Raw genomic sequence first — 57671 nt, 5'->3', positions numbered from 1 at the left:
CGTTTCTGAGGTTGGATCGAATAAACCCCATTGTTGCTGACCAACTGCAACTAGTAATGAATCCACGCGTTGGTAATAAGCTGCTGAGATAACTTCTTGGAGGTTGTTAGATGCTTTACCAGTATCACCACCAAACAATTCGTGAAATTGCTCCAAAACTGCTTGCTGTGACTTTTGGAAATCAGCCTCAACAATCGGCCAAGCTTGGTCATGTAACTCTTGGGCACTGAGAATTTCTGGATTACCAGTGATAGCTTCATCCATTAAATGCTGGTAAGTATTTGCCTGTCTATACACAGGCAAGAGATACTCTACCCCAGCCAGTACCAAAGGCGCTTTTTGCAATTTTAGTTTTTCGTATAATGCGCGATCAACAATTTGAAAGAATTGGAGGATGTCTTCTTGGCGTCTATCCCTGTCAGGGCTTCCCTGTCCGTGAAACGTACCTGGTTGCTGAAAAGAATTGGAGGTTCCCCCTTTTGATGTTGCAATCCGAAACTGACCTTCTTTAGCGGTATCATCTCTTTGCAGAGCTTCATCTAGACTTTTAGGCAGATTTTCTACTTCTACCTCTCTGACGTTGTAGCGTGTTCCTTCAAAGAACCTAACATCTTGTTGGCTCAAAGCCAGGATATAAAAGCGACCATTGCCATTTAAAATTGGTAGCAGTGGTTTGATGTGAAACCGGTCTGTAACCACAACCAACTCTTGAAAATCAATTGGCAGGGGATAATAGCGAAAAATATTGTCAGAAATAAAAATCGCCAGCCCTTGCTCTCCTATTTGCTCCCAAAACTCTTGGGTATCAATTTCCTGGGATTTTTCTAATAATGCGATCGCATCTTTCTCCTCCAAACCCGCATCAATTAAACGAGTCTCTGCTTCTTTGATCAAATTTTTAAAGCGAATTGGATCTTGTCGCACTTCTGGCCCGGCTGGGTGCGTTGGCATATAAATGGAAACACAATTTCCTTTTGGCTGTTCTATTAATGTCTTGATTTCCTCTTTAGAGATTAATTGCATATTATATCCTTCCTATCAACATGACTAGATACACCACATCAGAGCAGACCATCGATATTTAACGATCTGATAGGACATGATTCTCAGGTGATGGCGGTTGAAGTTCAACCGTTTGCTTCTGAGTTTATTTCACCTCAAGGAAGGTTTAGTTGCATCTTTCTTTTGATAGGCAATATTCATTAAGGGAATTACTAATTAAAACCCCAAATTTCAAAGCTAAAATCGGCACGTCGATCAAATGTTTGGCGTATTAGAGTTTGTGCGTCCTGAGTTCATCCCTATTCTGCTATTTGATTGGCTAAGACCTAAAGTTACTCGTTTCATAATCCAGTACAAACTTGCAAGTACCACAAAGGTGATAGCAATAATCACCAAGGGCTGTTTTCCCAGAATTTCTTCTACTCCCTTGGTAAGTAAGGCATCGGGTTGAGTAATAAAATCCCAACTGTTGAAACGCAAAAATCTCCCCCAATAAACACCAACAGCGCAGAGAAAATGTGTAATCGTCTCAACGCGCCAAATCCATTGGCTCTTGCCGATGCGATGTAAGTAGTGACCCCAATTAATTAACGATATTACATAAGCTTCAAATCCACTTAAAATTACTAGCAAATACAGAGGAATAAGTACTAAAGTAATCATCCACACCGATTGAATCGTGCGGATATCATCTATCAAGTGAATTACATCGGTCAACAAATATGGTGCATTTGGTAAGAAAGCATAGAAAACTAAAAATCCTAGCCACCAAAGCCAAGTGCCACCGCGCCTCATGCGAAATAGCCAGACACTCAAAGCCAAAGGTATAAAAGCCAGAAACAAATTCCAAGTCATCCAACTCATATTAATTTGCAAGACCTGCACGACTCTGGCTATCAATTCTTCTTTCATAGGTGCTTACTCGGAAGATGTTTGATTGATCTAGATTTACTCTGTAGTGTTAGTGTTAACTTTAGCGATTAAGTTTTTGTAGCCTACAAGAAAATTAATTTCCTCCAAACATCAGACAAGATTTTTATCTCAGTGAGAAGTAAAGACATACTGATATATGGTCGAAATTTAGAGTTTTTGTGTATTTTATGCTGGAGGATGAAATTTATCAATCAATCGGCTTAAGTCACTAGTATAGCCAGAAAATCATTAGGGTAAAGCATACTACCGAAAGGTGGTCTGACCAACAAAAACGCCGCGAATAACTTATGGTGGGCTTTTTTAATTGCAATGTATGCTCCTGTGCTAACTATTATATTGATTTCATTTTGCCCTGGTAGAGTTCCAGAAGCACCTAAAGTTTTTGTCAAGTTAGCCTTTGCTTAGGGGCGGGCGAGACGCCCACCCCACAATAAATAATTGGATATTTTTTATTTGAAAGTCCCTAACTAACGCAGTAGCACTCGACTACGGGGGCCGATCGCTTGTTTGGGTGAAGTGGGCATTATACAACTCTTGGCAGAATCCAGTGAACAAGCAGCTTGAGCAAGGGTTGCAGGGTTGACAACTATTTGATTGACCTCTAGGGAATTACCGCTACTGAATTCCATATTAGGTGTAGTAGAAAGTGATGGAGAATTAGATCCAGATGTATAGGTTGTAGGTGTCGAGGAAGCGATCGCACTACCACCACTAACTACAGATGCAGGAGCGATCGCACTACCACCACTAACTACAGGTGTAGGGGCGATCGCACCACCACTAACTACAGGTGTAGGGGCGATCGCACTACTATCAATTACTGATGGAGGAATGGGTGTACTACCACCGCTAATTACTGGTGGGGGAGTGGGTGTACTACCACTGCTAATTACTGGTGGGGGAGTGGGTGTACTAACACTACCGGTAGTTGGTGTAGGAGTTATGAGAGTTGCAGTTGCAGGTACTTTAATTTGTATTCTTGCCAGGGGTGCGTTAGTCATTTCCAAAGATGTTACCTTTGGCGAACCTGGGAGATCGGATTTGAAATCAAAGACTGTGGGGGTGGCGCTACCATTGCGATCGCTATATCGGACTCCATATCCACTCACTTCAAAAGTGCCCTGATACTGGTTTCCAGTGTTTGGATCGGTGACAATACCAGTGTATAAGGCTTTGGTGAGATTAAATTCATCCTGAACTACTCCTTGAAATGTAGTTCCTGCCAATTGTCCTTGGTATTTATAGGGTGTCAACTCACCGCCAGAAAGAATTGGAGAAGTCAGAACGCCATTAAAGGAGACAATCGGAATGCCTTTAAAGTCAACAAAATAATGCAGACTACCATCAGAGCGTGTTTGTACCTGCACATAGTCTGACTTGTATATAGGAACGTAATTAGGATTGTTTTTAGTTCCTAAGTTCCGCGAGTAAGTCCCCGTATCGTCTGTATCAATGCGAGTAGTGCTTTGATTAAAATTGGGATTATTTCTGGGGAGTTGGATAGTACCTGATAATGTGCCAGTACTTTGAATTGTGAATTGAGCAGAAGCACTTGTTCCACCTAAACCGATGAAGACTGCGGCTAAACTGCTGCTGCTAACAAGAACACAACCCAACTGAACTGATGAATTTAATTTCATGAAAAATTTGCTCCTTTAATCACATATAAAAAAAATACGCGTAGGTTTACGCATGACTTTTCCTTGCTCCTAATGGATCGTGAAAGCATCTAATACTGATAAATTCAGTATTAAAATAGCGTATTTTGTTACGTTTACATCAGTACAAAATTAAAACCGGAAACTTGCTCTTAATGTCCCAACGATTAATGCATCGTTAGCGGCATTGTGATCGGGATTGAAAATAACGAATAAGCCTGGAGTCAAGGCGATATTGTCGCTCAGTTGGGCGCGGTAAAAAACTTCTACGTGAATTGATGTGTCACTACGTCCACCTGCTGTCCCCCCATCAGAAAAGTTGGGAAAATTGAAGCCGTCGGCTAAAGTACTGGAAGTAATTTTGGGTGGTTGTCCAACGAGAACGCCTCCTAAATTCCCAGGACGCAACAAATTAGGAAAAGCCGCGAACACCATCCAGTTAGTAGTTTCTACACTTCCAGAAAGGTTAGATGGTTTGGAGGAAGTAAAGCCACCCCAACCGCCCAAATGCAAGTTAGGGTTAATTCGCCAAGCAACGGTAGCGCCAATGGCTTGGGTATCGAAAGCTGTAGGATCTGCAAAAGGTGAAATCAGTTGAGAATCGCCAGTACCACCTCCCAGTAAGCCATCTGGGGAGTGGGAATAAAGATAATGTACGCCGACATCGATATTATTTGTGGGTGCTAAACTTAACTGAGCGCCAGCAGTATATCTACCGCCAAATAGTCCGCCCTGCTTGGTGTCGCTAGGAAAATTGGGTATTTCTGCACTATAAACGCCTTGCAAACTGATGCGATCGCTAATCTGCCAGTCAAAGCCTATACCACCACTGCCGTTACCAATACTTAAAATCGGGTTGCGCTGACCAAATAGAGAAATTGCACCATCGCTAGAACCTTCTAAAGGGCTAATACCGCGAAAGGTGTTAATCGGGTTGACTCCCGCCGTACCTACAACAATTCCCAAGTTCTCCGAGGCCAGAAATCGATAAGATAAGTCACTAACAACTAGATTGTTGTCTGTATTTGACTCGAAACCCAAGCGCCCCATATTGGTAGATAACAACGATGCATTAGAACCCAAATTACCCGCAGCCAGACCTGTTAGTAGCAAATCTCGCCCTGTAAATGAAGTTGCTAAGGTTAGTTGGGCGCTACTTGTAAAAGTCAGATTAGTTTTTCCCTGGCGTTCAGGTACTCCATCTCTAGGAAACAAATCGACATCGGGGCTATTGGTTCCTTGAACGCTAAAAATGGCTTGACCAAATAATCTGGTTGTTGTGGAAAACCGATTTCCTTGTAATTCACTAGTCTGCTTTTCCACAACTTCGACGCGCTGCTGTAATTGCTGCAACTCTGATTTGAACTCGCCTTGCAATCTTTGCAGCAAGATTAAATCTTCATTATTAACAGTATTAATTTTATTGTTAGCGTAGGCGTAGCCCGCACTTCGGCTGCGCCCTTCTCTACGAGAGGCTGCGCCAACGGCTACGCTCAGGACAGGCTCAGTGACCACCGCAGGCATCGCATCGTTAATCTTCTCCAAACAAGCACTTAAACCAGCCGCAAATTCATAACGGCTGATGCTACGATTCCCTAGATAAGTTCCATCAGCGTATCCTGCAATGCAGCCATAGCGTTCTACTAAAGACTGCAAAGCACCAAAAGACCAGTCGGAGGGTTGCACATCCTGGAGTTGCGATACTGAGGTGACTTGAGACATTGGGTTGTCTGAGTCTGGAGGATGAGGAGATTGGGAAAATTCTTCTGTACTTTCCTGGTTCTGTACAGCTTCTGTTACAGATTGAGTATCTTTTAATTCAGGTAAGTTAGGTGAACTGATGAATTGAATTTTGTCTCTACTTTTTCTAAGTATATTCTCGTACTTACTTTTTATCGCTGACGAGGTGGTTATATCTGGTTGCACGAATTCAGGTGGTGTAATTTCAGCAGGTGAGACAACTTGAGATAAATTATCCTGTGTTGACTGCTGCACCGGATTTTCTGGCAGAATTACGGACTTTTCTGGTAAATTGACCGCAGATATTGGCACTGTTGTCAGCACACTCGCCATCAGTAGACTCATATCACTCCTGGTATTTCATTTGACTTGCACCAATACTTCTTTTGACAGATAAAGTTGGTGTATATCAGGAAAATTTTTGAAAAAAAAGTGATAAAAGTTACCCTGAATCAGAGTGTTAAGGGAAAGCAGGGGAGCAGAGGGGCAGGAAATGAGGGGACAAGGAGATAAGAAGATAAACAAAACTCCTAACTATTAACTCTTAACTCCTAACTCAGCACTCAGCACTCAGCACTCAGCACTCCTAACGCCCAATGCCCCAGATAGGATAGATTATTCTGGCTCGCTACAATACTTATTCATCTGATTCACTAATGTATCTGACTGTTTGCCAAAAGTTGTAGCTGTTGTCAGTGCTGAATCAATTTCGGCTCTAGCCTTTTGGATTTTTGCTCTTCCAGATTCTGAGGCTTGTGCTGTCTTGGTTGCACCAAGCGCCTTACCTGCTTTGGCGATCGCTTGACTAAGATTTTGAAAAATCTTCACAAAACCGCTTTGAAATTCTTTCAGCTTCGGATCTTTTAGCTTCAGTTCTCCAATGGATTTAGTCACAAAGTCTAAATCTTTAGATAGCTGTATGCTAGTTATCACTTGCGTTCCTTTACTTTTATCAATTAGAGAAGTTCCAGCATTCACAACTCGAATCAGTCGTTGGCACTGGGAAACTTTATTGTCACTGCAACTAGCAACTAACAAAGCAATACTTAGACTCACAGGAGCAAGAACAGTATATTTACGTAAAACAGACATTAACACCCCAACAGCAATTCAACCCACAATATAGTATCCAATATTACGGGGAAATGGGAGGATTGGGCAGAAGAGGCAGGGGGGCAGAGGGGCAGAGGGGAAAAGGGGCGGCACTTCTCTACGAGACGTTGCGCGTAGCTTGCTTCCCTGGAGGGGTACGGCTACGCTCAGTGAGCGAGGGGCAGAGGGGAAAAACTTACTGTAATTTCTCCCCTGCTCCCCTGCTCCCCTGCTCCCCTGCTCCCCTGCCCAATGCCCCATGCCTAAATCACCAATCTATCGGCAAACCCAACTGGTCTAAAGTAGTACCATCTTGTAACAGTGCTTGAATATCGCTGTCTATTTGAATACGGCCACCAGACAGTACCAAAGCGCGTTGAGTAACTCTGCCTAACCAATTTAGATCGTGGGAAGCAATTAAAATCGCTTGCACGGGTAACTTTAATAATACTTGCCCCAAATGACGACGCCATGCTGGATCGAGACCGTTAGTCGGCTCATCCAAAATTAGAATTGTTGGTTCTAGGGCTAAAATCGAGGCTAGGGCGGCTAGGCGTCTTTGTCCACCAGAAAGTTCGTGGGCGGAACGATTGGCGTAGGCTTCTAGACCAAAATCAGCTAATAACTGGCGGGCGCGATCGCTAGCCTCTGCTGCTGACATCCCATAGTTACGTGGCCCAAAGGTAATATCTTCTAAGATGGTGGGCATAAATAGTTGGTCGTTGGCGTCTTGGAAGCTAAAGCCAATTTGACGACGCACTTGGGGTAAAGTTTGCGGTTCTACAGGGATGCCATTAATGGTAATTTTTCCTGTTTGTGGTTGTTTTAAGCCGATTAAGTTCTCCAACAAGGTGCTTTTTCCAGAACCTGTTGCTCCCATCAATGCAACGCGATCGCCTTTGTTCAAGGTAAAAGATATTTCCTGTAATACTGGCTCCTGGCGAGAATATGAATACACCAGGTTCTCAACCTCGACTACAGCTGCATGGGGGTTATGGGTTGATAATTGGGGATTAGAAGTTAATGATTTCAAAATTTACAAACTCAATATGTAAGGGAGTAGAGAGGCGATTAATCGCGTCTTAGGTAGAGACACGATTAGTCGCGTCTCTAGTAGGGAGTGGGTTAAATTTTGTAAGAAGTTAGGGTTACACTAGCAGCGATCGCCCAAGCTAGTAACAGGGCAAAACGTTCTTTTGGTCTGAGGGTAGAATCTATGGGTAATTGTCCGTTGTAACCACGAGCTACCATTGCCGCATAGACTCGCTCTGCTCGATCTAGACTACGGAGATACAAAGCTCCAATCATGGCTGCACTGGCATAGCGCAACCATCCCGTAGTTCCATTCAGACCTCGTAGTTGGGCGCTGCGCCGCATTCGCGTTACTTCTGAGAGCAAAATTTCCATATATTGCCCAGCTAATAACAAGTTTTCCTTTAAAGGTGCTGGTACTGGTAATGTTTTAAGGGCAATGCCGAAACTATGGGGCGGTAAGGTTAACAAAAAACTATTCATCGTCACCAGACAAACTAGCGAACGAACTAGCAAAAAACTGGCTCGCTCCCATCCCAAGGGCAATGCTAGCAATGACAAAAAAATCAATTCTGTGCCGAGTAATCCTCCCAATTGGCGAATTGGTACGCGCAAGAAGCAAGCCCATAAAAGTGCGATCGCGCCATATACACTTAGTCCATACCAGGCATGATGCTTTAATAAAGCTGCTCCCACCACAATCACTAGAGACAGTTGCAAGCGTAGCGGTAAGGAAAGTTTAAGCATTCTTCGGCTTCACTACCTTGGCAATTCCAAAGGCAACAGCAAAGCAAACCGCAGCTCCCACCAGTCCAGCGATACTAGTGCCAATTGGTCCCAAACCCTCAATTCCATAGTCAGCTAAGGGAGTCGGCACAATTATCCGTACTTTCTCAGCTAAGTCAATGAAGCCAGTATTTTCGGCAACTTTCTCCAAACCATCGGGCCATGCTGAAGCAAAGAGTGACAACACTCCCGCAATCAAGAAAATACTGACGATGGGCACTGACCAACCGCGAAACTCGTGCTGTTCGCCTGGTAACAAATCTGGTCTGGCGGTGGCCAGATAAGTTAGCACACCCCCAGTAATCATTCCTTCGCCAATACCAATCAAAATATGCACACCAGTCATGGCTGGTAAAACTATGGCTACCGGTGCAGTTCCTGAGAGGGCTAATTCAATGGCACAAGCGATCGCAGCTACCACTACACTTACACCCGCTGCTATACCAGCAGCCAAAGGTAAGCGCCCTTTAGATCCGCCAAACAACCGTTGCAAGGTTTCGGTTAAAACCCAGCCTACCCAAACACCAATCACTCCCATATTCAAAATATTTGCTCCCAAGGCAGTAATACCACCATCAGCAAATAACACAGCTTGAATAATTAAAACTGTGGCGATACACAAGGTTCCTGCCCAAGGACTGCCCAAAACGATCGCAGCTAAGGTTCCCCCTAACAAGTGACCACTAGTACCTCCTGCTACTGGAAAATTGATCATCTGGGCAGCAAAAATGAAGGCAGTGGTTAGTCCCAATATCGGGGCACGACGAATACCAAAAGCTTCTTGCGATCGCCCGAAGGCAACAAACAGTGCTGCCGCACTCGCTAAACCAGTAGCTCCAGCCACCGGAATAGAAACAAATCCATCAGGAATATGCATGATCTACCCTGTATTTTTAGAGGTTCATTTACTCAAAACAAGCAATAAAACTACGCCATCATTTTAATAACAAACAAAATTTTTCTCTTTTTTGCAATGCCCTATTGGGGGATTTTATAATGTTACTTTTGACATATTTTCAATCCAGTGTCTACTAAATAGTATACTTATTTAGTAACATATTAATTTTTGTTAATCTTAATTTTTTATATTGCTAAATCTTGACAAATCTTCCAAAACGAGACTGTACATATCTAGTCTCATTTGGTTCATCAAATTACTCCTAAAAACAAGTAATAAAGAAACATTCACTGCCTCTTACCCTTATGGAGTAGTTCGTTTTTTCAAAAATAAAATAGAAATTTCTAGCTCTTTTACAGTTAAGAAGTAGCTAGAAGTATTTCTCAAAAGAATATTTTTATTTTTTTTTGTTTTGTAGTGTTTAACTAATTCAATCCTTGTTGCATCAAAAAATAAGTTTTTACGCGTGTAACAAGCTTATGTAATCAGCATTTGCACTTTATTCTTAACCTTGCTGTAAAAACAATAATCTATAAGCACATTAACAAAATTTTCGATACTCTATATTAGATTAATATTCCCTGTAGTATCATTAAAAAATTATAAAGATATGCTGAATAAACTGTATATTTGCTGACTTAGTTTACTTAAAAGTACAGGACATTTGGCTAAAAAATACGTAATTTTCCGTATAATATCATAAAAACAAGGGGTAAGATGTGAAATTTAGATGAAATTTAGGAAAATAGTGGGAATCGAAGTGCGGAAATTACTAAACTTTCAGGACAACTAACTGTAACGAAAGGATTCCTCAACTTTTAAGTAACTAGGTTCGGTCAATAAAGTTACCAGATGTTTGATTCTATTTTCCCCAGACTTTACACACCCTCGTTTTGCAATTTGGAATATGAAAACAAACTCATCGAACTCGCTGTTAACAGTATCAACTGGGCCACTAAAGATTTCAGAGTTGCCCCCCAACCCCGCGGGTACAGATGATAATTCTATTCATCTTTCTCTAGTAATTCCTACTTATAAAGAGCGCGACAACATCAAGAATGTAGTCATCATATTGAGTCAATTACTGGATGAATCTATTACAGGAAACTATGAACTAATAGTAGTAGATGATGATAGCCCAGACCGAACCTGGGAGATAGCGCAATCTTTGATGACAGAATACCCCCAGTTGCGGGTGATGCGACGCCAACACGAACGGGGACTGTCCTCAGCGGTGATTCGTGGGTGGCAAGCAGCTAGGGGGAGTGTGTTGGGGGTGATTGATGGAGATTTACAGCATCCACCAGAGATACTAATACAACTGTTGCGTAATATTGAGCAAGGAGCAGACTTGGCAGTTGCTAGCCGTCATGTAGAAGGAGGCGGTGTTAGTAGCTGGAGTTTTGTTAGGCGTTTCTTGTCTCGTGGCGCTCAGTTGTTAGGCTTGGTGATCTTACCGGGAGTATTGGGCAGAGTTTCTGACCCGATGAGTGGTTATTTTATGGTGCGCCGGAGTGCGATCGCAGGTGTAACACTCAATCCAGTTGGATATAAAATTCTCCTAGAAGTCATTGGTCGGGGAAAAGTAGACCAAGTTGCCGAGGTTGGGTATGTCTTTTGCGAACGCAAAGAGGGCGAGAGTAAAGTGACATGGAAGCAATATATAGATTACATCCACCACTTAGTGCGATTGCGTCTTTCCACTGGGCAAGTAGGACGATTGAGTAGAAAAGTCAATTTTCCCGTCGGTCGATTTGTCCGTTTTGGGTTTGTTGGCTTTAGTGGTGTGTTTGTGGATTTAACGGTGTTTCACTTGCTGCGTACTGTAATTCATTTAGGTTTAACTCGCAGTACGATTCTTTCGGCCGGAGTGGCAATTGTAAATAATTTTCTCTGGAATGATGTATGGACTTTTAGTGATATTTCTCAGGGTCAACGTGCTTTGCATCAACGTTTCAAGCGATTCTTAAAGTTCAGCGCGGTCTGTTTAGCAGGAGTTATATTACAAGCTTTAATAATTAACTTTCTCTATAATGTCTTGGAAATAAATCAGTATTTAGCTAAGTTGATAGCGATCGCAGTTGCTACCATCTGGAATTTCTGGATTAATTTGAAACTTAGCTGGCGCGTCACAGACGTGAAATAATCACAACGAGGGATTTGAGCTTTAGATTTTTGTTTTTAGATTTTAGAACGAACTTAAATCTCAAACGTCAAATCTACAAATCCATGAGTGTGAGGTCCAGCAATGAGAGTTATTTTCCAAGGTGCATTTTATTTTTACAAACAAATTATCTCGTTGCTACCTGCATCTGCTACCCATTTCCTGCATCTGGCAGATAAAAACTCTGGCTCACAACGCAAGCATTGGCATAATTGGCATCGCCTTCCTCCTTCCTGGGTTCATCTCTTGCTGATCTTAATCTGGTTCATCGTCGGCATCAGCTTGCGCCTCACCAACTTGACTGCAAAGCCTCCTTGGACTGATGAGTTTGCCACCTTGGTGTTTAGCTTGGGGAATACTTTTTTATCAGTTCCCCTCGATCAAGCGATCGCACCTGATATCCTATTACAACCACTGCAACCAAACCCAGCGGCTAGTATTGGTGATGTTATTCATAACTTAGCTACACAAGATAGTCATCCACCACTGTATTTTGTGCTGGCTTACCTGTGGATGAAATTATTTCCTAGCGATGGAGGATTAATATCGCTGTTTGGGGCGCGATTGCTACCAGCGATAATCGGCGCTGCCTCCATCCCGTGTGTTTACGTGTTAGGTAGAGTCGCGTTTCGTTCGTCATTAGTAGGACACTTGACTGCTGCCATGATGGCAGTATCACCTTATGGCGTATTTTTAGCACAAGAAGCGCGTCATTACACTTTAGCAATCTTATGGGTAATTGGTTCGCTCACCTGCTTAGTAACTGCCACACGTCATATTCAAAACCGCACACCTTTACCTATATGGATAGCGCTTTTCTGGATAGGAATTAATGCTTTAGGTATTGCTACTCATTATTTTTTCACCCTTACCCTTTGCACAGAAGCTGTAGTTTTGATTTGTCTGGCTTTGTTTCAATTGCAAACTAGTAGTTCGCCAAGTGAACTTGGCAGGGTAAAGGATAAGGGCGAAGGGGGAAAGGTTTTAAATCCTTTCCCCTTTCCCCTTTCCCCTTTCCCCAGCCCTCACCCTGCAAAGTTGACTTGCCAGACTACTAGCAGCAAATTTTCTCTCCTCTTTTCTCCTCCCTGGCGACGCATCTATGCCGTTGCTATAGGTACTTGTGTGGCGGGTTTAATTTGGATACCAACCTGGCTAGAGAATGAAAATCGTGGTGCTTTGACCGAGTGGATTCGAGGTTCGCGCGTTGGACTAGATTGGTTAAGTCCCATTTTTCAAGCTTTAGGAACATTGATTGCAATGATTTCCCTATTACCAGTCGAATCTTCTCAAGCTTTGGTTGTGATTCCTTCTGGAGTGGTGATGCTGACTTTCTTTATTTGGGCAGTACCAATTTTGCTGCGTGGGATTAAAATTCAACTACAGCACCCAAAAAGCCGAATGATGATTCAGGTGCTTGCGGGAGTAGTTATCAGTGCGATCACTTTATTCTTTATCTTTACGTACTTTTTGGGTATTGACCTAACTAGGGGTGCTAGATATAACTTTGTTTACTTTCCCGCGATCGTTGTTTTACTAGGCGCAAGTCTCGCAGTTTGTTGGCATCCTCCCCAAGAATGGATGGAAACAGAGCAAGGGAAAAATGGGATAACAAGCATAGGTAAATGGGGAATAAACGGGAAAAAAGCCGTAATGTTAATTTGGTTAATGGGATTTTTCAGTGCAGTTACAGTAATCTGCAATCTCGGCTATCAAAAATATTATCGCCCTGACGTGTTTGTGCAACTAATTCAACAAACATCCCCAACACCAGTACTGATTGCCACCACCCACAAAACTTATGTACACACTGGCGAAATGATGGGAGTTGCTAGGGAGATTAAACTTGCCAATTCACTCCAAAATCCCCGGTTTCTCCTTGCTCATCAAAACCAAGATCCGAATGCTTCCACCATTGCTCTAGAAAATACTTTAAAAAAATTACCACGACCTTTTGACTTGTGGCTGGTAAACTTTCACGCACCCGTAGCAGAAACCGTGAAAACATGCGCTATATCTGATACTAAATCAATGCCTAGCGTAGACGGCTACGAATATGAACTTTATCATTGCCAATAAGCTGGGAACTGGAGGAAAGAGGGCAGGGGAAGTAGGGGAGCAGAGGAGCAGAGGAGCAGGGGAGCAATTACAGCAAGTATTTCCTTTCTGCCCCCATCCCCTTTGCCCCTCTGCCTCTTTCCCATGCCCGATACCCAATCTAGTACAGCGCGGCAAAAATCAAGCTACCATTTTAAAACTTGCAAAAGCCTTGTACAAAACTTTTGACTTTTGACTTCCGCCTTGCGGTAATGCATCTTGTGGAAGTTCCTCAAATATCAATATCCATAGGAGACTAGAGAAAGAAGAACAAAATATATCTGACACGTTTTCAAGCAGCGAAAGCTGTAACTAATTAAGGAGGATTTATGCGTGCAGTACTGATGGCAGGGGGTTCGGGAACGCGTCTTCGCCCGTTAACTTGCGATCTGCCCAAACCGATGGTGCCGATTCTAAATCGACCAATTGCCGAACATATTATCAATCTCCTCAAACGACATCAAGTTACAGAAGTTATTGCAACATTGCATTATTTACCTGATGTTTTGCGAGACTACTTTCAAGATGGCAGCGATTTTGGTGTCCAGATGACTTATGCTGTCGAAGAAGATCAGCCTTTGGGTACAGCAGGCTGTGTAAAAAATATTGCCGAACTTCTTGATGAAACCTTTTTAGTCATTAGCGGTGATAGCATAACAGATTTTGACCTGACGGGGGCGATCGCATTTCACAAACAAAATAAGTCAAAAGCTACTTTGATTTTAACCAGAGTTCCCAACCCGATTGAGTTTGGGGTGGTGATTACCGATGAGGAAAGACGAATTCGGCGATTTTTAGAAAAACCCTCTAGTAGTGAAATTTTTTCCGATACCGTCAACACTGGCACTTACATTCTCGAACCAGAAGTTTTAGAATATCTGCCAGCAAACATTGAATGTGACTTTTCCAAAGACTTATTCCCCTTACTATTAGCAAAAGATGAGCCAATGTATGGTTACATAGCTCAGGGTTACTGGTGTGATGTCGGTCACTTAGATGCCTATCGTGAGGCTCAATATGATGCCTTAGATCGGAAAGTGCAATTAGATTTTGCCTACAAAGAAGTTTCCCATGAATTATGGGTAGGCCAAAATACTTATATTGACCAGACGGCTGTGATTGAAACCCCAGTAGTGATTGGTGACAATTGCCGCATTGGGGCAAGAGTACAGATTGAGGCAGGAACCGTAATTGGGGATAATGTCACTATTGGCGCTGATGCCAATCTCAAACGTCCCATAGTGTGGAATGGGGCATTCGTTGGCGATGAAGCACATCTTTCTGCTTGTGTAATTTCCCGTGGCACTCGTGTAGATCGCCGCGCCCATGTATTAGAAGCTGCTGTTGTGGGTTCGCTTTCCACGGTGGGAGAAGAAGCCCAAATTAGCCCTGGTGTGCGCGTTTGGCCCAGCAAAAAGATTGAGTCAGGGGCAGTTTTAAACATTAACTTGATTTGGGGGAACACCGCCCAACGAAATTTATTCGGTCAACGTGGTGTTCAAGGATTAGCTAATATCGACATCACCCCAGAATTCGCGGTGAAATTGGGAGCTGCTTACGGTTCTACTTTGAAACCTGGTTCTAAGGTAACGGTTTCCCGTGACCAGCGTAATGTCTCTCGAATGGTGACGCGATCGCTGATTGCTGGTTTGATGTCTGTAGGTATTGATATTCAAAATCTCGATGCCACAGCTATCCCCATCGCCCGCACAGTTATACCCACAATGTCGGTAGCTGGTGGTATCCACGTCCGGGTACATCCCGATCGCCCTGACTACATTCTGATTGAATTTATGGATGCCAAGGGTATTAATATCACCAAAGCCCTAGAAAAGAAAATTGAAGGGGCTTATTTTAAGGAAGATATGCGGCGGGCGCTAATTCATGAAATTGGCGATGTATCTTATCCTAGCCAAGTCATGGATCGCTACTGCACTGCTTTTGAGAAACTATTGCATGTTCATACGCTCCGCAACAGTCGCGCAAAAGTGGTGATTGATTATGTTTATGCGGTATCAGGGGCAGTTTTACCCCAAATGTTGGATAAATTTGGTGCTGATGCAGTCGTACTGAATGCCAGTGTCAATAAAACGGCGATGTCAATCACTGACAGAGAAGGACTGCTGACTCAGTTAGGTCATGTAGTGGAAGCATTAAAAGCTAACTTTGGAGTGCAAGTATCCGCTAATGGAGAACAACTAATTTTAGTTGATGAATCAGGCTACCCAATTCGTGGGGAAATGTTAACAGCACTGATGGTAGACATGATATTAACGGCTAACCCCAGAGGAACGGTAGTAGTGCCAGTTCATGCTTCCAGCGCTATTGAACAAGTCGCCCGTCGCCACGATGGTAGAGTGATTCGCACCAAAGCCAACCCCACAGCTTTAATGGAAGCTTGTCAAAAGAATCCGAATGTAGTATTAGGAGGTAGTGGAGATACTGGTTTTATTTTCCCGCAACTGCATCCGGGATTTGATTCCATGTTCTGCATTGCGAAGATAATTGAGATGTTGACTATCCAGGAGCGATCGCTTGCTGCTGCGCGGTCAGAATTGCCCCGTGTAATTCACAAAAGTTATACAATTCGCTGCCCGTGGACAGCTAAGGGTGCTTTAATGCGTTACTTAGTGGAAACTCACCCAGCCCAAAACCTAGAATTAATCGATGGGGTAAAAATTTGTCAACCCTACGATGACAGTTGGCTATTAGTTTTACCAGATGCCAGCGAACCACTGGTGCATTTGTATGCCAATAGCAACGATCGCGAATGGGTAGATGAGACTGTGAGAAACTACCGCACCCGTGTTCAGTCATTTGTGGAAAGACAACAAGAATATCAACCAGCCGAAGTTTAATTCGTAATGGGCTACGCTAACATAATTCGTAATTCGTAATTGAATTCTTTAATTACGAACTACGAATTAACAATTACGAATTATCTTGAGGGGGTTCCAAATTATCATTGAGAACATTCTGGTAAATTTTTCTCAGCATAATTGCAATCAAAATAAATTAAAGCTTCTCTAGTAGAAGCAAATCCTTGAGTTGTTGTATATGGATCACTTTCTGGATTTGCTTCATATCGCCAAATTTTCAAATAGTAATGATTATCATCTGTAGACCATAATTCGTAACGGTAATTACCTCCTGAACCCTGACTATTTAAATAGTCAGCTAGTGCTGTATTTGATGTAGACACAAAGCTAAATACAGTCAAAACCGGAATTACGGCTAGTTTTAGTATTTGGATTAATTTCATAAATGCACAAAAAACTTACTCCTTCTAGGTTCCTTTACCGAAGTGATTTTTGAAACCAGTAATTATAGGGATGTTTTGTGAGGATATCGTAAGACGCGATTTATCGCGTCTCTACAAGCATTATCGATATTTTGAGCAGCGATCGCATTATATTATCAATTTTCTTGATTAAATACCAATACGCTTGGGTTAACGCCACAAATCTTAAACTGTATAGGTTGCAACATTTCCTGAGCTTTGTTGGGTTACGCTTTGCTTAACTGAACTGTATTGTCACTACTTCTATTAGATTAAGTGCGAGGTTTCTGACCAATTAAGGTACGAGAGTTATTGCTGCCTCGTCTAGTTTCGGGTTTGTTTTCTGAAATACTTTACAAAAGTTAACTAAAATAAATGAAAAAGACTCTCAATAGGTCTGGTAGTATATCTTCAGAGTTATTGAGACTAATACTCATTAACTAGGTGGTGTATTTCAGCTATTTGCAAACTTTCTGAAAAGATAACGCTTTTGACTTGCGTGGCTGTTCCAACACTGGAGTCGATGCCTTGATAAGCAGGAAACCTTGGATTAACCAACCTCTCAGGGCGACTTTTCAGCAGAACACACAACTATTTATTTATCAGGTGTCAATATGTCAAAAAAAATTGGTTTGTTTTATGGTACTCAAACTGGCAACACTGAATCTGATGCTGAAAAAATTCGGGATGAATTTGGTGGCGATCTTGTAACATTACATCCCATTTACGAGGCGGATACTACCACTTTTGATGAGTATGACTTGCTGATTATTGGTTCTCCCACTTGGGATATTGGTCAACTTCAGAGCGATTGGGAAGGCTTTTACTCGGATCTGGATGAAATAGATTTTAGTGGTAAGTTGGTTGCCTATTTTGGTGATGGAGACCAATATGGCTATGCTGATAATTTCCAGGATGCAATGGGAATCCTAGAAGAAAAAATTTCCCAGCGAGGTGGTAAAACAGTTGGTTACTGGCCAACTGAGGGTTATGAATTTGAGAATTCTAGAGCTTTGAAAAATGGCAAGTTTGTCGGATTGGCACTCGATGAAGGTAGTCAATCTGATTTAACAGACGAGCGAATTAAAACTTGGGTTGCTCAGTTGAAAACAGAATTTGGTTTGTAGAGATTAGGGGCGCACGGCTAGCTGTGCGCCTTTATTGAAATTGATAATTTAGAAGTTATAGGTATTTATGTCTGATTCATTTGATGTTTTGTGGTTAAGTGCCAGTCCTGTTTTGCAGCGTTTTGATAAACCATTACTTGAATATTTATCTGGGCATATAAACGTCGCCCAGTGGGAATATCAGCAAACTAAAGATGAAGCCAGTTCCATAGATCAAGCTGTGGAATTGCTGTATGAGTTTTTAGAATGGTGCGATCGCCCCGTGCATTTAGCAGGGCATGGTATGGGTGGTGCGATCGCCTTAACCTTTGCGCGGCGATTTCCGCAAAAAGTGCGATCGCTCACTCTGCTAGCTGTAGCAGCTCAACCTGCAAACAATTGGCAAGCTCATTATTACTTTCAACGACAACTTTTTAGCATCAGCCGCGAGCTAGTTTTAGCAAGCACCGTTCGCAGTCTTTTTGGAAATCAACCACCTCATACTACTAAAAAGTTAGTAGCTGCCTTAGATAAAGATTTAGAACAATCTCCATCATCACACTCTTTATTTAAGTTGGTTTATTTACCCAAGGGTGGAGTTTCTATGCCAATGATGGTATGTGGTAGCAAGAGCGATCCGGTAGTCAACTCAACTGTATTGCATGATTGGTTAAATTGGTTGAAGCCAGAAGATAAGCTTTGGGAATGCCCAGAAGGATATCATTTTTTTCACTACTTCTATCCTCAAAAAGTTGGCGAACAAATTTTGAGTTTTTGGCAACACCATCATCCGCATCTGCTAGAAGTATCTGCACTATCTTTTAGCAGTTTTACAAATTAGTAACTTTGAGAGTGCGATGTCTGACGACAGCCTTACGGCTACGCACTGGTGAAATTTTGGGTGTAATGGGGTGCTAGATATTATGAAGAGAATTAGAGGATAACAAATTCTTCTTATGCCACGGCCACAGCGCGACTTAAAACTAGGATATAGCGATCGCGTCACTACTCGGACTATAGTGTACAGACAAGTCGTATCACCCCCCTTAATCCCCCCTTATAAAGGGAGGAAATGAGATTTCCGGTTCCCTCCCCTTCACAAGGGGAGGGTTAGGGTGGGGTAAAACCGACGCGAAAAACCAGGTGCGATCGCTTTCATAAATCTCCACAAAGAAAGCGATGTCTACGACAGGCTACGCCTACGCTGCATGGCGGGCTGAAGAGATTGAAGTTCCTCTCAAAAGAGCATGGAAATTTTGATTTACCAATTAGGCGCGGATAGTATTAGGGAAATATTGCTAACTCGGTTTCTGGATCAAAAAAGTGAATTTTCTCTGGGGTTAGCGATAACCAAAGTTGCTCACCAGGTTGTACAAATCGGTCTGGTGGTATTCGCACTTGTAGGTAATTCGCTGTAGTACCAGGTTTAGATCCTGGTTCGGCAATCTTAACAGCGAGAAAGGAATCATTGCCAAGATTCTCTACCAAATCTACTTGCACTGGTAGATTTTTGGTTGCAGGCATACTCAAGTTAAAGTGTTCTGGACGAATGCCTAAAATTAGAGTTTTCCCATCATATTTTTGTAAAGCTTTCCCCCAAACTTCTGGGAGGGTGAAACGAAACTGGGAACGAGTAATCAACTGCGGGGCATGAAATTCTACAGGAATAAAATTCATCGGTGGTGAACCAATGAATTCTGCTACAAAAAGATTGGCTGGGCGGTTGTAAAGTTCTAAGGGAGAAGCAACTTGTTGAATTTTACCCTCAGACATAATCGCAATACGATCGCCCATTGTCATCGCTTCTGTTTGGTCGTGGGTAACGTAAATTGTCGTTGTCCCCAATTGACGCTGCAATTTGACAATTTGGGCGCGGGTTTCCGCCCGCAGTTTGGCATCTAAGTTAGAAAGCGGTTCATCCATTAAGAATACTTGGGGGTCACGCGCGATCGCTCTTCCCAATGCAACCCGTTGTCTTTGCCCCCCAGAAAGCTGTTTGGGTAAGCGATTCAGCAATGTTTCGATTTGCAACAGTTGAGCCACACTACGCACCTGTTCATCGACCGCCCGTTCTTTGTCAGAAGTGTAGCGCAGTCCTTTAGGTAACTTTCTTGTCGTCCCTACAAAGAGATTTTCTGCCCACGCCTGAAGATATTGAGACGAGGAAGTATTTTCTCCTCTGCTCCCCTGCTCCTCGGTCACTGAGCGTAGCCGAAGTGCTGCTCCTCTGCTTCCCCTGCGGCGCAGCCCAAAGGCGATGTTGTCATACACCGTCATGTGGGGATAAAGGGCGTAATTTTGAAACACCATTGCGATGTCGCGTTCTTTGGGTGGTAGGTCATTGATCAAGCGATCGCCTATCCAGATATTACCGCCAGTCATCACTTCTAACCCGGCGATTAATCGCAGCAGAGTGCTTTTACCACAACCAGAAGGGCCTACCAGCACCATAAATTCGCCATCTGCGATCGTCAGGTTAATCCGCCGCAAGACGTTGATACTTCCCGCGCGCTCTTGCCCTTCATCAATTTTCTCCCCAGAGGTGAGGGGAGATTGGGTTTGTGAGCTAACACTTTCCCCTTTACGCGGGGAAAAACTTTTATAAACGTTTTCTAAAACAACTTGGGACACAACTAATTTGGGGATTGGGCAACTTGTACTGAGTTTCGACTGCGCTCAACTACCGCGAAGTCAAAGTATGGGGCATTGGACAAAGGACTAATGACCAATGACAGTTTAGCGCCCATCATAATACACCTTCAGGGTAAATACGAAAAGTTAAAAAAACAGCTTGCGCCATCAAAAACAAACTATCGTGAATTTTAGGGCTATCAGGAGGTGTTGTTATGACTACCGATGTACCTAAAAATCTTTCCCAAGACCCAAGCGTTAATCCTGTCCATGACATTGTAGACCGACAAACCACAGATTGTTGCATTGTGGGTGGAGGCCCGGCAGGAGCAGTATTGGCGCTGTTGTTAGCGCGTCAAGGCATTTCGGTGATGCTGCTGGAAGCACACAAAGACTTCGATCGCGATTTTCGCGGCGATACGATTCATCCATCGGTGATGGAAATTATGGAGGAATTGGGATTAAGCGATCGCTTGCTAAAACTCCCCCATACCAAAATGCGCCAAATTAGTATTCAAACTCCTCAAGATACTGTCACATTCGCAGATTTTAGTCATCTGAAAACTCATTATCCCTACATTACAATGCTTCCCCAGGTGAAATTTCTGGAGTTCATCACCCAAGAAGCACAAAAATATCCTAGTTTCCATCTGGTAATGGGTGCGAATGTGCAGGAATTAATTATGGAAAATGGCGTAATTCAAGGTGTCCGCTATCGGGGAGGCGGTGGTTGGCATGAAATCCGGGCAATAGTGACAGTTGGTGCAGACGGTCGCCACTCACGTTTACGCCACCTGGGTGAGTTTGAATCCATCGAAACTTCGCCGCCAATGGATGTCCTCTGGTTTCGCCTACCGCGTCAGCCAGAAGACCCTGAAGGGGGAATGGGGCGCTTTGGTCAAGGTAAGCTAATCGCCATGCTTGACCGTGGTGATGAGTGGCAAGTTGCCGATGTCATCCCCAAGGGAGGCTATCAACAACTACGGGCTGCGGGTTTGGAGGAATTAAAAAAATCTGTTGTTGAAGTAGTACCAGAATTCCAGCAACGCATCCAAAATTTACATGATTGGTCACAAATAGCTTTTCTCTCAGTCGAGTCTAGCCGCGTCAAACACTGGTATCGTCCAGGACTCTTACTCATAGGTGATGCCGCTCATATAATGTCCCCTGTTGGTGGAGTAGGCATTAACTACGCGATTCAAGATGCTGTAGTCGCAGCGAATGTACTCAGCAAACCGCTCAAAAACGGACAAGTACAACTTAGCGACCTAGCAAAAGTACAGCGTCAACGTGAGTTGCCCACACGCATCATTCAGGCGTTTCAAACTTTTATCCAAAAACGTGTATTGGCCCCGGTTCTCACCTCAAATCGCACCTTTGTACCACCTGGGTTTTTGCGCTTACCCATCTTGCGCGACCTTCCAGCCAGGTTGATTGCCTTGGGTGTTTTTCCAGTTCACATCAAGGCTTAATGTTTGCCAAGAATTTTTTCTATTTGATCAATGGGTGGTACAATTATACTACTCCATGCAGAATTCAATGCTCATTTAGTCAAGCGAAGGTGGCGGGCGGCATACACAATGCTGTTCAAAGCGAGCGCTTGGCTTTTATGCTAGAAATGACTAAAAAGAATTCAGCACCCAGGTAGTCGTCGAGCGTAGCCGAAATGAGTCAGAAGTCAGAATTGATAAGGATTTTAGTATGATTGATATATTCATTCATCAAGTGTTCTTCTGACTCTTGAATTCTATTCTCAAAATGGATGTAGAAAAGTTGTTCAAACATTATTAAAAAATGCAAAAAATTAAACCTATCTAGATATTAATTGGCACTACATAGAAAAACCCCTCTTTTTCAATCAATACTTTTTGCAGTCAGGAGTAATTTTAATGAACAGCTGCGTTTTGATGGCGGAAATTATTAACGAGCCACAACTCCGTTATACAGCGGATAATTTGGGAGTCACGGAAATGCTAGTGCAGTTTCCCAACTCCCAAAAACCCGAAGATCCGCCAGCCACATTGAAGGTTGTCGGCTGGGGGAATTTAGCTACAGAAATTCAGCAAAATTACCACCAAGGCGATCGCGTCATCTTGGTAGGACGTTTAACGATGAATACTGTTGATCGTCAAGAAGGTTTTAAAGAAAAACGCGCTGAATTGACAGTACAACAAATTCAATCTGTTGGAGGTAGTTTTGATACCGATCCATCTCCCTCAGCAACCGCAACTCCATCATTTACTGAAACCGCTCCACGACAACCATCAGCATCTCGTCCTGCACAGAAAGAGGTTCCCAGTTACGATTCACCACGTTCAGCGCCTACCCCAGGGACAAATCCTGTTGGTGTTACGACCCAAGCGACAAGTTACGAACCCGTACCCCAACCCACAAATTATGAGCGAACCACTTATCCAGCAGTGAAAGAGCAAGAACCAGATCCAGATGATATTCCGTTTTAAACTTGGTAGTTGAGCGTGTATTCAATTTGCTAACTAACATTACGATTAGACAATTTCTATAAATAGCCATCCTTTGGGATGTGCTATTTTTTTGTCTGCGTTGACGCTTTGCGTTTTTTCGTGAGGCATCGCTGATACTAATTCTGCATTTATCTGGTTCTAGTAAAGGTTAGGGTTACTTACAGCTATGTATAATTGAAAACTATCAAAACAAAACACTAGCGCTTTGTCAACCGCAAATTATATGAGTAACTTTGTTAGCAGTTCAGTTGAAGCTTTGGATAACCTGACTGTAACTTGGGAACGCTTGATTCCCAAGCGCATGGCTAAAGATTCAGCGAGTCGCAAGATCGTGGAGCTACATCTTGGACGCTACGAAACTGCAACTAAGTATGTCTTGGGAAAAAGAGTTTTAGATATAGCATGTGGCAGTGGATATGGTAGCCAAATGCTTCGTGTGGCAGGCGCAAGCAGTGTAGTTGGAGTCGATATATGCTCACAGATTGTGGAATATGCGAACAAACACTACCAAATACCCGGAATAGAGTTCATTTGTGCTGATGCAGAGCAATTTGAGTGTTCAGAGCCTTTTGACGTTGTTATCTCCTTTGAGACGATAGAACATTTAAAAAATCCGACCTATTTTTTAAAACAACTCAGTAATTATTTAACCAGCAATGGTATATTGATAATGTCTGTACCACTAGGTGAAACGCGTCATTTTGATCCATACCACCTTCATGCCTTCACTCACGAGCAAATATTTACGCTTCTGGAAACAACAGGTTTTTGTGTAGATTATTACCGTTGCGATCAGTGTTTTTTGACTCGTCGTGAGTTGCTTTACTGGAGACAACTATACTCAGAATCCAGCCCATCATTTTGGGAATTGTTGTTTACTCGAAAGGGATGGCAGATTATACACGACGTTGTACTTCAGGGTGGTTTTGATGCTCCTCAACTGTTGGTTATTGCTTATAAAGATAGATAAAGTCTCGCACTTCGGCAGATAATGGCTAACTGTAAGTTGCATCTGTAGGCGATCGCAAGCAGTGCTACATCGCAAATGCATGTATATTGTGGAAGTATGTGATGTCAATTGTGGTTAAAGTTTAAGCAGTGAAAACTGCCAGGGAGTATAAAAACCAAATTTATCCACATAATAGATTAAAACTATTGTTAAAATCCAAATAATTTTAAGTTAGAATTTCCTACCCAACTCCTATGAGAGAAACTGTCCTAGAGGTTCGCAATCTCCAAGTTGAATTTCCCGGTGATGGCAACACTGTCAGAGCTTTGGATGGTATTTCCTTTACGCTGCATCGAGGTGAAACTCTAGGAATAGTAGGAGAATCGGGGAGTGGTAAATCGGTGACAGCCTTAGCTGTGATGGGTTTGTTGCAAACTCCTGGCATAGTGACTGGCGGTGAAATCTGGTTTCGTCCGCAGGAGAATGCTAACGCCATCGATTTGGTAAAATTGCCTCCTGAGCAAATGCAGTTACACCGGGGTGGCGACATCGCCATGATTTTTCAAGAACCGATGAGTTCGCTTAATCCGGTTTATAACATTGGGTTTCAGCTAACAGAAGCGATTATGCGGCATCAAAGTGTGTCAGCAGCCCAAGCACGACAAATTGCGATCGCAGGTCTGCAAGAGGTTAAACTTCTACCTAGCGATGAGGATATCCAGCAGCAGTATATCGAAACTTGGCATCAAACCAACGCCAATTTATCTAAACCAGATGGGCCAAAGTTGGCACAGTTGGTTAAAGAACACAAAGAAGCCATGCTGGAACGCTACCCTCATGAACTTTCTGGGGGTCAGTTGCAACGGGTAATGATTGCAATGGCAATTTCTTGTAATCCATTGATCTTAATTGCCGATGAACCAACCACAGCTTTAGATGTGACAGTGCAAGCGACTATTTTGGAGTTAATGCGAGAATTGCAGCAAAGCCGTGACATGGCAATGATTTTTATCACCCACGACTTGGGGCTAATTTCAGAAATTGCTGACCAAGTAGCGGTGATGTATAGAGGTAAAGTTGTCGAATCTGGTACTTCTGGGCAAATTTTCAGCAGTCCCAAGCATCCATATACTAAAGGTTTGATAGCTTGTCGCCCCACACTTGACCGCCGTCCCCAAAAATTACTCACTGTTTCCGACTACATGAGTGCAGAAGAGACGCCAACCGGACAAGTTGTCATTCAGCCGAAAGAACCTGCACAACCCACAGAAGTCACCAAAGAAGAGATTGCGGCAAGATTGGCAAACTTCAATGAATTGGAACCCCTGCTGCAAATCCGCAACCTGAAAGTAGGTTTTCCAGTGCGCGGGGTGTTTGGTGGGACAAAACGCTACAATATGGCAGTTAATGGCGTTTCTTTTGATGTTAAACCAGGAGAAACACTAGGTTTGGTGGGAGAATCTGGTTGCGGTAAAACGACCCTTGGCAGAACCTTGCTGCGATTAATTGAACCGATGAGTGGTCAGATTATCTTTGAGAAACAAGATATTACTAGTCTCAAAGGAGAACGGTTGCAAAAACTGCGGCGGGAAATGCAAATAGTCTTCCAAAATCCTTTTAGTTCCCTCGACCCACGGATGAGGATTGGGGATGCGGTGATGGAACCATTATTAATTCATGCCGTTGGGAAGACTAAGCAACAACGACGCCAGCGAGTAGTCGAACTCTTAGAACGGGTGGGGTTGAGTGCAGATGCGATTAACCGCTATCCTCATCAGTTTTCTGGCGGTCAACGCCAACGGATTTGTATAGCTCGTTCTTTGGCGTTAAATCCTAAGTTTATCATCTGCGATGAATCAGTTTCAGCGCTGGATGTTTCAGTACAGGCGCAGGTATTAAATCTTCTCAAAGAGTTACAGTCAGACTTTCAGCTTACCTATATCTTTATTTCTCATGATTTAAGCGTGGTGAAATTTATGAGCGATCGCATTTTAGTCATGAATCGCGGTCAAATTGTTGAAGAAGGCACAGCTGAAAGCATTTACCAAGAACCCAAAGAAGAATACACGCAAAAATTAATTGCTGCGATTCCTACTGGTAGTGCTGAACGGGTGCGAAGTCGTCATCTGAAGGCTTTATAGTTCAAAGGGCGGTTGTAAACCAATCTGACTTTTCAGTTATGTGGAAAAGCGCACGAAAAACCTAACCCCCTAACTCTCAACACGTCGCGGGAAGGGGGAAAATTCAAAGTCTCTCTCCTTTTAGGAGAGAGATTTAGAAAGAGGTTTTCCAGATGACCTGAATTGTCAGATCAACCAATACAGTTCAGTTAAACATTTCTTTCTTCTCTTCCTTCTCTTTCTTTGCGTTCTTCTCTGACGAGACGCTGCGCGAATGCGTCCTACCCTGCGGGTTCGCCCTTGGCGTTCTCAAAGAGTAGCGGCTTTGCGTCTATGCGGTAGCCTGCGGCAAGCCGAAGCGTCTACGTTAAAAAAATTGACTTTGATAAAGAGTTATATCAGGTTCGCTTGATTACTTATTAAGCCCGAAGAACCCCACCCCGCCAAAGCTATGCTTTGTCTCCCCTCCGCGCAAGCGAGGAGGGGTTGCGGGTGGAGTTCTTTTATTATGGATAATTTGGCGGACATGATATTAATTAAGCATTAACTGCCGAGTTCAAAGGCTCATAAACATAAACCGCGTCTATACAGGCAAAACCCACGGAGGTGGGTTATAAAATTCTTTTTCAACAGATATTTGTGCAAACAAAGTTAATCACATCTGCAAGTCCTGATTGAGTTTTTAAATTAGTAAAAATAAAAGGTTTATCACCGCGCATTTTTTTTGCATCTTGTTCCATCACACTTAAATCTGCACCAACGTATGGCGCTAGGTCAGTTTTGTTAATCACCAACAAATCAGATTTAGTAATACCAGGGCCACCTTTGCGGGGAATTTTATCGCCTGCTGCAACATCTATGACGTAAATCGTTAAATCCACCAATTCTGGACTAAAGGTAGCAGCTAAATTATCGCCCCCACTTTCTAAAAATACTAAATCCAAATCGATAAAACGTTCCTCTAACTGTTCAATTGCCGCCAAATTCATCGAAGCATCTTCGCGGATGGCAGTGTGAGGACAACCACCAGTCTCTACACCCAAAATGCGATCGCTAGCCAACGCCTGAGAACGCACCAAAAACTGAGCATCCTCTTGAGTATAAATATCATTCGTCACCACCGCAATCTGATACTGCTCACGCAATCCCTTGCACAAAGCATCCACCAAAGCCGTCTTCCCCGAACCCACTGGCCCAGCAACCCCTACTCGAAATGCATTCATTGTTATTTGTCCTTTGTCATTTGTCCTTTGTGATAATTACGAATTACGAATTACGAATTATTTTGACTAACTCCTAAACAACCTTGTATACTGCGTTTCATGCTGCATACTTGCTAGTGACAAACCCCAACTACAACAGGCGAGTTCATCATCTTCCAACGCGAGAATTTCTAACGCCGCAACGCTAAATAATGGTTGCAAATCTAGCAATAATTGCTGTCCTGCTGTTTGCCCAAGGGGGATAAGTTTTACGCCAGCAGTAATCAAATTACTTGCCCAACTGTGCAGATATCCCAGTAATGCGGCGTTGATACTGATTTGCCAATGGGCAATGGCAATGGCAAAAGCGATCGCATAATTGCAAGGATTTCCTACAGCATTAGCAATAGGTACAATCTGCGGTTCTAGCTTACCAAGTAATTGAATGAGCGATCGCCCCATCTGCCAACTAGAGGCGCGTAATTCTTCTGTTTCCCTAGCAGCAGATAACCACAGATTCCAACGGCATAGGGACTCAACATCACCTATTTTTACAGCTTGCTGCGATCGTACCATTACTGCCGCTTCTAACCTAATTGCCCCATAGAGCAACTCTGCTTTTAACCAATCTTTGAGATGTGTGTGGTTAGCGAGCGTACCATTTTCTACCAGTATTTCCAAACCTTCAGAATAGCTATATGCTCCCACAGGTAAAGCGGGACTAGCGAGCTGCAAAATACTCAAAAGATGGCTATCAGTGAGCATGATGCTGTTGTCCATAAGCTCCCAATTCTGGCTGAAACGGTAACATTTCCTCTTTAACTTCTAATCCCAGTTGTTCCAACATCGTGCGTAAAACAGAATCTGAAGACAAACGTAAATAAGTCAGAGTAATTTCTACAGGTACATGGCGATTTCCTAGATGGTATGCGGCTCGTAATAATAAAAGTGGTGTTTGGGCAAAGGCAGTCATTACTAGTTCTGGTTTGGCAGTAATTCTGATTAAACTGCTATGAGTTTCTTCTTGTAGAATATCGCCATCGTGTAAGACAGTTCCTCTGGGTAAATGTAAAAACACAACTTTACCATCTTCAGTTTCAAAGCGATGACGACTGCGGGTGCGTTCTTCTGCTGTCAGCGCCAGAGTAAAACTAACTGCGGCATCGCCATTAGGTGGTTTGAGTTGGGTAAACATCAGCATACATTTCGTCTAATCTTCGGTTTTTTATGATGGTTCTAGTCTAAGCCGTAACGAAAAAGTCATTCCCAGAGCTAATGTAATCATATCCCTGGTGCTTGTAATTACAGGTTTTATGCCACTTTATTGTTTGCTATTTTGCCAATAGTTTAAATGTAACCGAATGTAAACTATTGATGAACTTGCGTAAAACCTTGCAAGCTGCCCGATTGATAGTTGAGGGTTCAATCAGTAAGTTTACACACACAAAGAACTTTCACAAGTCCATGAACTGAAATCTTTAAAGGAAATTAATCACTATGATTATAGTCATGAAACTGGGTACTCCATCCACTGAAATTGAGCGCGTGGCTACTGAAATAAGTCATCGTGAATTTGCAGCAGAAATATGCAAAGGTCAGCACAAAACAGTTATTGGTTTAGTAGGAGAAACCGCAGAACTCGATACTAGACAGGTTCAAAACATTAGTCCTTTTATCGAACAAGTTATCCGAGTGAAAAAGCCCTTTAAACGCGCTTCTTTAGAATTCCGCTACGGAGAACATAGCGAAGTAGTAGTACCTACACCCAATGGTCTTGTAACCTTTGGTCAAAACCATCCTTTAGTCGTAGTTGCTGGGCCTTGCTCTGTTGAAAATGAAGAAATGATTATTGAAACAGCGCACGTAGTAAAAGCATCAGGAGCGCAGTTTCTGCGAGGTGGTGCATATAAACCTCGTACTTCTCCTTACGCTTTTCAAGGCCACGGTGAGAGTGCTTTAGGTTTACTCGCAAGAGCTAAAGAAGCTACCGGTTTAGGAATTATTACAGAACTGATGGATGCAGCTGAGTTAGACAAGGTTGCAGAAGTTGCAGATGTGATCCAAATTGGTGCTCGTAATATGCAGAATTTCTCACTGCTGAAGAAAGTTGGTGCTACTGGTAAGCCAGTACTCTTGAAGCGGGGTCTAGCTGCCACTATTGAAGATTGGTTGATGTCAGCCGAGTATGTTTTGGCAGCAGGTAATCCCAATGTGATTTTATGCGAACGAGGAATTCGCACTTTTGACCGACAATATACCCGCAATACTTTAGATATATCTGCAATTCCAGTACTGCGAACCCTGACTCACTTACCGATCATGATTGATCCTAGCCATGCTACTGGTAAATCAGAGTTCGTTTCAACTATGTCTATAGCCTCTATTGCCGCCGGTGCAGATTCTTTGATGATTGAGGTACACCCCAACCCAGCCAAAGCACTTTCTGATGGACCGCAGTCTTTGACATTGGAAGCATTTGAAGAATTAATGCAAGAACTAGCTAGCATCAGCAAATTCTTTGGTCGTTGGTCTAAAAGCAATAGCACAGCTGCAATGCAAAACCTCTCTACCCGAGTTTCTAGCTTCGTCTAAGTTTAAATCAGTGGCGTTGCTGACTTTACACAACATCTTTGCATAAAACCTTACCTTACCTCTCATAAGTATACAAATGTTTCAGTTAGGCTAAGGCAAGTAAATCCAGTCTTTGACAACAACGCCAAATCAAACCGATCAAACAAGATATTTGTATGACTAACTGCAATTTTAGAGCCAAACAACTCCGATGAATACAGTATCGTTAAGCACAGGCAAGACTTCTAAATATTCACCGTCTTTCTTAAGAAAGATAGACAAAACAATTATCGTCGGTGAAAAAAACCTGACAATTGATGAAGTCGTTAGCGTCGCCCGTCATGATGCTTCGGTACGCGTGACCGATAATCAGAAGGTATTACAAGGAATCCAAGCTTCTCGTGGCTATATCTCTCATGCCGTTGAAACTGGTCAGGCTATTTATGGTGTGACTAGTGGCTTTGGCGGTATGGCAAATGTTGTCATCTCGCCTGAGTGTGCGCCTTTATTGCAGAATAACCTTGTTTGGTTTCTCAAATCAGGTGCAGGGCAGAGATTACCAGTGGCTGATGTCCGCGCTGCGATGTTGTTGCGAATCAACTCACATTTGTATGGTGCATCTGGTATCCGTCTAGAACTGATTCAGCGTTTAGAAAAGTTTTTGAATGCTGGTGTTACACCCCATGTCTATGAATTTGGTTCCATCGGTGCAAGTGGCGATTTGGTGCCACTATCTTACATTACTGGGGCAATGATTGGTCTAGATCCTAGCTACACCGTTGATTTTAACGGTACAGAAATGGATGCTCCCACAGCATTGAAAAAGCTCGGTTTAGAGCCATTGCAACTACTTCCGAAAGAAGGGTTGGCAATGATGAATGGTACTTCTGTGATGACTGCGATCGCGGCTAACTGCGTTTACGATACCAAAACCTTATTAACCCTAGCAATGGGGGTCCATGCCTTAGCTCTTCAAGGTTTGAATGGAACTAATCAATCCTTCCACCCATTCATTCATCAGTTAAAACCGCATCCAGGGCAAAAATGGGCTGCTTCCCAAATGCTCAACTTGCTTGCAGGTTCTTCCTTAGTTCGGGAAGAGTTAGATGGTTCTCACGATTATCGAGGTACGCATTTAATTCAAGACCGTTATTCACTGCGCTGTCTGCCCCAATATATGGGCCCAATTGTTGATGGTATTGAGCAGATTAGCAAACAAATTGAAGTAGAGATTAACTCAGCGACAGATAATCCACTGATTGATGTAGAAAACCAAGCTAGTTATCACGGAGGTAACTTCTTAGGACAGTATGTCAGCATCGGTATGGATCAGCTACGTTACTACATTGGGTTGTTAGCTAAACATTTGGATGTACAAATAGCCTGTCTGGTAGCACCAGAATTTAATAACGGATTGCCAGCATCTCTAGTAGGGAACAGTGAACGTAGCGTGAACATGGGGTTAAAGGGTCTGCAAATAACCGGAAACTCTATCATGCCCTTATTGACCTTTTACGGCAATTCCATAGCTGACAGATTCCCTACCCATGCGGAACAATTTAATCAAAATATCAACAGTCAAGGTTTTGCTTCTGCAAATGTAGCCCGACGCTCTGTAGAAATTTTCCAACAGTATATGGCGATCGCACTCATGTTTGGGGTACAAGCAGTTGATTTACGCACCTATACAGTCGCCAAACATTATGACGCCCGTGCTTGTCTATCACCTGCTACGAGAGATTTATATATAGCAATTCGGAATGTAGTAGAACAACCACCTTCTGCTGATCGCCCTTACATCTGGAATGACCACGAACAAGGGCTAGACTTACATATTGCCCGGATTGCATCTGATATTGCCTCTGGCGGTCAAATTGTCGCTGCCATTAACAATCTTGTTGTCAACTGAAATTGAGTAGTTTGAGTGATGATTTTATTGCCTAGAGCATCATATAGAGGCCAATCATCACTGCATTCAACAATATTCTTCCTACTTACTTACAATTATGAACATCGCACATTATGTAGAGCGAGGACATCGCTTATTGCCTAACAAAATTGCCCTGATTTTTGAAGACAAATCTTTTACTTACAAACAGCTTGATGAGTTAGCAGGGCGAGTAGCAAATGGTTTAAAAGGATTGGGGGTTAAAAAAGGCGATCGCGTGGCTTTGTTTTTGCCCAATATTCCAGAGTTTGTAATTTCTTATCTTGGCATTCTCAAAATTGGTGCTGTAGCTGTTTCAGTCAACGTTATGTTGAAAACTGCCGAAGTCAGTTATATTCTCAACGATTGTGCAGCCAAAGTCATCATTACTACAGAATCCCAAAGCGAGCAGATATCAGAGGCAGACTTACCCGAATTGGAACATATTTTTATTGCGGAAGGGAAAGCCAATAAGGGAACAACTTTAGCACAACTGATAGCTAACGCTTCTCCAGAGTCACCTGCACTAGAGATGGAACGCCATGCTCCTGCTTGTATCCTCTATACTTCAGGAACAACAGGTTTTCCTAAAGGTGCTACTCTTTCCCACGGCAATATAATTTCTAACGTTTATGCTGCCAACCGTTGTTATCGAATTACCAATAGCGATCACTTACTGCTTTATCTACCCTTATTTCATTGCTTTGGTCAAAATGCAATTCTCAATAGTGGATTAAGCGCTTGTGCAACTATTATTTTGTACCGCCGATTTGAGATTGAGAAAGTTTTGCAAGGCATTAGCAATTATCGAATTACAATGTTTTTTGGGGTACCAACAGTATTTATCAAACTGCTAAATATCGATACCTCTAACTACAACCTTGAAAGTGTACGTTATTACTTTTCAGCAGCAGCACCCATGCCAGTTGAAATTGCTCAAAAGTGGCACGAAAAGTATGGATTTTTTATCCATGAAGGTTATGGTTTGACAGAAACATCTCCATTTGCCACTTATAACAACGATTTGAAATATAAACTCGGTTCAATTGGTACACCAATTGACAATGTGGAAATTAAAATTGTTGATAGTGACGGTCATCCAGTACAACTAGGCGAGTTAGGAGAAATAGTGATTCAAGGGCCAAACGTTATGCTTGGTTATTGGAATCGCCCATTTGAAACCCTGGAAGTAATTAAAAATAGTTGGTTTCATACTGGCGATATTGGTCGCATTGATGAAGATGGATTCTTTTATATTGTTGACCGCTTGAAAGATATGATCAATTTATCAGGATTTAAAGTTTATCCTACTGAAGTTGAAAATATCATTTATCAACATCCAGCAGTTGCTGAAGTTGCTGTATATGGCATTGCTGACACAATCAAAGGCGAAATAGTTAAGGCTGAAGTAGTACTCAAGGCTACTCACACAATTACAGAAGAACAAATTGTTGAATTCTGCCATGAAAGAATGGCAGTCTACAAAGTTCCCCGTACAATTAAATTTGTAGATTCACTTCCCAAGAACTCAACTGGGAAAATCCTCAAGCGAGTTTTACGCGAGAAAGAATTAGCAGTTACGTCTTGCTAAAGCTAAATTTTTCACTATTGCTGGAGAAAGTTAGACTTTTGTAAAAGATAGCTTTCACTGTAAAACAATACTCATCACATTCATTGATTATGAACACACAATCTCTAACACAAAAGAACAAAAAGGTGATTGTATCGCCTTCTCATACAGTTCCTTTACTACCATCTTTAAATAAACAGCCTAGTCAGTCAGAATTATCGCAGCAGACAGTTTCAGAAGCTGTGGTCAATATGTTAGAAAATTTGGGAGTACGTCACGCGTTTGGTGTTTCTGGAGGCGGAATTGCACCGCTATGGACGACGCTCTCACGCAGCTCTATCCAAGTGCTTCACTTTCGTCATGAAGCGGGAGCAGCCTTTGCAGGTGTCGAGTCTTATTTTGCCAACAACTGTCCAATTGTTGTGTTCACCACAACTGGTCCAGGTCTGACTAATGCACTAACTGGGATGTTTGCAGCACGCTGGGAAGGTGCAAAGGTGATTTTCATCTCAGCTTCTACGCCAGCACCACAACGAGGACGCTGGGCTATCCAAGAAACCAGCGCCTATACAATGCCCATATCGGGTATTTTCACCTCAGGTTCACTGTTCCACTACGCTACCACCTTAGAAAACGACGCGGAACTACCAGAGATTGCTTGCAGGCTAGCTCAGGGTTTAGCAAAACCAGGAGGTTTTGTTGCCCATATTAGTATTCCAACAAGCATTCAGAGCAGTTTAAGTCAAGTACCGCTGTCACGAGTAGCGTTTTCTCAAAGTATTGCAACTGCCAGTGAAGAAGCGATCGCCGAATGTGTACAGTTACTGTCTGAAGGCCCGTTTGCAATTTGGGTTGGCTTTGGTGCTAGACATGCTGCTAAGGAAATCCGTGAGTTAGCTCAAATAACAGGAGCAGCAGTAATGTGTTCTCCTCGTGGTAAGGGCATTTTCCCAGAGGATCATTCCCAATTTTTGGGTGTTACAGGCTTTGCCGGACATCCATCTGTCTTGACATATATGCAGGAGCAACAACCCCTACGCGTCCTGGTGCTGGGAACACGTCTGAGTGAGTTCACTTCCTTCTGGCGTCCAGCGATGGTTCCTGCACGCGGATTTATTCATGTTGACATCGACCCAGAAGTACCTGGAGCCGCCTATCCATCTGCTGAGACTTTAGCTATCCAGTCTGATGTAGGCGCTTTTGTCAAGGCATTGCTAAAGCAGATGCCAGAACCACTTGATTTATCAACAAGTATCTTATTACCTCATCGAGAATGCATTACCATCGAACCTTCTACAGAAGGTGCAGTGCGACCTGAAGTATTGATGGAAGCAATTCAGAAGACGATCGTTGAACAGAGCGATGCCGTGGTGATGGCAGAATCGGGTAACTCCTTTGCTTGGGCAATTCACACCTTACGATTTATCCAACAAGGACGTTTCCGCATCAGTAATGGTTTCGGTGCGATGGGTCATCTAGTGACAGGCGTTGTTGGGTGTGCCTTTGGGCGAAATGGTAAAGCCGTGGCGATCGTTGGGGATGGTGCCATGCTGATGAATAGTGAAGTCAGCACCGCTGCAAAGTATCAAATTCGAGCCGTCTGGATTGTACTCAATGACGCTCGCTACAATATGTGCGATCAAGGAAATTCGGCACAGGGACTCAAAGGCGCGGATACAGAAATTCCCCGGACTGATTTCGTCAACCTTGCTAGAAGTATGGGAGCCGATGGCATTCGTGTTGAAAGAGAGTCCGACCTAGAAGCGGCATTAGAGAAGGCTCTAGCTTCACCTGCCCCATTTGTTGTTGACGTAATTATTGACCCAACCAGACCAGCACCAATCGGTGGTCGGATTCAGGGTTTAATTTCACAAAGAAGCAAAGAAGTAAAGAATTAACAAAATCAAAAGGATATTTGTCATGACCTTACCATCAGTAGGTATTCGTTCAATTGCAGTTAGCTTTCCCAGCATCATCCGTACCAACGATTATTATCGGGAGAATTACCCTGAATTGGTTGCTCGGGTTGAGCAAAAAACCTTATCTAGAGTGTTTTCACCAACTGAGTCCACTCCCCAAAACGATTTTGAACAAGAAATGATGCCCTATCTATCTGACCCCTTTCGCGGTAGTGTAGAGCGACGTGTGTTTGCGCCCGGTGAGAATGCGCTGACAATATCTTATAGTGCAGCTAAAGATGCCCTCAAAGCAGCAAAGCTTTCCTCGGAAGACATTGATTTGATGCTCGTTGCCACAATCTTTCCTGATCAAGTCGTACCTGGTAATGCTGCCTTCTTGGCTGCTGAACTTGGACTGCACGGTGCTGCATGGAACATTGATTCTACCTGTTCAAATGCCATAGCTGCACTCCAAACTGCCTCTGGGCTAGTGCGTGCAGGAGAATATCGAAATGTTTTAGTAGTTATCTGCACTAACTACTCTCCTTTTACTGACCAAAACGATACCCTAGCATTTTTATCAGGTGATGGGGCAGGAGCTTTTGTGGTGAGCGCACTAAAACCGAACCAGGGAGTTCTAGGCACAAAAATTATTAACACTGCTTCGACTTGTGGAACTTTCTTTAGTGAACTGACTACAGATGAACATGGAAACCCACGGATGTTTATCAGGGCAGCCAAAGGTACAGGACAGATACTTAGTGAGACTGCTGCCCAGTTTTTAAAGCAGTGCTGTTCAGGAGCTTTAGAAGCTGCTGGTGTCACCCTTGATGAGATTAGCTTTTTTGCTTTCAATACACCTACTGCTTGGTATGCAGACCTCTGCACCCGCGCATTGGGAATCGAAAAAGATCGGACAATCAACTTGCATGATCGTTATGCAAACATTGGGCCTATGCTCCCCCTCACTAATCTGTATCATGGTGTAGAAATGGGCAAGATTCGAGAAAACGATTTAGTTCTGGTTTACGCCATTGGTTCAGTATCTAACGCTGGGGCTAGTGTGATGCGTTGGGGTGATGTGGCAATAGGCCCTGCTCCTGCTCTCCCAGCCAGCCAGCTAGCGATGGCCAGAAAATAAAGTCTTAACTCTGCGTTAAGCCATTGGAAGTCCCTTACAGGGATTTCCAAATAAATAGACATCATTTTTTGATCTCAGGCAAAGAGAGAAATAACAATGCCTTCATGGTGTGGTCTAAACAAATCAAAGAAAGCACTGTAGTCAGAATGAATAACTAGCAAAGGAAATACAAATGACTAGCACAATTGAGAAAGTTAAACAGCCAAAGTCAACTCAACAAAAAACAGAAGAAAATCAAAAAGTAACGAATCTTGCTGCTAGTTGGTATGTTGCCATGCTCTCCAAAGAGTTAGGTAAAAAGCCAATCACGATTGAGATATTTGGTAAATCCCTGGTTGCTTGGCGAGATGAAAACGATCACCCAGTAATTATGGAACTTTATTGTTCACATTTGGGTGCAAGTTTGGCAATGGGTACGGTAGTAGACGGTTGTATTCAATGTCCTTTTCATCATTGGCGCTTTGATGGCTCAGGACAATGTGTTTCCGCACCCGCAGTAGACCGCATTCCGCCAACAGCTCGTCAGGGTACTTATCCAACAACAGAAAGATATGGTTATATCTGGGTGTGGTATGGCTCGGAAATTCCTTTGTTTCCTTTGCCCGAGTGTCCATCTGCCGAAAGCGGCAAGCATAACTATATGCCTTTGCGCTTTGTCTACAACACCAAAACCACGGTACGAATGTTGGTTGAAAACGCTTGTGACTACTATCATGTAATCACACTTCACGGTCAAAAAGTTTCTGGCTCTATTCAACTCTCCTTGTTTGATGATGAGCATACAGCACAACAGAAAGAAGCACCTATTAATCAAGAAGCCTGGGATGCCTTACAACAGGGGAAAGCGCCTGTTCCAGAAGAAGCCTGGTTTGGAGCCTTAATTCAATATCCACTCGCCAGCTATGTGGGACGACTAGGCCCAGTTGCTGAAGCTTTAGGATTAGGTGCTAAAGCTTTTACAGCCCGCGTAGATTCTTGGTCTGGTGGAACTAGAGTAACCAATTATACGGATGCTGAGGAGAGGCTGACGGTACTGTTTAGCGCTACTCCAATTGCTGATAACAATACAACCGCGCATTTTTTGGTAATGGTTAGGAAAACTGGTAATTTCTGGCTGGATATGCTTTATTTGCTACTTTTTAGCTGGCAAAGTAAAACTGCATTTGGTAAGGAGGACATCCCAATATTTAATAACTTGGACACAGATGCAGGCAAGGCTTACGTGAAGCACGATCGCGGAATATTAAAGTTTAGAGAATTTTATCAACGTTGGGTTAATAAGATTGAGTAATGCGCCATAAAATCCAAGACTTGCACTGATAATTAGTTAAAAGTCTCAACAGTAGAAAACACCGTGACACAAAGAAGCTTGGATACTCTGAATTCAAACGAGATAGCTCTATGTTGCCCTTTCAAATTCTGTATCTTTTATCTGATCTGTTTGCAAGTCTTCATACCGATTACCTATCAGATTGCATAGAACAAGGGGCTTAAGCTCCTTGTTTCACCAAACTTAATTTTGTGATTAACTTGAAATTAATTATTCATTTGCGGAATCTGTATATGATGAATTTACAAAACTTATCGTTAGCTCCTTTAGGGGCAGTATTTATTGCTTTGGGAACAGCAAATATAGCTTCAGCAGCAGTGTTTTATGGACAATCGCAATCATTGGGAAATGGAGCGATTCGTTCCTTTGTGACACTTGATGATACTAGTGGAAAACCTTTAGATATCGGTATAAGTTTCTTGAAGGCGGCTCTGGATTTACCTCCAGGATCTGGTAATCCGTACAATACCAATGAATATATTACAACTGAGCTTTCATTGCCATCTCAAGCTGCAAGTACACCCTTTAATAATTTTGAGGTTAACTATAGACCAAATGGTTTTCCTCCAGGTGGCCCAGTTACTCAGCCTCTCTTTGATCTTTACTTTTTCCAGATTAGCCCTGAAGAACGTGACTTAATATGTCCAAATCCAGACACAAGTAGCCCAATACCCAATTGTGTTGGTGAAGAAAGGGCAGTGGCGAGGAAAACACCAGTAGCAGGTACTCTTCCTGTGGGGGTGATACCACTTATAGAAGATACACCGGAAAGACCTGGAAGCCCGCTCAGAGCGGTTCCACGCTATGGAACGCGTTATTATGATGGCGACCTTGCGATTTCTGTATTCAACAATCCGCAGTCATTAACCTCTTTTTATGGCTATGGATTTTCTGATGGTAAACCAAATTTCACAAATATCATCCTCGCTGAGGCTTTTCTTGAGAAGGAACCAAATGATAGTACTACCCAATTTAAACTACCCACCAAATATTTAAAAAGTGGATACTATCCGACTGCATATAACGTGAAATACGATCCAACTCTTCAAGAATACAGGTTGTCACTGACTGGTTTGACATATCGTTCTATCCCTGAGAGTTCTTATACAGTTGGTCTGTTAGGTTTGGGTGCTTTGGGTGCAGCTTCTAGATTACGACGCAAACGCTCAGATCATAAAGGTATCAGGGGAAGTTTCAATGTATTACCAGCGATCGCAAAAACTTCCAAAAAAGCCAAGGCAAAAATTTAAATCGGTAAAAATATGAAGAAGCTTACATTTCCAAAATATACAGAGCAACAATTTGACATAGCAGCACCTTCACAATGGCGGATGCGGGGGCTGCGAGGGGCAACGACAGTAAGTCATAATTCAGTTGAAGCAATTACTGAGGCTGTAGATGAGTTATTAGACGCTTTAGAAGCAAACAATTCATTAGATTTTACCGAAATTGTCAGTGTCACCTTTTCTGCAACTTCTGACTTGGATGCGATATTTCCGGCAGCGGTGGCGCGTCGTCGTCCAGGGTGGAATGAAGTACCCTTGTTAGATGTGCAACAAATGCAAGTAGTCGGTAGTCTGGAACTTTGCATTCGCGTGTTAATTCACCTCAATACACCTTTACCCCAAAATAAATTACGCCATGTTTATTTGCGTCGTGCTGCTCAACTACGCCCGGATCTAGCGTTGTTAAGTTAGAAACTCGCTTTTAATAATACCAATTCAATTAATGATTGCAACACATCCTTGGGTAAAGACGCGATTCATCGCGTCTCTACAAAGAGTCTATTTGTCCCATTCTTTGATTGAGGGAACACAAATAATTACCCAACCATTACATAACTGGCAATGTAAACCAAAATGTTGCACCTGCATCCAATGCACTATTCACACCGATTTCGCCACCGTGAGCATGGATGATTTGCTTACACAGATACAATCCTAATCCCAAACTTACAGAATTGCCGATACTTGCACCCCGAAAGTAAAGGTCAAAAAGTCGATCGCTTTGTTGTTGACTAATTCCCACGCCGTTATCACTAACAGTACAATAAATCATGCCATCTTGACAGGTAGCATTGATTGTCAAAAGCAATTCTGGGGGATTATGTTTTAGAGCATTAACAATTAAGTTAGAAAAAACTCGCCATAGTTGCGTGGGATCGGCATTCACTAATGGCAAATCTGCGGATACCAGATTTGTCAAGGTTGCTTGATTTTGCTCTAGCAATGGCTCTAAATCAGCGATCGCAGCTTCGACAACTGCCAGTAATTGTACGGCTTGACGTTGTAAAACAATACCTTGCACCTCACTAATATGAGTTTCCATCAACGAATTAATTAAGTTCAGTTGGCGATCGCTACTTTGAATCATCCGCTCTAAAATTGTGCGGGAAATCATAATATTTTCCTCTGAACCTGCCAGCAAATTCTTCAGCACCATTAAAGTACCCAGTACTGGATTGCGTAAGTCGTGGGAAACTGCATGAAAAAATACTCGTAGTTCTTGTTCGGTTTGCTTGCGCTGAGTAATGTCTTCAATCAAACCTTCGTAGTAAAGCAGTTTTCCCTGTTCGTCACGGACTTCGTAGGCTTTTTCTGAAATCCAGACAATACTCCCATCCCGGCGATAAATTTGGGACTCGAACTCGGAAACGCTGCCATACTTTTCCATCAGGCGCACAAATTCTGCTCGGCGGTTCGGATCAACATACAATTGTTCGATATCAGTGAAATTTGCAGTCACTTCGTCTACTAAGGAGTAGCCATAAATCCTCGCTAAAGCAGGATTTGCCGTAATGTAATGTCCATCGGGGCTGCTTTGAAAAATTCCTTCAACGGCGTTTTCAAAAATGCTGCGATATTTAGCTTCGGCAACCTTGAGTTTTTGGTAGGCAGATTCTAGTTCTTGACGAGCGTAAAATTCAGAACGTTGCAGGCGATCATACAGATAAACACCGATGTCACATATAGTACAAAACCAGAAGATGTATAAAATGAACGTTACATTATATATTCCTGGGTGGTCGGGGATTGGTGTTTTTAGCCCAAGTACTGTATTCACACCAAAATAGTAAATCAGCACACTCACTTGAGTCAGCAAGTGAAGAATCCAGCAGACAGGCATCAACACAGCTTGGCTCAAGAACAACAGCGACCAGCCGATGGTATCGGGTAGTGCAAAACCTCTGATGCTTGCAAACAACTGCGACGCTAAACTAAGTGACCAAGAAGACCCTAAAAATAATAAATCTGGGCGATGACGACCTAATTTAGTTTTATGTAAAGCAAAGCAAATAATTATACTTGCAAGCATTGCAACATTAATTACCAGGCGTTGAGTTATAAGCACTTCTGGCAGCGGCTGCAACTCTGCAAAAGGAAAAAACAGTCCGTAAATGTCTCGCAAAGTAAAAGACAACAGACAGATCAGCGCCAGCCATAACCATAAACGTAATCTTTGCCACAAAAAGCGGTTACGCCAAACTCTGTAAAGAGTAATGATTTCATCTGTTGTTGGTGCAGAAAAGGTTTTTCTCCACCAGCTTTGCACTGTTGTCAATGGAGTGGCCATTAGCATCCGAGCAACTTTGCCCATACCTTGAGGGTGTTTCCTTTACTCAACATTGCCATAAATAACACCCTCTCATTTTTTGGTGATTTATGGGCGATTTGTTGCGGATGAAGTTGCCAAAGGTAGTGTAAACCAGAAAGTTAATCCACGCTTGCGATTACTTATAACCCCGATTTCGCCGCCATGCGCCTTAATAACTTTTCGACAAAGATACATTTTTAAGCCAATGCTTGTAGAGCAACAGTCTTGAGGATCGCGGACATGGAGATCGAAGAGGCGATCGCACTCTACTTTACTCATTCCCACACCATCATCTTGAATCTGAGTGCGAATCATTCCCCCTTCAACGGTGGCACTCAGGGTAAAATTTAATCCTGGTGGATTATTTTGCAAGCTATGTGCGATTAAATTTGCCACAACTTTCTGCAATCGAGTCCCATCTGCCATTACTAACGGTAAGTCTGCGGGAACCAAGTTTTTCAGAGTTGCTTGATTTTGTGTCAGTATGGGTTCCAACTGAGCGAATGTGCCTCCCAGTAGGGTGCTAAATTGCACAGGTTCGAGTTTGATCTCAAGACCCTGTTTTTCACAAGAATTAATTTCTAGCAATGAGTTAATCATCGTCAGCTGGCGATCGTTGCCCTGAATCATTCGCTCGATGATTGACCGAGATATTGGAATTGAAGATTGGGCACTTGTACTGAGCGTAGTCGTTGGCGCAGCCTCTCGTAGAGAAGTATTGGGAATGGGGCATGGGGCATGGGAAAGAGGCAGAGGGGCAGAGGGGATGGGGGGCAGAGGGGAAAGACTTGCTGTAATTGCTCCCCTGCTCCCCTGCTCCCCTGCCCCCCGGTCACTGAGCGCAGCCTCTCGTAAAGAAGTGCTGCTCTCCACTCCCTGATTTAACAAATTCTTTAACACCATCAAGTTACCCATCACGGAAGTTCGTAAATCGTGGGCAACTGTATGTAAAACAACATCTTTGACACGATGCAATTTTTCAACTTCTTGCATTTTCTGCTGCAACTGTGCTGTCCGTTCTTGGACTTGGTGTTCTAAATTAGTGTTGAGTTCTGCTAGCTTTTGGCATATCTGGCTTTGTTGAATCGCGATCGCTAGCTGTTCTGACATCTGCTGTAATAAATCAATTTCTATTGGCTGCCAATGACGCGGCCCTGAGCATTGATTGGCTATTAGCGCCCCAAATAATTCGTCACCTAGCATAATTGGTACAGCCAAGCTAGCTTTCGTTTGGAATTTTTGACAGTGTGCTTTTACTTTGGGAGATGCTGATATTTGCGTTACGTCTTCAACGACACGCACAAGATTATCTTTTAATAAGTTTCTTAATTCTTGTAGATAAGCTTCATCATTAGTAGACCAACCTGAGAGTGATGGATATTTGGGATCTACTGATTCGGCAAGAGTTCTAACTCCTAAATTGGCATTATTTAAACCAATGAAAACTCGATCTGCTTGTAGAAATTGCCTGACTTCCCTCACGGTGGTTTGCAGAATTTCCTCTAAGTTAAGCGAAGACCGAATTCGCACTAGGGTTTCTGCCAACAAGCGATCGCGTTGGGCACAAAAGCGTAATTGTGCTTCTACTTGTTTGCGTTCTGTAATGTCGTGATGGACTGCTAAAATGGCAGGAATACCATTCAAATCGATGACTTCGGCTGAAAGCAGCGTTGTAATTATCTCGCCAGATTTTTGCCGAAAATCAATTTCTAAGTTACGAGCAACTCCCGTGCTTTGCAACTCTTGCACTAAGTTTAAGCGATCGTGATCGTTTACCCAAAGATTTAACTCAAAAGAAGTTTTACCAATTGCCTCATCTCGCCCATAACCGGAAAGATTCACAAAACTGTCATTAACTTCGATAAAGCGTCCTTCTTGCAGCGTGCTAATGGTAATTGAATCGGGGCTGCAACTAAAAGCTTTAGCAAATTTTTGGGCAAGATTTTGTAAGGCGACTTCCCCTTGTTTGCGATCTGTGATATCTCGGACAATTGCTAGTACCTCATCTGTGCCACTAACTACCAACCTCGCCTCATAATTTCTGATTCCCAAATGCGTTGTTAGTTGATATTCACAAGTTTGCAAAATCCCAGAATCTAAAGTTTTAGCGATCGCTACTTGGCTAATGGCTGCAACATCACTCGGCAATAACTCTTGCAGATTTTTTCCAACTATTTCTGCTCTCGAAAGAGTGATATTTGCTCCTTCACTTTTCAAATCTAGATACTTGCCATCACGGCTGATGCGAAACATCAAATCGGGGATAGCATCCAAAATTGCTTTATACCGTGCCTCACTCTCTTGCAATTTTTCTTGGGCTTGTTTTCGGTCTGTAATATCTATAACTAAGCCATGCCAAAGAAAATCGCCATCTTCTTGTAATTCTGGTTGCGAAGTACCTTGAATCCATTTCAGGTTGCCACTAGGCGTAACGATCCGACCTTCCCAATGCCAAGGTGTAAAAGTAGTACGACAAACAGCAATAGATTCTGTAAAAGCTTTTATATCCTGTGGATGAATCAGTTTATATAACACCTGAAAGTCTGCTTGTACAGCTTCTGGTTCTAATTCATACAAATATTTACAACTAGAACTAATATAAGGGATAAATATAGAACCATCCTGCCGTTGCAGAATTTGGAAAACCATCCCCGGTAAATTGGCAGCAATTGTTTCCACCAGAGGGATCTTCTCTGGTAGAAAATCTGGTTTCTGCCGTGATTTTACAATTTCATCCACTCTTAGACCCTTTGATATATAAGCAATTGGCATAATATTCAAGGTAATCATAGCCATTGTGAAAGTTTTTTAGCTGTCAACGAGATCACTAACAGCAAAAAAGTGGCTCTACTTTCAGAGTAGTTCTGGATGCTGCGATCGCATTCACCCAATCGGGTGAACCATTTGTCAAAGAGCGAATCAGTTTAGGAGTGCTGAGTCACCTTGAGGCAAAGGTTTCAATCATTTTCTGAATACTAAGTACAGTTTTACATAAATTCGTAGCTTTTTTAAACGCAAAGGAATGCAAAGATAATTTAAAGATGTAGCACTGCTACCTCTCCTCTATGGATAATAATTAATTTTTGGGCGTTGCTGAATCAAGGGATGATTCTTGTAGGGTGGGTGACACGAGCGCCCTGAAATACAAAGGACGGGCAAGATGCCCATCCCACAAAACTAGCAAAATCATCCCGCAAATATGCAACGCCAATTTTTGGAAATGTCTAATAGATTCTGATTCATAGGTTTCTTCCCTCATTTCAATTATCTTGAATCAGGTAAATACCACCAGTCATAAAAACTCCGTTGTGTTGAGCTAATTTAAGGTTCCCGGTTTCATCAAGTAGTGAACACCCATTTAGCGGTACATTAAAAAACTGAGATAATCAACTTTGATCGCAACAATCAGATAGAAAATAGTTTATCGATACATTTAATCTAGTTTTACCTAAATCCAAAAATTAATAATGAACGCTCTAAGGTGGGGATACTTTGCAATAAATTCAAGGAGATATGAATGCAATTACAACAAACACAACTTTTAGAAGAAACACTCTGGGAAGCAGTTCTCAATCGAGACTCCGCTTTTGAAGGTAAGTTTTTCTATGGTGTTCGCTCTACGGGTATTTATTGCCGACCTATTTGCCCTAGTCGCAGGCCAAATCGCAATCAAGTTTGTTTCTTCCAGTCGGTACAAGAGGCTGAAATTGCAGGTGGTTTTCGACCTTGTAAGCGCTGTCAGCCACAATTTGAAACAGTTTCAAATCCGGCTAAGTCCAAAGTTTTAGCAGCATGTCGATACATTGAAGCACAAGGCGATCGCATCCCAACCCTCTCAGAATTATCCTCTCAAGTGGGAATGAGTCCCAGTTATCTGCAAAAGGTATTCAAACAAATAATTGGCGTATCCCCTTTTCAATATGCAGATGCGCTGCGTACCCAACGATTGAAGCAGCGTCTTCAGTCAGGCAAAGAAATTGCTCATGCAGTTTACGACACGGGATATGGTTCAAGTAGCCAAGTGTATGAGAAAGCACCTAAACAACTGGGAATGACACCAAAAACTTACCAACAAGCTGGAAAGACAATCAGTATTGTTTATGCGATCGCTCCATGTCCACTAGGATATTTGCTTGTGGCAACAACAGAGAAGGGTATTTGCAGCGTTAAGCTAGGTGATGAAGCAGACAAGCTTGAACATATCTTGAACCAGGAATTTCACCAAGCGCACATTATGCGTGATGACCACACACACAAGGAATGGATACAAGCAATCCTCAACTTCATTACAGGAAGTGAAATACACCTTGATTTACCACTTGATGTTCGTGGGACAGCATTTCAAAAACAGGTGTGGGAAGCATTACAAAAAATTCCTTATGGCGAAACCCGCACTTACACTGATCTTGCCCATAATATTGCCAAACCCCAGGCAGTCCGCGCTGTAGGTAATGCTTGTGGAGCTAATCCAATCGCGCTGATTGTACCGTGTCATCGGGTGCTGCGGAGTGATGGCAGTCTTGGTGGTTATCACTGGGGAATTGAGCGCAAACAAAAACTGCTTACACAAGAATCGAAATTTCTCAAAGATGACTCAAACACCTGAACTAGAATCGTTGACTGAAGAAAGTCTTACCCGTGGTTTAATGGTGCTTGCCAATCTTGATAGCGATTTGGCTTGGATTTTAGAAACACTGGGGCCACCACCGATGTGGCAAAGAGAACCAGGTTTTGCAACGTTGTTGTGCATAATTCTGGAACAGCAAGTTTCCGTAGCGGCTGCAAGGGCTGTATTTACGCGACTATGTGGGGTTGTTATAACTCTAACGCCAGAAAATTTTCTGATATTAGATGATGCTCAATTAAGAGCGATTGGATTCAGTCGGCAAAAGATTCTATACTGTCGTGGGTTAGCGAATGCTATTGCAACTGGTCAGCTTGAGCTAACCAAGCTGGAAAGAATGGACGAAACTACTATCAGAACTGAGTTAAAGCGTCTTAAAGGTATAGGAGACTGGACAGTTGATATTTATTTGTTAATGGCGCTGCAACGTCCTGATGTCTTTCCCAAAGGCGATTTAGCGATCGCAATTGCCCTACAAAAACTCAAAAACTTGGCAACGCGTCCAACACCAGTGCAACTAGAAGCAATGACACAGCACTGGCGACCGTGGCGAGCAGTTGCGGCAAGACTTCTATGGCATTATTACCTGAGTAATCCCAAATAATTGCTCCTTCTCCTTTGGCGTACTTGGCGCACTTGGTGAACCAGCGCTGTAGGCGACTGGTGTTAGCGCAGCGTTAGCGACGCAGGAGCGTCACCCGAAGGGCGATTCGTATTATAAATATAAACTAAATGGCAGACAATCAATTAACCCTAACACCAGAAAATGATAAAACTTCAAAAATCCTGCCGATAATCGCAGTAATAATTGCATTATTAGCTTTATCTTCAACTGCAATATTTATTAAAGTCGCTGTTAGAGAAATGAGCCCTGTTGCTACATTATTTAATCGTTTATGGATAGCGACTATTATCTTTGGCTTATGGAGTGGAATTAACCAAGCACGTATTAAAATTACAGATGATCAACCTGTGTTACCACAGCAGCCTTATCCAATCAAAGAGATAGCGCTTTTAATCGCAGTGGGTCTAGTTCATGTATTAGGCCGATTATCTTGGACTTGGGCGCTAACTCAGACTGGTGCTGCGAATGCTAATGCCTTAGGTAGTCTCAATCCGTTATTTACTACTTTAGGAGGATGGCTATTTTTTAATCAAATTTTTGGGCGCAAATTTATCATTGGTCTGTTCTTAGCTATAATCGGTGCGATCGCTGTTGGATTTGAAGATTTATTGCGTTCTAATAATAATTTTACAGGTGATGCTGTTGCTCTCATATCATCGATATTTTATGCAGCAAACTTTTTACTTATCGAGCAGATTAGCAATAAGTTTTCAACTATCACCATCCTCGTGTGGCGCTGTGCGATCGCAACTTCATTGATGATACCAGTAGTGCTAATCTTGGAAAAACAAGTTTTCCCAGTTACTTTGTCGGGGTGGTTAGTAGTATTTGCGCTAGCTGCTATTTGCGAAGCCTTGGGTCATGGGCTAATTGTATACAGCCTCAAAAATTTTTCATCAGGATTTATCTCTTTACTCTTACTACTCAATCCCGTGATTGTTGCGATTCTTGCTTGGATACTTTTCTCGGAAAACTTGAGTATTTTTAACTTGTTAGGGCTGGCTCTGATTTTAGGGGGTATATATCTAGCAATTTCTAATAAAGAATCTATACAATCTAAAGTTAATACCCATATCCAATCTCCAGCAGAAAGTGAATCTTAAAAAGTTTGTAGTAAGGACTTTAGTCCTGATTTAAGCACTAAAGTGCTTACTACAAACCTCGAAATACTTGAGTAATGCCAATGAGAAGCTGGTTACAGCTTACCAGTGAATACCTTTTGGGCCGGGCCTGTCATGTAAACTCGTTGGTCGATTTCTGACCATTCAATTTGCAAGGGGCCACCTGGTAATTCTACAGTTGCGGTGCGATCGCATTTTCCAGTTAACACTCCAGCTACCAAGGAAGCACAAGCACCAGTACCACAAGCTAATGTAATCCCAGCACCCCGTTCCCACACCCGCATTTTCAAATAGTCACGGCGTACCACTTGAATAAATTCAGTATTTATGCGTTGGGGGAAAGCTGGGTGATGCTCAAATTTCGGGCCGATGATTTCTAGCTCAATTGCTGCGACATCTTCCACAAAGGTAATGCAGTGGGGATTTCCCATATTTACACAGGTGACATCCCAAGTTTGCCCCGCCACCTCCAACGGCACAGAAATGACTTTTTCTTGGGCGGGTGCAAGATTAGTCGGAATTTCGCTAGCGAGTAACCTGGGTAAACCCATATCTACTTTAACTTGACCATTAGATAAGAGTTGGGGAGTCATTACACCACCCAAAGTATGAATGCGATATGAGTCTTGATTTCGGGATTCGCCTTCTAAATCTGCTAAAAAGCCAGCTAAACAGCGAATGCCATTGCCACACATTTCTGGTTCTGAACCATCGGAATTAAAAATCCGCATGGTGTAGTCCGTGCCATTTTCTCCAGGTAGGGCAAAAATTACACCATCAGCACCGATGCCAAAATGGCGATCGCACAACTTGATGGCTTGCTCTGGAGTCACTACAGGCACTGATGACGAGCGATTGTCAATCAGAATAAAGTCATTGCCTAGACCATGATACTTAGTAAATTCGATTGCCATTTCTTCAAGGATGAATTATCAAGGATTAGTTACTCTTTATTTTGCCTTGTAGGTTCATCTTTACTAAAAATGCTTACTGAATTTGACACCACTTTGCCTAGTATTATCCAAGTCCAGAACCTGATTAAACAAACAACGCCAGTAGAGTTAAAGTTGCTGACTGGTGATGTACTCACAGGAAGGGTTTTATGGCAAGATCCACAGTGTATCTCTATTGCGGATGAAAACAGTCAGCAAACCACCGTTTGGAAACAAGCGATCGCATACATTAAGCCGAAAGTGAGTTAGGAGTGAAGCAAAAACATCACAACCTATCGCTTTATCACTTGCTTCACTCGAATTAAAAATTCAAGCCCACGGCTTAAGCCGTGGGCTTGTAATAAAGCAATTCTTTATTTATTGTGGGATACAAGCCCACAATTAAAGTTGTGTATTTTTAATTTTTTATCACTCGACTTAGAGTTTTGCAGCACAAACCCACCGATTGCGTCCTTGTTCTTTAGCTTTATATAAAGCTTTGTCGGCGGCGTTAATTAAATCTTGAGATGAACTTTTTTCTGTTGGTCTTTGAATTGCAACACCTAAACTGACGGTTACATAATATTGAAAATTATTCTTCTTTTTATGGGGAATCTTTAATTCTTGAATAGATTTTTGAATCAACTTAGTTACTTTAATCGCACCTGATTCGTTTGTATCTGGCAAAATTACAACAAATTCTTCACCGCCGTAACGAGCTAGGAGATCGGTAGGACGCTTTAATACAGATTGTGCTGCACGAGCAACTTGTATTAAGCATTCATCGCCAGCTAGATGTCCATAGGAATCGTTATAATCCTTGAAATAGTCAATATCAAATATAATTAAAGATAAATAATTTTCATTTAGTATTAGTCGATCCCATTCCCGATCTAAAAACTGATCGAAACAATGACGGTTGGCGATTTGGGTTAGAGCATCTAGTTTACTAAGTTTTTCTAACTGATAATTTGCTATTTCTAAAGCATGGTTTGCTTGAGCAAGTTGATTAGCTTGAGAGCGGAATTGCTCTAGTAATTCAGAATGTTCTAAAGCTACATTAAACTGAGCAGCTAACTGATGGATAAATTGAATTTCTGACTTTTTCCACTCACGCGAACAATGGCACTGATGAACGCATAGTAATCCCCATAAAGTTTTTCCTTTCATTAAAGGTGCAACAATTTGTGCCTTGATTTGAAATTGCTCTAACAGTTGAATGTGGCAATCCTTTAGCCCAGCTTGATAAATATCTGATAATACCTGTATACGCCCTTGGTGATAAGCAACTGCATAGTTTTCACCAAAACAATTATCCTTTACCTTAATGGCGATCGTAGAATCGTAGTCAGGCAATACATTCTCGGAAACAAATTCACCAGAGGTATAGTTTGATTCCGGAGCAAATCGAAAGATACTGACGCGATCGCTACGGAGAGCCTTACGAATTTCTCGTACAGTAGTCTTAAACAAGGTGTCTATATTCAGAGATTCACGAATTTCAGCAACTAAATTAAACAGAATATCCTGCTGCTGATTTGCTTTATACAGTTCTGCTGCTTTTTGTTCTGCTTGAGCTAAAAATTCTGCTTGTTTAACTGCAAATCCTAACTGCGTTGCAATCTGAGACAGAAACTGAATTTCTAATTGTTTCCATTCATGTGGCTGTGAGTGCTGATAAGCAGCAAGCACTCCCCACAGTTTTTTTCCCACAAAAATTGATGCAGTTGCATAAGCTCGAATATGAAACTGTTCTAAAATTTCTAAATGGCATTGAGATAAGCCTGCTGTGTAGACATCTGAAACAACTAAAGTTTCATTATTACGATACCGTCCACCTTGATGTTGTTGTAGATAAGAGTCATTCCAAACTGTATTTTTTCCTAATGTCTCTACATCATCCCACCCAGTCTCTGCAAACTCAAAGTCGCTGACAAATTCTCCACCCCAGTTTTCATAGAAACGATAAACGGCAATCCTTTCGACGCGGAGTAACTTGCAAGTTTCCTTAGTAGTTGTACGAAAAATTGTTTCTAACTCAAGAGAAGCTCGAATTTTGCTAATAACTCGGTAAAGCGCCCTTTCTTGCTCTTCTAGCTGCTGAATTTGAACTTGTTTATCATAGAGTTGAGTTTCTAAATTACTAACACTAGGCTGTCCTAAAAGCTTACAGAGTAGATTAGCAGATAATTTCGTAATAATACGCAAATTCATGTATAACATTATGATTATAGCTTCAGTAATATTTCGAGATGAAAATAGACAGTTACAACGCCTATAAAAACATAATTTTTCGTATTTTATAGCCATTATCGCGCAAAGAAGTTTCTTGATCACTTCTTTCCATCTGACTTTTGTCGTTAAGTTTTAAAAAGACTTGTTCTGATCACAAAGGATTTTGGATAAAGCACAGTATATACAGTAATTATCATTATCGCCAAAGTATCTGATAACTGAAAATATGAAATTAAAAAGTATTGTAAAGACAGAAAAAATTTTTCAAAAGTAAAGTTCAGTTCTTAGGCAAATTCAATTATCAAACAAGTTAATCAAATTCAGTAGACCGAAAACTTCTGCGATTGATAAATATCAAGCAGATGACCTAAGTATTTTTCTTTAAAAGAGATTCAAGATTTAGAGTAGTCAAAGCCAAAAGCTCGCCAGTCCCAAGCTTGATTTGTCGCCTTATCCTGCAACCGCTTTTCAAACATCCTCTGATCGGCTAATTAGTTATAATTCCCGAATCTATGTAGAAAGACCAAAAACCCGTCCTCTCTGCGGTCTTAATGATTAGTCTTTAACCGGACAATCGCTTGATTCATACCTCTATTCAGCAACGCTAAAAATTCTATATAACCATGAAATTAACCCAAGAGGATATTGAGCAATTGGGTATTGCATTGAATGAAGCAACTCTGCTTGGTTTTGAAGTTTCTGCCCAATATAGAGTAGCCGCAGCTACATCAACTATGATGTCGTGATTGCTCGTGCTAGCCTCAGGGATGTTACTAAAATTGTCAAGTTGTCCCAAGCCAATGACCCAGAACATGGTGGTATGTTGTTAGGTCATTATCCAACTGTTAACAGAAATCACAATATTTTTTATTATAAGTTCACCTATTAATGAACTGGTATTTCTTCCTGATGAAAGAGAAATTAAGCATTAACGTTTTCTAAAGTGGGCTTAAAGAATTAATGTTGGTGCGATCGCGATCGCTTGCTCGCACCCTGTTTGAAATACGAATTTTAGCATTAGTTTTGACAGCAGGGGCGAGTCAATAAAGGTTTCGCCAAAACCAAAAGGAGATGATTTATGGAATATCGGCAGTTAGGTAAACACGGCATTCGGGTCTCGGAAATTTGTTTAGGGTCATGGCTGACCTATGGTAGCGCAACAGCAGAAGACACCGCCCGTCAATGTATTGAGCAAGCCTATGATTTGGGAATCAATTTTTTTGACACGGCAAATGTCTATGCTGGAGGAGAAGCTGAAAAAATTGTGGGTAACGTGCTGCGGCAATACCCGCGTGAATCCTGTGTTATAGCAACCAAAGTTTATTTCCCAATGGGCAATGGAGCTAACGATCGCGGACTATCACGCAAACATATTTTTGAGCAATGTGATGCCAGTCTGAAGCGATTGGGGCTGGACTACATTGATCTGTATCAGGCACATCGTTATGACCAGACTGTACCCCTGGCTGAAACTTTGATGGCATTTGATAGTTTGGTTAAACAGGGGAAAATCCTTTATTACGGGGTTTCTGAATGGAGTGCCGGACAACTTGCCCATGCGACCGACCTGACCCGGTTGGCAAATCTCGCACCAATCGCATCCGATCAGCCTCGCTACAACATGCTCGATCGCACGATCGAAAAAGAAGTGTTACCCCTATGCCGTCGAGAAGGGATTGGCATAATCAATTATTCACCTTTAGCGCAAGGACTGCTGACTGGTAAATATAAACCCGGCCAATCCTTACCCCAAGGTTCACGAGCAAGCGACCCGAAACAAAATATGTTTTTAAACAATGGGGAACTAGATCAGCAGCAGTTGCTCAAGGTGCAGCGACTGTTGCCCATCGCCGAGGAAGAAGGTTTGAGCCTGAGCCAATTGGCGCTTACTTGGTGCTTACGCAATCCCGAAATTAGTAGCGTCATCATCGGTGCAAGCAAACCAGCACAGGTACAAGAAAACGCTAATGCATCGGGTAAACAACTGTCTTGGGCAACAATTCAACGCATTGAAGAAGTTCTGGAAATGGAAATCAGCGATCGCCTCACTGTCGGTGCTTGAGTTGTTTTCAATTCAATATACAGCGCTTTTGAGTTAGGTGAGGTACAGCAACTTTTGGGATGCTTTTTAAACTTTGAATTTGATTCAGTTGCTGTACCTCATAAACATCGAATCTGCTGTATGATTTATAGTTACGAAAGATTCAAGGTTGCCCAATGTAGATAACATTTGCCAAAACTTGTACTTTTGTTAACTCGCGCACGAGACGTTGAGCTTGATGTTTATAAAGTGGTATTGGCAACACTCTAGGCAAATTATTCATCCATTGCCTAGCATCAGTGGAACTACATCCTGTAATTAAAACTATCTCTTCAGCACCATACATAATAGCATTTGTAGTCAGAGCTTTTTCAATCTGCACTTGCCAAAGACGAGGCAGCATTTCACCCCATTCAATTTGCTGCAAACTACTGCTTGTGGCTAAAACAATCAAGCGATCGCCAGCATCAAGCTTAACATCATACCAGGGCATTAAAGAGTACTTATCTTGCTGATATTTCTGGTAGAGAATCGGTACAACACTATAGCCAGAAGCTATTTCAGATAAAAGCAACCCATTCAGCGTATCGCCAGCTTCAATCTTGTATTCCGTCACCATAACTATTTGCTCATTCAAGTGAAACAAGCTGAGAACATTTTCTCCAAAAGCAGCACAAGCAAAGACTTCTGCCGCCAAAGCCGCGCCACATATAACTTGAGCATAAGGGAACAGAGGGGCGACATTATCACTAAATTGGCGGTCTTGAGAGCGGATAATCAAGGTAGTGGCGGGGTTCATTGCATGAGCCATCAAACCAATTTCCAGATTTTCCATATTATCGTCCCCAACTAAAATGATGCTTTTGGCTTGGGAGAGATTCACCTTCGTGAGTGCTTCGCTAGCATTACCAACGATAAGGGGCATATCGGGTAAAGTTTCTTGGTCGAGAGTGGTAGGATGAATTCCTACTAACGGCTGGTTGAGTTCTTGCAAAAGAGCAGCTACTTTCTGTCCCAAGCGATTTAAGCCAATAATTATTAGATGGTTGCGTTGTGCTATGGGAGGGCGGGAATTGAAAAAATGAAATCTTGAAGTAACGAGAGCATCAGTCAACAGTGCATATAATACTCCCACGAAAGCTTGACCTGTCAATGTTAGTCCCAGGCTAAACAACCGCAGCCACCAAGGGATAGCATTTGAGGGTTTTGATTGCGCTGCAAACTCAACACCGCCAAATAAATCTCCGTATCCTCCCAAGAGCAAAATTGCTGTCGCATAGAAAGCTTCTTGGATGCTGATGTCAGGATAATATAAGCGATAAAGAATTATTCCAACCAGCCACAGGATGAGTACAGTAATCGCATAGATTGTCGCAATTCGCCGGATTTGATTTTGGCTTTGGTAGTAAGATTGCCAAAATAGCACTATTTTATCCTTGAGATTTTTCGCTGTGATGCCTTGAATAAACTTTTGCCACCGCCACTTTTGGTTATGAGATTGCCGACGTTGTTCAGAGAAAGCTAAATCGTATGCCACATCAATATAAACTAGCGTGTCTCCTACCTGCACTTCTGCCTCTGGGTTCCAGCCAAACAATTCTTTGGTTGGGTTAAATGAAATAGGTTTATGACTCAAGATGCGGCGAGTTGTGAGATTGAGCCTATGTACTGGCTTGCCATTACACCAGCTATCCTTTGGTTGTACCTGGTGCTTTATCACTTGCAACAGTTGCCCTTCTAAGGTGAAATATCCAATAGCTTCAGAACCAAGGGCTGTCAGAGCAAAGGCATGAGCGGAAAGATGAGTAGGTTCAAAGGCAACAAAATTGCCGAGATTTTCCCATAAGAGTTTGTTGAAATTTTGTTTGTCAGAACGTACAATCAAGCGAACGTGCGGATTAAGACGCCGTGCTGCAAAGGCAGCTTCTATATTTATCCGCTCATCTCTGGTTACTAAAAGTATTGAACGACACTGACATATACCTGCGCGCTCTAAAACACTTGGCTGGCGACAGTCTCCTACGATTAACTTTTCTAGTAAGTTAGGTACTTCTGGAACTTCCCAATGTTCTGGCTGTACATCCTCTATGGCACTGACTTTAACATCGTATTCCTTGAGGATTGCAATGCAATGTTGCCCTAAACTTTTGAGTCCGCATACTAAGAAAAGGTCTTGGCGTTTTTTTTGATTGCTGCTAAGAGGGGGATGCACTTTCTGTTGACGGTAGCATTCGATACTGCTAACAGGATGTGTTTGCGAGGATTTTTACACTTCGGTAAGAGAACTTCAAGAAATAAATTATCCAATTTTGTGGGGTGGGCATATTGTCCGCTATATAAACTGGGCAGGCGAGACGCCCACCCCACAAGCGTTAATTGGATATTTTTTATTTGGAAGTGCCTAATTCCTAATAATTTTAACAGTTGATTTCAAGATAAGTATCAAATGATAACAAACCGTATCGAATTCTGATACTTGATACCAACTGAACGCGATTTTTGTTGAAAGTTTGGCTAGTTTTTGCGATTACCTTAATTGTAATGTAGTTTACCAACTTTTTCCAACACATTAAAGCTAAAGTTGGTAAATTAGGGATTAGTTGAGCTAATTCTTCTCTACGCAACTATGCCATTGGATTTATCGCCTCTTTGGATATCACTCAAAACTTCATTACTTGCCACATTTATCACCTTCTTTTTGGGTATCGCTGCTGCCTATTGGATGCTGGGATATCATGGCAAAGGTAAATCGTTGGTTGAGAGTATCTTTATTGCGCCGCTGATTTTACCGCCCACAGTTGTCGGATTCTTATTGCTGCTATTTTTTGGCAAAAATGGCCCTGTAGGGAAATTCATGGCGGCTTTTGACTTCAGCATTGTCTTTACTTGGTATGGTGCAGCGATCGCAGCCACGGTAGTTTCTTTCCCTTTAATGTATAAAACTGCACTGGGAGCCTTTGAACAAATAGATGGTAATCTGCTGCGAGTAGCTAGAACTCTTGGTGCAACTGAAACTACAATCTTTTGGCGCATCAGTTTACCCTTAGCACTACCCGGCATTGTCGCCGCCACAATGTTAGCTTTTGCCCGTGCTTTGGGAGAATTTGGCGCAACGTTGATGTTGGCTGGTAACATTCCCGGACAAACGCAGACAATCCCAATGGCGATTTATTTTGCAGTGGAAGCGGGAGCAATGAATGAGGCTTGGTTTTGGGCGATCGCAATTATGGTGATTTCTCTATCTGGAATTATTGCAGCCAACTTCTGGCAAGAATTGAGGGAAAAGGGGGGGGGAGCAGGGAGCGGGGAGCAGGTGGTCACTGAGCGTAGCCGAAGTGAAGCAGCAGGAGAAAATCTTTATACGTTCAACTCTAGTTTTGAATCTGGGCGATTGTTTGTCAATATTGAAAAAATACTTCCTAGCTTTGATTTAAAAGTTGCTTTCACTGCTGATGAGCAACCCTTGGGATTGTTAGGGGGTTCTGGAGCAGGTAAGAGCATGATTTTGCGATGCCTTGCGGGGATAGAAACGCCCACAACCGGGCGCATAGTTTTAAATGGCAGAGTTCTGTTTGACTCTGAACAAGGAATTAATCTACCCAGCCGCGATCGCCGCATCGGTTTTTTAGTGCAGAATTATGCCCTGTTTCCACACATGAATGTGGCGCAAAATATTGCTTTCGGTTTGCCCAAAAAACTATCTGCTGGGAGTATTCGGGTACAGGTTGAGGAGCAACTAATCGCGATGCAGTTGCAGGGATTAGGCGATCGCTATCCTCATCAACTCTCAGGGGGACAACAACAACGGGTAGCTTTAGCAAGAGCATTGGCAAGTCAACCGGAAGCATTACTTTTGGATGAACCGTTTTCGGCACTTGACACCCATCTACGGAGTCAATTAGAGCAGCAAATGACAGAAACTCTTGCTGATTACCAAGGTGTGACTCTATTTGTCACTCATAATATGGAAGAAGCTTATCGGATTTGTCCAAATCTGTTGGTATTGGAGCATGGCAGAGCTGTTCATTATGGTAGCAAACATGAAATTTTCCAGCATCCTGCTACCGTTAGTGTCGCCCAACTCACTGGATGCAAAAACTTCTCCCGCGTTGTTCTCCAGTCATCGCAACAGGTGAAAGCGACTGATTGGGGTTGTACTCTGCAAGTAATTGAACCAGTCAAAAGCGAATTATCCCACATCGGCATTCGTGCCCATCAGTTCATTTTTACCAATGACTTATCACAGGAAAATACCTTTCCCTGCTGGTTAGTACAAACCAGTGAAACACCTCATAGAATAACATTATTTCTCAAATTACATTCGGCTGGCAAGAACTCTCAAGATTACCATCTGCAAGCTGAAGTCTTCAAAGAAAAATGGGCGACGATGAAAGACAAACCTTTTCCTTGGTATGTGCGTTTAGATCGCTTGCGCTTAATTTTGATGGAGTAAACGCAGAGATACACATTGGAATCCCAATTCCATAAACACCAGCGATCGCACCAGCAATAAATTGAGCGCAGCGTTCTGGCTGAGACGAGACTTGTTCTTCTGTAAACCTTATGACAAGCCAGTTGGCATCGGCAAAACACTTGTTCCTGTAACCATCTTTCCGTTGGAGACTAGGAATAAGACAGCTAACGGTTTCAAAGGGCGATTGCACTTCGCCTCACTTGGAGCGATCGCTATATTCAGGTACTTCAAAATGATATTTGGGTACTCCAACATGATATTCAGGTACTTCAAAATGATATTTGGGTACTTCAACACGATATTTGGGTACTACAAAATGATATTTGGGTACTTCAAAATGATATTTGGGTACTTCAACACGATATTTGGGTACTTCAACACGATATTTGGGTACTTCAACACGATATTTGGGTAC

At 42.5% G+C, this 57671-nt stretch carries 44 protein-coding genes and 1 pseudogene (1 of these 45 running past the window's edge); 24 read left to right on the top strand and 21 right to left on the bottom strand.

Annotation, left to right across the window (positions count from 1 at the left end; all coding sequences use genetic code 11):
• The 9 genes from RMY16_RS02380 to RMY16_RS02340 form a co-directional block, all read right to left on the bottom strand.
• Positions 1–1023, bottom strand: the 5' portion of a protein-coding gene (locus RMY16_RS02380; protein ID WP_322735027.1) for a hypothetical protein. Its footprint begins 150 nt before the window's first position; only the first 1023 of its 1173 coding nucleotides appear in the window; it begins with the start codon at positions 1021–1023; the stop codon falls past the left edge of the window.
• A gap of 234 nt (positions 1024–1257) precedes the next feature.
• On the bottom strand, positions 1258–1914 hold the full coding sequence (locus RMY16_RS02375; protein ID WP_322735026.1) for a DUF1361 domain-containing protein: 657 nt from the start codon (positions 1912–1914) through the stop codon (positions 1258–1260).
• A gap of 221 nt (positions 1915–2135) precedes the next feature.
• A complete protein-coding gene (locus RMY16_RS02370) occupies positions 2136–2324 on the bottom strand; it encodes a hypothetical protein (RefSeq protein ID WP_322735025.1) in 189 nt (62 codons plus the stop codon).
• 78 nt (positions 2325–2402) lie between these two features.
• A complete protein-coding gene (locus tag RMY16_RS02365; protein ID WP_322735024.1) occupies positions 2403–3575 on the bottom strand; it encodes a hypothetical protein in 1173 nt (390 codons plus the stop codon).
• Positions 3576–3725: 150 nt separating this feature from the next.
• Complete coding sequence (locus RMY16_RS02360) at positions 3726–5678, bottom strand: iron uptake porin (RefSeq protein ID WP_322735023.1); 1953 nt, start codon at positions 5676–5678, stop codon at positions 3726–3728.
• Between the two features lie 270 nt (positions 5679–5948).
• Positions 5949–6425 (bottom strand): hypothetical protein, encoded by a 477-nt coding sequence (locus tag RMY16_RS02355; RefSeq protein WP_322735022.1) that lies wholly within the window; start codon positions 6423–6425, stop codon positions 5949–5951.
• Between the two features lie 268 nt (positions 6426–6693).
• The gene (locus RMY16_RS02350) at positions 6694–7458 is read right to left on the bottom strand and encodes an ABC transporter ATP-binding protein (protein WP_322663027.1); all 765 of its coding nucleotides are present in this window, start codon (positions 7456–7458) and stop codon (positions 6694–6696) included.
• Between the two features lie 92 nt (positions 7459–7550).
• Positions 7551–8204: an energy-coupling factor transporter transmembrane component T family protein gene (locus RMY16_RS02345; protein ID WP_292741072.1), complete on the bottom strand. Its 654-nt coding sequence runs from the start codon at positions 8202–8204 to the stop codon at positions 7551–7553.
• The gene (locus RMY16_RS02340) at positions 8197–9120 is read right to left on the bottom strand and encodes an energy-coupling factor ABC transporter permease (protein ID WP_322735021.1); all 924 of its coding nucleotides are present in this window, start codon (positions 9118–9120) and stop codon (positions 8197–8199) included. The genes RMY16_RS02345 and RMY16_RS02340 overlap by 8 nt, the downstream gene beginning before the upstream one ends.
• A 928-nt stretch (positions 9121–10048) precedes the next feature.
• Here RMY16_RS02340 and RMY16_RS02335 point away from each other — a divergent pair.
• The 3 genes from RMY16_RS02335 (at position 10049) to RMY16_RS02325 (ending at position 16260) form a co-directional block, all read left to right on the top strand.
• Entirely contained in the window at positions 10049–11287 is a 1239-nt protein-coding gene (locus RMY16_RS02335; RefSeq protein ID WP_322735020.1) for a glycosyltransferase family 2 protein, read from the top strand.
• Positions 11288–11389: 102 nt separating this feature from the next.
• The gene (locus RMY16_RS02330; RefSeq protein WP_322735019.1) at positions 11390–13384 is read left to right on the top strand and encodes a glycosyltransferase; all 1995 of its coding nucleotides are present in this window, start codon (positions 11390–11392) and stop codon (positions 13382–13384) included.
• A 347-nt stretch (positions 13385–13731) separates the two neighbouring features.
• Positions 13732–16260, top strand: coding sequence for a mannose-1-phosphate guanyltransferase (locus RMY16_RS02325; RefSeq protein ID WP_322735018.1), 2529 nt, complete (start codon positions 13732–13734; stop codon positions 16258–16260).
• A gap of 104 nt (positions 16261–16364) precedes the next feature.
• On the opposite strand, the gene RMY16_RS02320 is transcribed toward RMY16_RS02325, so the two are convergent.
• Entirely contained in the window at positions 16365–16664 is a 300-nt protein-coding gene (locus RMY16_RS02320; protein WP_322735017.1) for a hypothetical protein, read from the bottom strand.
• Between the two features lie 632 nt (positions 16665–17296).
• Here RMY16_RS02320 and fldA point away from each other — a divergent pair.
• A complete protein-coding gene (gene fldA / locus RMY16_RS02315) occupies positions 17297–17809 on the top strand; it encodes a flavodoxin FldA (protein ID WP_322735016.1) in 513 nt (170 codons plus the stop codon).
• A 67-nt stretch (positions 17810–17876) separates the two neighbouring features.
• The gene (locus RMY16_RS02310) at positions 17877–18629 is read left to right on the top strand and encodes an alpha/beta fold hydrolase (protein WP_322735015.1); all 753 of its coding nucleotides are present in this window, start codon (positions 17877–17879) and stop codon (positions 18627–18629) included.
• A gap of 443 nt (positions 18630–19072) precedes the next feature.
• On the opposite strand, the gene RMY16_RS02305 is transcribed toward RMY16_RS02310, so the two are convergent.
• Complete coding sequence (locus RMY16_RS02305; protein ID WP_322735014.1) at positions 19073–20419, bottom strand: ABC transporter ATP-binding protein; 1347 nt, start codon at positions 20417–20419, stop codon at positions 19073–19075.
• A 215-nt stretch (positions 20420–20634) separates the two neighbouring features.
• Here RMY16_RS02305 and RMY16_RS02300 point away from each other — a divergent pair, with 215 nt between their 5' ends.
• The 4 genes from RMY16_RS02300 (at position 20635) to RMY16_RS02285 (ending at position 25992) form a co-directional block, all read left to right on the top strand.
• Positions 20635–21891: an FAD-dependent oxidoreductase gene (locus RMY16_RS02300; protein ID WP_322735013.1), complete on the top strand. Its 1257-nt coding sequence runs from the start codon at positions 20635–20637 to the stop codon at positions 21889–21891.
• A 417-nt stretch (positions 21892–22308) separates the two neighbouring features.
• Positions 22309–22881, top strand: coding sequence for a single-stranded DNA-binding protein (locus tag RMY16_RS02295; protein ID WP_322735012.1), 573 nt, complete (start codon positions 22309–22311; stop codon positions 22879–22881).
• 244 nt (positions 22882–23125) lie between these two features.
• Positions 23126–23872 carry a class I SAM-dependent methyltransferase gene (locus RMY16_RS02290; protein WP_322735011.1) on the top strand — a complete coding sequence of 249 codons (747 nt, stop codon included), beginning with the start codon at positions 23126–23128 and terminating at the stop codon, positions 23870–23872.
• A 233-nt stretch (positions 23873–24105) separates the two neighbouring features.
• A complete protein-coding gene (locus RMY16_RS02285; protein ID WP_322735010.1) occupies positions 24106–25992 on the top strand; it encodes an ABC transporter ATP-binding protein in 1887 nt (628 codons plus the stop codon).
• A 605-nt stretch (positions 25993–26597) separates the two neighbouring features.
• Here the strand turns inward: RMY16_RS02285 and ureG are convergent.
• From ureG to ureE, 3 genes are all read right to left on the bottom strand, one after another.
• Entirely contained in the window at positions 26598–27194 is a 597-nt protein-coding gene (gene ureG / locus RMY16_RS02280) for an urease accessory protein UreG (RefSeq protein ID WP_322735009.1), read from the bottom strand.
• Positions 27195–27260: 66 nt separating this feature from the next.
• The gene (locus RMY16_RS02275; protein WP_416211641.1) at positions 27261–27938 is read right to left on the bottom strand and encodes an urease accessory protein UreF; all 678 of its coding nucleotides are present in this window, start codon (positions 27936–27938) and stop codon (positions 27261–27263) included.
• On the bottom strand, positions 27928–28374 hold the full coding sequence (gene ureE, locus RMY16_RS02270) for an urease accessory protein UreE (protein ID WP_322735007.1): 447 nt from the start codon (positions 28372–28374) through the stop codon (positions 27928–27930). The genes RMY16_RS02275 and ureE overlap by 11 nt, the downstream gene beginning before the upstream one ends.
• 296 nt (positions 28375–28670) lie before the next feature.
• On the opposite strand from ureE, the gene aroF reads away from it, so the two are divergent.
• The 8 genes from aroF (at position 28671) to aroH (ending at position 39307) form a co-directional block, all read left to right on the top strand.
• The gene (aroF, locus tag RMY16_RS02265; RefSeq protein WP_322735006.1) at positions 28671–29765 is read left to right on the top strand and encodes a 3-deoxy-7-phosphoheptulonate synthase; all 1095 of its coding nucleotides are present in this window, start codon (positions 28671–28673) and stop codon (positions 29763–29765) included.
• A gap of 190 nt (positions 29766–29955) precedes the next feature.
• Positions 29956–31653, top strand: a complete 1698-nt coding sequence (locus RMY16_RS02260) for an aromatic amino acid ammonia-lyase (protein WP_322735005.1) — start codon at positions 29956–29958, stop codon at positions 31651–31653.
• A 97-nt stretch (positions 31654–31750) separates the two neighbouring features.
• Positions 31751–33262, top strand: a complete 1512-nt coding sequence (locus RMY16_RS02255; protein ID WP_322735004.1) for a long-chain fatty acid--CoA ligase — start codon at positions 31751–31753, stop codon at positions 33260–33262.
• Positions 33263–33351: 89 nt separating this feature from the next.
• A complete protein-coding gene (locus RMY16_RS02250; protein ID WP_322735003.1) occupies positions 33352–35139 on the top strand; it encodes a ScyA-related TPP-binding enzyme in 1788 nt (595 codons plus the stop codon).
• Positions 35140–35161: 22 nt separating this feature from the next.
• A complete protein-coding gene (locus tag RMY16_RS02245; RefSeq protein ID WP_322735002.1) occupies positions 35162–36280 on the top strand; it encodes a 3-oxoacyl-ACP synthase III family protein in 1119 nt (372 codons plus the stop codon).
• Positions 36281–36452: 172 nt separating this feature from the next.
• A complete protein-coding gene (locus RMY16_RS02240) occupies positions 36453–37571 on the top strand; it encodes a Rieske 2Fe-2S domain-containing protein (RefSeq protein ID WP_322735001.1) in 1119 nt (372 codons plus the stop codon).
• Between the two features lie 272 nt (positions 37572–37843).
• Positions 37844–38860 carry a hypothetical protein gene (locus RMY16_RS02235; protein WP_322735000.1) on the top strand — a complete coding sequence of 339 codons (1017 nt, stop codon included), beginning with the start codon at positions 37844–37846 and terminating at the stop codon, positions 38858–38860.
• Positions 38861–38872: 12 nt separating this feature from the next.
• Entirely contained in the window at positions 38873–39307 is a 435-nt protein-coding gene (gene aroH / locus RMY16_RS02230; RefSeq protein WP_322734999.1) for a chorismate mutase, read from the top strand.
• 136 nt (positions 39308–39443) lie between these two features.
• Here aroH and RMY16_RS02225 read toward each other — a convergent pair whose 3' ends face one another.
• Together RMY16_RS02225 and RMY16_RS02220 are read right to left on the bottom strand one after the other, a co-directional pair.
• Positions 39444–41183 (bottom strand): ATP-binding protein, encoded by a 1740-nt coding sequence (locus tag RMY16_RS02225; RefSeq protein ID WP_416211644.1) that lies wholly within the window; start codon positions 41181–41183, stop codon positions 39444–39446.
• An 87-nt stretch (positions 41184–41270) separates the two neighbouring features.
• On the bottom strand, positions 41271–44000 hold the full coding sequence (locus tag RMY16_RS02220; RefSeq protein WP_322734997.1) for a PAS domain S-box protein: 2730 nt from the start codon (positions 43998–44000) through the stop codon (positions 41271–41273).
• A gap of 721 nt (positions 44001–44721) precedes the next feature.
• Between RMY16_RS02220 and ada the strand changes: the two genes are divergently transcribed.
• From ada to RMY16_RS02205, 3 genes are all read left to right on the top strand, one after another.
• On the top strand, positions 44722–45810 hold the full coding sequence (gene ada, locus RMY16_RS02215; protein ID WP_322734996.1) for a bifunctional DNA-binding transcriptional regulator/O6-methylguanine-DNA methyltransferase Ada: 1089 nt from the start codon (positions 44722–44724) through the stop codon (positions 45808–45810).
• The gene (locus tag RMY16_RS02210; protein ID WP_322662972.1) at positions 45794–46432 is read left to right on the top strand and encodes a DNA-3-methyladenine glycosylase 2 family protein; all 639 of its coding nucleotides are present in this window, start codon (positions 45794–45796) and stop codon (positions 46430–46432) included. Before ada ends, RMY16_RS02210 begins: the two co-directional genes overlap by 17 nt.
• Before the next feature lie 128 nt (positions 46433–46560).
• A complete protein-coding gene (locus RMY16_RS02205; protein WP_322734995.1) occupies positions 46561–47556 on the top strand; it encodes a DMT family transporter in 996 nt (331 codons plus the stop codon).
• Between the two features lie 92 nt (positions 47557–47648).
• Here the strand turns inward: RMY16_RS02205 and dapF are convergent, their stop codons facing one another.
• Complete coding sequence (gene dapF / locus RMY16_RS02200; protein ID WP_322734994.1) at positions 47649–48488, bottom strand: diaminopimelate epimerase; 840 nt, start codon at positions 48486–48488, stop codon at positions 47649–47651.
• Positions 48489–48557: 69 nt separating this feature from the next.
• Here dapF and RMY16_RS02195 point away from each other — a divergent pair, with 69 nt between their 5' ends.
• Positions 48558–48776: an Hfq-related RNA-binding protein gene (locus RMY16_RS02195; protein WP_322662966.1), complete on the top strand. Its 219-nt coding sequence runs from the start codon at positions 48558–48560 to the stop codon at positions 48774–48776.
• 168 nt (positions 48777–48944) lie between these two features.
• Here the strand turns inward: RMY16_RS02195 and RMY16_RS02190 are convergent, their stop codons facing one another.
• Positions 48945–50720, bottom strand: coding sequence for a diguanylate cyclase domain-containing protein (locus tag RMY16_RS02190; RefSeq protein WP_322734993.1), 1776 nt, complete (start codon positions 50718–50720; stop codon positions 48945–48947).
• Between the two features lie 644 nt (positions 50721–51364).
• Here RMY16_RS02190 and RMY16_RS02185 point away from each other — a divergent pair.
• Both RMY16_RS02185 and RMY16_RS02180 read left to right on the top strand, forming a co-directional pair.
• Entirely contained in the window at positions 51365–51487 is a 123-nt protein-coding gene (locus tag RMY16_RS02185; RefSeq protein WP_322734992.1) for a hypothetical protein, read from the top strand.
• Between the two features lie 332 nt (positions 51488–51819).
• Positions 51820–52803, top strand: coding sequence for an aldo/keto reductase family protein (locus RMY16_RS02180; protein ID WP_322734991.1), 984 nt, complete (start codon positions 51820–51822; stop codon positions 52801–52803).
• A 142-nt stretch (positions 52804–52945) separates the two neighbouring features.
• On the opposite strand, the gene RMY16_RS02175 is transcribed toward RMY16_RS02180, so the two are convergent.
• Positions 52946–54994: a potassium channel family protein gene (locus RMY16_RS02175; RefSeq protein WP_322734990.1), complete on the bottom strand. Its 2049-nt coding sequence runs from the start codon at positions 54992–54994 to the stop codon at positions 52946–52948.
• A 414-nt stretch (positions 54995–55408) separates the two neighbouring features.
• Here RMY16_RS02175 and modB point away from each other — a divergent pair, with 414 nt between their 5' ends.
• Positions 55409–57235 carry a molybdate ABC transporter permease subunit gene (modB, locus tag RMY16_RS02170; protein WP_322734989.1) on the top strand — a complete coding sequence of 609 codons (1827 nt, stop codon included), beginning with the start codon at positions 55409–55411 and terminating at the stop codon, positions 57233–57235.
• On the opposite strand, the pseudogene RMY16_RS02165 reads toward modB, so the two are convergent.
• Positions 57150–57395: pseudogene (locus RMY16_RS02165) on the bottom strand (hypothetical protein); the annotation flags it as partial. The gene modB and the pseudogene RMY16_RS02165 overlap by 86 nt on opposite strands.
• A gap of 57 nt (positions 57396–57452) precedes the next feature.
• A partial coding sequence (locus tag RMY16_RS02160) for a hypothetical protein (protein WP_322734988.1) occupies positions 57453–57671 on the bottom strand: 219 nt, incomplete at its 5' end.

This window comes from Nostoc sp. DedQUE12b (assembly GCF_034530835.1).
In the GTDB taxonomy this organism is placed as follows: domain Bacteria; phylum Cyanobacteriota; class Cyanobacteriia; order Cyanobacteriales; family Nostocaceae; genus Nostoc.
The sequence above is the reverse complement of the archived record's forward strand: the minus strand, read 5'-3'. Positions and strand labels throughout refer to the sequence as shown.

Coding starts and splice junctions, on each gene's coding strand:
- RMY16_RS02235 (WP_322735000.1), top strand. CDS start 37,844: ATGATGAATTTACAAAACTTATCGTTAGCTCCTTTAGGGGCAGTATTT.
- RMY16_RS02335 (WP_322735020.1), top strand. CDS start 10,049: ATGAAAACAAACTCATCGAACTCGCTGTTAACAGTATCAACTGGGCCA.
- RMY16_RS02225 (WP_416211644.1), bottom strand. CDS start 41,183: ATGGCCACTCCATTGACAACAGTGCAAAGCTGGTGGAGAAAAACCTTT.
- aroH (WP_322734999.1), top strand. CDS start 38,873: ATGAAGAAGCTTACATTTCCAAAATATACAGAGCAACAATTTGACATA.
- RMY16_RS02190 (WP_322734993.1), bottom strand. CDS start 50,720: ATGAATTTGCGTATTATTACGAAATTATCTGCTAATCTACTCTGTAAG.
- RMY16_RS02300 (WP_322735013.1), top strand. CDS start 20,635: ATGACTACCGATGTACCTAAAAATCTTTCCCAAGACCCAAGCGTTAAT.
- ureG (WP_322735009.1), bottom strand. CDS start 27,194: ATGAATGCATTTCGAGTAGGGGTTGCTGGGCCAGTGGGTTCGGGGAAG.
- RMY16_RS02325 (WP_322735018.1), top strand. CDS start 13,732: ATGCGTGCAGTACTGATGGCAGGGGGTTCGGGAACGCGTCTTCGCCCG.
- RMY16_RS02290 (WP_322735011.1), top strand. CDS start 23,126: ATGAGTAACTTTGTTAGCAGTTCAGTTGAAGCTTTGGATAACCTGACT.
- RMY16_RS02240 (WP_322735001.1), top strand. CDS start 36,453: ATGACTAGCACAATTGAGAAAGTTAAACAGCCAAAGTCAACTCAACAA.
- ada (WP_322734996.1), top strand. CDS start 44,722: ATGCAATTACAACAAACACAACTTTTAGAAGAAACACTCTGGGAAGCA.
- RMY16_RS02330 (WP_322735019.1), top strand. CDS start 11,390: ATGAGAGTTATTTTCCAAGGTGCATTTTATTTTTACAAACAAATTATC.
- RMY16_RS02255 (WP_322735004.1), top strand. CDS start 31,751: ATGAACATCGCACATTATGTAGAGCGAGGACATCGCTTATTGCCTAAC.
- RMY16_RS02310 (WP_322735015.1), top strand. CDS start 17,877: ATGTCTGATTCATTTGATGTTTTGTGGTTAAGTGCCAGTCCTGTTTTG.
- RMY16_RS02275 (WP_416211641.1), bottom strand. CDS start 27,938: ATGCTCACTGATAGCCATCTTTTGAGTATTTTGCAGCTCGCTAGTCCC.
- RMY16_RS02250 (WP_322735003.1), top strand. CDS start 33,352: ATGAACACACAATCTCTAACACAAAAGAACAAAAAGGTGATTGTATCG.
- ureE (WP_322735007.1), bottom strand. CDS start 28,374: ATGCTGATGTTTACCCAACTCAAACCACCTAATGGCGATGCCGCAGTT.
- RMY16_RS02295 (WP_322735012.1), top strand. CDS start 22,309: ATGAACAGCTGCGTTTTGATGGCGGAAATTATTAACGAGCCACAACTC.
- RMY16_RS02210 (WP_322662972.1), top strand. CDS start 45,794: ATGACTCAAACACCTGAACTAGAATCGTTGACTGAAGAAAGTCTTACC.
- aroF (WP_322735006.1), top strand. CDS start 28,671: ATGATTATAGTCATGAAACTGGGTACTCCATCCACTGAAATTGAGCGC.
- RMY16_RS02360 (WP_322735023.1), bottom strand. CDS start 5,678: ATGAGTCTACTGATGGCGAGTGTGCTGACAACAGTGCCAATATCTGCG.
- RMY16_RS02260 (WP_322735005.1), top strand. CDS start 29,956: ATGAATACAGTATCGTTAAGCACAGGCAAGACTTCTAAATATTCACCG.
- RMY16_RS02345 (WP_292741072.1), bottom strand. CDS start 8,204: ATGCTTAAACTTTCCTTACCGCTACGCTTGCAACTGTCTCTAGTGATT.
- modB (WP_322734989.1), top strand. CDS start 55,409: ATGCCATTGGATTTATCGCCTCTTTGGATATCACTCAAAACTTCATTA.
- RMY16_RS02245 (WP_322735002.1), top strand. CDS start 35,162: ATGACCTTACCATCAGTAGGTATTCGTTCAATTGCAGTTAGCTTTCCC.
- RMY16_RS02185 (WP_322734992.1), top strand. CDS start 51,365: ATGAAATTAACCCAAGAGGATATTGAGCAATTGGGTATTGCATTGAAT.
- fldA (WP_322735016.1), top strand. CDS start 17,297: ATGTCAAAAAAAATTGGTTTGTTTTATGGTACTCAAACTGGCAACACT.
- RMY16_RS02365 (WP_322735024.1), bottom strand. CDS start 3,575: ATGAAATTAAATTCATCAGTTCAGTTGGGTTGTGTTCTTGTTAGCAGC.
- RMY16_RS02205 (WP_322734995.1), top strand. CDS start 46,561: ATGGCAGACAATCAATTAACCCTAACACCAGAAAATGATAAAACTTCA.
- dapF (WP_322734994.1), bottom strand. CDS start 48,488: ATGGCAATCGAATTTACTAAGTATCATGGTCTAGGCAATGACTTTATT.
- RMY16_RS02375 (WP_322735026.1), bottom strand. CDS start 1,914: ATGAAAGAAGAATTGATAGCCAGAGTCGTGCAGGTCTTGCAAATTAAT.
- RMY16_RS02180 (WP_322734991.1), top strand. CDS start 51,820: ATGGAATATCGGCAGTTAGGTAAACACGGCATTCGGGTCTCGGAAATT.
- RMY16_RS02195 (WP_322662966.1), top strand. CDS start 48,558: ATGCTTACTGAATTTGACACCACTTTGCCTAGTATTATCCAAGTCCAG.
- RMY16_RS02320 (WP_322735017.1), bottom strand. CDS start 16,664: ATGAAATTAATCCAAATACTAAAACTAGCCGTAATTCCGGTTTTGACT.
- RMY16_RS02355 (WP_322735022.1), bottom strand. CDS start 6,425: ATGTCTGTTTTACGTAAATATACTGTTCTTGCTCCTGTGAGTCTAAGT.
- RMY16_RS02285 (WP_322735010.1), top strand. CDS start 24,106: ATGAGAGAAACTGTCCTAGAGGTTCGCAATCTCCAAGTTGAATTTCCC.
- RMY16_RS02340 (WP_322735021.1), bottom strand. CDS start 9,120: ATGCATATTCCTGATGGATTTGTTTCTATTCCGGTGGCTGGAGCTACT.
- RMY16_RS02220 (WP_322734997.1), bottom strand. CDS start 44,000: ATGGCTATGATTACCTTGAATATTATGCCAATTGCTTATATATCAAAG.